Annotated in this window: 45 protein-coding genes; 34 read left to right on the top strand and 11 right to left on the bottom strand. The window is 73.2% G+C overall.

Going from position 1 to position 52,969, the window contains the following annotated elements:
• From ACME2J_RS10675 to ACME2J_RS10665, 3 genes are all read right to left on the bottom strand, one after another.
• Positions 1 to 563 (bottom strand): tetratricopeptide repeat protein (locus ACME2J_RS10675; RefSeq protein WP_495544896.1); only part of this gene is annotated, 563 nt, incomplete at its 3' end.
• A gap of 316 nt (positions 564 to 879) precedes the next feature.
• Positions 880 to 1,281: a type II toxin-antitoxin system VapC family toxin gene (locus ACME2J_RS10670; protein WP_495544895.1), complete on the bottom strand. Its 402-nt coding sequence runs from the start codon at positions 1,279 to 1,281 to the stop codon at positions 880 to 882.
• Positions 1,278 to 1,514 carry a type II toxin-antitoxin system Phd/YefM family antitoxin gene (locus ACME2J_RS10665; protein ID WP_495544894.1) on the bottom strand — a complete coding sequence of 79 codons (237 nt, stop codon included), beginning with the start codon at positions 1,512 to 1,514 and terminating at the stop codon, positions 1,278 to 1,280. Before ACME2J_RS10665 ends, ACME2J_RS10670 begins: the two co-directional genes overlap by 4 nt.
• A gap of 379 nt (positions 1,515 to 1,893) precedes the next feature.
• On the opposite strand from ACME2J_RS10665, the gene ACME2J_RS10660 reads away from it, so the two are divergent.
• From ACME2J_RS10660 to ACME2J_RS10650, 3 genes are all read left to right on the top strand, one after another.
• Entirely contained in the window at positions 1,894 to 2,505 is a 612-nt protein-coding gene (locus ACME2J_RS10660) for a class I SAM-dependent methyltransferase (RefSeq protein ID WP_495544893.1), read from the top strand.
• Positions 2,506 to 2,729: 224 nt separating this feature from the next.
• Complete coding sequence (locus ACME2J_RS10655; protein WP_495544892.1) at positions 2,730 to 4,406, top strand: PHA/PHB synthase family protein; 1,677 nt, start codon at positions 2,730 to 2,732, stop codon at positions 4,404 to 4,406.
• Positions 4,403 to 5,284, top strand: a complete 882-nt coding sequence (locus ACME2J_RS10650; RefSeq protein WP_495544891.1) for an alpha/beta fold hydrolase — start codon at positions 4,403 to 4,405, stop codon at positions 5,282 to 5,284. The genes ACME2J_RS10655 and ACME2J_RS10650 overlap by 4 nt, the downstream gene beginning before the upstream one ends.
• Before the next feature lie 79 nt (positions 5,285 to 5,363).
• On the opposite strand, the gene ACME2J_RS10645 is transcribed toward ACME2J_RS10650, so the two are convergent.
• Positions 5,364 to 6,233 (bottom strand): LysR family transcriptional regulator, encoded by an 870-nt coding sequence (locus tag ACME2J_RS10645; RefSeq protein ID WP_495544890.1) that lies wholly within the window; start codon positions 6,231 to 6,233, stop codon positions 5,364 to 5,366.
• A 71-nt stretch (positions 6,234 to 6,304) separates the two neighbouring features.
• On the opposite strand from ACME2J_RS10645, the gene ACME2J_RS10640 reads away from it, so the two are divergent.
• A complete protein-coding gene (locus ACME2J_RS10640) occupies positions 6,305 to 7,651 on the top strand; it encodes an inositol-3-phosphate synthase (protein ID WP_495544889.1) in 1,347 nt (448 codons plus the stop codon).
• A gap of 202 nt (positions 7,652 to 7,853) precedes the next feature.
• Here the strand turns inward: ACME2J_RS10640 and ACME2J_RS10635 are convergent, their stop codons facing one another.
• Entirely contained in the window at positions 7,854 to 8,228 is a 375-nt protein-coding gene (locus ACME2J_RS10635) for a DUF1801 domain-containing protein (RefSeq protein ID WP_495544888.1), read from the bottom strand.
• 131 nt (positions 8,229 to 8,359) lie between these two features.
• Here ACME2J_RS10635 and ACME2J_RS10630 point away from each other — a divergent pair, with 131 nt between their 5' ends.
• Together ACME2J_RS10630 and ACME2J_RS10625 are read left to right on the top strand one after the other, a co-directional pair.
• Entirely contained in the window at positions 8,360 to 8,938 is a 579-nt protein-coding gene (locus tag ACME2J_RS10630; RefSeq protein ID WP_495544887.1) for a carboxymuconolactone decarboxylase family protein, read from the top strand.
• Between the two features lie 153 nt (positions 8,939 to 9,091).
• Positions 9,092 to 9,841: an SDR family NAD(P)-dependent oxidoreductase gene (locus ACME2J_RS10625; protein WP_495544886.1), complete on the top strand. Its 750-nt coding sequence runs from the start codon at positions 9,092 to 9,094 to the stop codon at positions 9,839 to 9,841.
• Between the two features lie 134 nt (positions 9,842 to 9,975).
• Here ACME2J_RS10625 and ACME2J_RS10620 read toward each other — a convergent pair whose 3' ends face one another.
• Positions 9,976 to 11,424, bottom strand: coding sequence for a hypothetical protein (locus ACME2J_RS10620; protein ID WP_495544885.1), 1,449 nt, complete (start codon positions 11,422 to 11,424; stop codon positions 9,976 to 9,978).
• A gap of 512 nt (positions 11,425 to 11,936) precedes the next feature.
• Between ACME2J_RS10620 and ACME2J_RS10615 the strand changes: the two genes are divergently transcribed.
• The 15 genes from ACME2J_RS10615 to ACME2J_RS10545 all read left to right on the top strand — a co-directional run bounded on the left by ACME2J_RS10615 (position 11,937) and on the right by ACME2J_RS10545 (position 28,157).
• Positions 11,937 to 13,775 carry a GAF domain-containing protein gene (locus ACME2J_RS10615; protein ID WP_495544884.1) on the top strand — a complete coding sequence of 613 codons (1,839 nt, stop codon included), beginning with the start codon at positions 11,937 to 11,939 and terminating at the stop codon, positions 13,773 to 13,775.
• 100 nt (positions 13,776 to 13,875) lie between these two features.
• The gene (locus ACME2J_RS10610) at positions 13,876 to 14,346 is read left to right on the top strand and encodes a hypothetical protein (protein WP_495544883.1); all 471 of its coding nucleotides are present in this window, start codon (positions 13,876 to 13,878) and stop codon (positions 14,344 to 14,346) included.
• Positions 14,343 to 15,152, top strand: a complete 810-nt coding sequence (locus tag ACME2J_RS10605; RefSeq protein WP_495544882.1) for an ABC transporter ATP-binding protein — start codon at positions 14,343 to 14,345, stop codon at positions 15,150 to 15,152. The genes ACME2J_RS10610 and ACME2J_RS10605 overlap by 4 nt, the downstream gene beginning before the upstream one ends.
• A 22-nt stretch (positions 15,153 to 15,174) precedes the next feature.
• A complete protein-coding gene (locus ACME2J_RS10600) occupies positions 15,175 to 16,023 on the top strand; it encodes a helix-turn-helix transcriptional regulator (RefSeq protein ID WP_495544881.1) in 849 nt (282 codons plus the stop codon).
• Positions 16,024 to 16,149: 126 nt separating this feature from the next.
• On the top strand, positions 16,150 to 16,941 hold the full coding sequence (locus ACME2J_RS10595; protein WP_495544880.1) for an MlaE family ABC transporter permease: 792 nt from the start codon (positions 16,150 to 16,152) through the stop codon (positions 16,939 to 16,941).
• A 1-nt stretch (position 16,942) separates the two neighbouring features.
• Entirely contained in the window at positions 16,943 to 17,791 is an 849-nt protein-coding gene (locus tag ACME2J_RS10590; protein ID WP_495544879.1) for an MlaE family ABC transporter permease, read from the top strand.
• A complete protein-coding gene (locus ACME2J_RS10585) occupies positions 17,791 to 19,194 on the top strand; it encodes an MlaD family protein (RefSeq protein ID WP_495544878.1) in 1,404 nt (467 codons plus the stop codon). The genes ACME2J_RS10590 and ACME2J_RS10585 overlap by 1 nt, the downstream gene beginning before the upstream one ends.
• Positions 19,191 to 20,684 carry an MCE family protein gene (locus ACME2J_RS10580; protein ID WP_495544877.1) on the top strand — a complete coding sequence of 498 codons (1,494 nt, stop codon included), beginning with the start codon at positions 19,191 to 19,193 and terminating at the stop codon, positions 20,682 to 20,684. The genes ACME2J_RS10585 and ACME2J_RS10580 overlap by 4 nt, the downstream gene beginning before the upstream one ends.
• Positions 20,681 to 22,021, top strand: coding sequence for an MlaD family protein (locus tag ACME2J_RS10575; protein WP_495544876.1), 1,341 nt, complete (start codon positions 20,681 to 20,683; stop codon positions 22,019 to 22,021). The genes ACME2J_RS10580 and ACME2J_RS10575 overlap by 4 nt, the downstream gene beginning before the upstream one ends.
• Before the next feature lies 1 nt (position 22,022).
• Positions 22,023 to 23,399: an MlaD family protein gene (locus ACME2J_RS10570; RefSeq protein WP_495544875.1), complete on the top strand. Its 1,377-nt coding sequence runs from the start codon at positions 22,023 to 22,025 to the stop codon at positions 23,397 to 23,399.
• Positions 23,396 to 24,706, top strand: a complete 1,311-nt coding sequence (locus ACME2J_RS10565) for an MlaD family protein (protein ID WP_495544874.1) — start codon at positions 23,396 to 23,398, stop codon at positions 24,704 to 24,706. The genes ACME2J_RS10570 and ACME2J_RS10565 overlap by 4 nt, the downstream gene beginning before the upstream one ends.
• 32 nt (positions 24,707 to 24,738) lie before the next feature.
• Positions 24,739 to 26,064, top strand: a complete 1,326-nt coding sequence (locus ACME2J_RS10560; protein ID WP_495544873.1) for an MlaD family protein — start codon at positions 24,739 to 24,741, stop codon at positions 26,062 to 26,064.
• 289 nt (positions 26,065 to 26,353) lie between these two features.
• Complete coding sequence (locus ACME2J_RS10555; RefSeq protein WP_495544872.1) at positions 26,354 to 26,782, top strand: type II toxin-antitoxin system Rv0910 family toxin; 429 nt, start codon at positions 26,354 to 26,356, stop codon at positions 26,780 to 26,782.
• Positions 26,783 to 26,826: 44 nt separating this feature from the next.
• Positions 26,827 to 27,222 (top strand): Na-translocating system protein MpsC family protein, encoded by a 396-nt coding sequence (locus tag ACME2J_RS10550; RefSeq protein WP_495544871.1) that lies wholly within the window; start codon positions 26,827 to 26,829, stop codon positions 27,220 to 27,222.
• Between the two features lie 74 nt (positions 27,223 to 27,296).
• Positions 27,297 to 28,157, top strand: a complete 861-nt coding sequence (locus tag ACME2J_RS10545) for an exodeoxyribonuclease III (RefSeq protein ID WP_495544870.1) — start codon at positions 27,297 to 27,299, stop codon at positions 28,155 to 28,157.
• An 8-nt stretch (positions 28,158 to 28,165) separates the two neighbouring features.
• Here ACME2J_RS10545 and ACME2J_RS10540 read toward each other — a convergent pair whose 3' ends face one another.
• Positions 28,166 to 28,747, bottom strand: a complete 582-nt coding sequence (locus tag ACME2J_RS10540; RefSeq protein ID WP_495544869.1) for a TetR/AcrR family transcriptional regulator — start codon at positions 28,745 to 28,747, stop codon at positions 28,166 to 28,168.
• A gap of 57 nt (positions 28,748 to 28,804) precedes the next feature.
• Between ACME2J_RS10540 and ACME2J_RS10535 the strand changes: the two genes are divergently transcribed.
• The 3 genes from ACME2J_RS10535 to ACME2J_RS10525 all read left to right on the top strand — a co-directional run bounded on the left by ACME2J_RS10535 (position 28,805) and on the right by ACME2J_RS10525 (position 32,301).
• On the top strand, positions 28,805 to 30,718 hold the full coding sequence (locus ACME2J_RS10535) for a hypothetical protein (RefSeq protein ID WP_495544868.1): 1,914 nt from the start codon (positions 28,805 to 28,807) through the stop codon (positions 30,716 to 30,718).
• A 140-nt stretch (positions 30,719 to 30,858) separates the two neighbouring features.
• Complete coding sequence (locus tag ACME2J_RS10530; protein ID WP_495544867.1) at positions 30,859 to 31,431, top strand: hypothetical protein; 573 nt, start codon at positions 30,859 to 30,861, stop codon at positions 31,429 to 31,431.
• 438 nt (positions 31,432 to 31,869) lie between these two features.
• Positions 31,870 to 32,301 (top strand): PaaI family thioesterase, encoded by a 432-nt coding sequence (locus tag ACME2J_RS10525; protein ID WP_495544866.1) that lies wholly within the window; start codon positions 31,870 to 31,872, stop codon positions 32,299 to 32,301.
• A gap of 9 nt (positions 32,302 to 32,310) precedes the next feature.
• Here the strand turns inward: ACME2J_RS10525 and ACME2J_RS10520 are convergent, their stop codons facing one another.
• On the bottom strand, positions 32,311 to 32,673 hold the full coding sequence (locus ACME2J_RS10520) for a cupredoxin domain-containing protein (protein WP_495544865.1): 363 nt from the start codon (positions 32,671 to 32,673) through the stop codon (positions 32,311 to 32,313).
• A gap of 53 nt (positions 32,674 to 32,726) precedes the next feature.
• A complete protein-coding gene (locus ACME2J_RS10515; RefSeq protein WP_495544864.1) occupies positions 32,727 to 34,226 on the bottom strand; it encodes a SulP family inorganic anion transporter in 1,500 nt (499 codons plus the stop codon).
• 384 nt (positions 34,227 to 34,610) lie between these two features.
• On the opposite strand from ACME2J_RS10515, the gene ACME2J_RS10510 reads away from it, so the two are divergent.
• The 5 genes from ACME2J_RS10510 (at position 34,611) to ACME2J_RS10490 (ending at position 44,280) form a co-directional block, all read left to right on the top strand.
• Positions 34,611 to 35,678: a hypothetical protein gene (locus tag ACME2J_RS10510; protein WP_495544863.1), complete on the top strand. Its 1,068-nt coding sequence runs from the start codon at positions 34,611 to 34,613 to the stop codon at positions 35,676 to 35,678.
• Between the two features lie 71 nt (positions 35,679 to 35,749).
• Positions 35,750 to 40,117 (top strand): hypothetical protein, encoded by a 4,368-nt coding sequence (locus tag ACME2J_RS10505; protein ID WP_495544862.1) that lies wholly within the window; start codon positions 35,750 to 35,752, stop codon positions 40,115 to 40,117.
• Positions 40,114 to 41,295: a hypothetical protein gene (locus ACME2J_RS10500; protein WP_495544861.1), complete on the top strand. Its 1,182-nt coding sequence runs from the start codon at positions 40,114 to 40,116 to the stop codon at positions 41,293 to 41,295. Before ACME2J_RS10505 ends, ACME2J_RS10500 begins: the two co-directional genes overlap by 4 nt.
• Positions 41,295 to 43,013, top strand: a complete 1,719-nt coding sequence (locus ACME2J_RS10495; protein WP_495544860.1) for a hypothetical protein — start codon at positions 41,295 to 41,297, stop codon at positions 43,011 to 43,013. The genes ACME2J_RS10500 and ACME2J_RS10495 overlap by 1 nt, the downstream gene beginning before the upstream one ends.
• Before the next feature lie 70 nt (positions 43,014 to 43,083).
• Positions 43,084 to 44,280: an alcohol dehydrogenase catalytic domain-containing protein gene (locus tag ACME2J_RS10490; protein WP_495544859.1), complete on the top strand. Its 1,197-nt coding sequence runs from the start codon at positions 43,084 to 43,086 to the stop codon at positions 44,278 to 44,280.
• A gap of 55 nt (positions 44,281 to 44,335) precedes the next feature.
• Here the strand turns inward: ACME2J_RS10490 and ACME2J_RS10485 are convergent, their stop codons facing one another.
• Together ACME2J_RS10485 and ftsH are read right to left on the bottom strand one after the other, a co-directional pair.
• On the bottom strand, positions 44,336 to 45,040 hold the full coding sequence (locus ACME2J_RS10485) for an alpha/beta hydrolase (RefSeq protein WP_495544858.1): 705 nt from the start codon (positions 45,038 to 45,040) through the stop codon (positions 44,336 to 44,338).
• A 5-nt stretch (positions 45,041 to 45,045) separates the two neighbouring features.
• The gene (gene ftsH, locus ACME2J_RS10480) at positions 45,046 to 46,929 is read right to left on the bottom strand and encodes an ATP-dependent zinc metalloprotease FtsH (protein ID WP_495544857.1); all 1,884 of its coding nucleotides are present in this window, start codon (positions 46,927 to 46,929) and stop codon (positions 45,046 to 45,048) included.
• A 91-nt stretch (positions 46,930 to 47,020) separates the two neighbouring features.
• Here ftsH and ACME2J_RS10475 point away from each other — a divergent pair, with 91 nt between their 5' ends.
• The 5 genes from ACME2J_RS10475 (at position 47,021) to ACME2J_RS10455 (ending at position 52,913) form a co-directional block, all read left to right on the top strand.
• A complete protein-coding gene (locus ACME2J_RS10475) occupies positions 47,021 to 47,929 on the top strand; it encodes a lytic transglycosylase domain-containing protein (protein ID WP_495544856.1) in 909 nt (302 codons plus the stop codon).
• 117 nt (positions 47,930 to 48,046) lie between these two features.
• On the top strand, positions 48,047 to 48,367 hold the full coding sequence (locus ACME2J_RS10470) for a hypothetical protein (RefSeq protein ID WP_495544855.1): 321 nt from the start codon (positions 48,047 to 48,049) through the stop codon (positions 48,365 to 48,367).
• Positions 48,368 to 48,513: 146 nt separating this feature from the next.
• The gene (locus ACME2J_RS10465; RefSeq protein WP_495544854.1) at positions 48,514 to 48,876 is read left to right on the top strand and encodes a hypothetical protein; all 363 of its coding nucleotides are present in this window, start codon (positions 48,514 to 48,516) and stop codon (positions 48,874 to 48,876) included.
• Between the two features lie 424 nt (positions 48,877 to 49,300).
• Positions 49,301 to 51,154, top strand: a complete 1,854-nt coding sequence (locus ACME2J_RS10460; protein ID WP_495544853.1) for a TolB family protein — start codon at positions 49,301 to 49,303, stop codon at positions 51,152 to 51,154.
• Positions 51,155 to 51,479: 325 nt separating this feature from the next.
• A complete protein-coding gene (locus ACME2J_RS10455) occupies positions 51,480 to 52,913 on the top strand; it encodes an MFS transporter (protein WP_495544852.1) in 1,434 nt (477 codons plus the stop codon).
• The last annotated feature ends 56 nt before the right edge of the window (positions 52,914 to 52,969 follow it).

The raw sequence follows: 52,969 nt of genomic DNA, 5'->3' as shown, positions 1-52,969 counted from the left end.
CCTGCCCATCGCCACTCCTCACGTCGAGTGTTGCGACGACCAGTTGAATCCACCCCGTTTCGCACCACGACTCGTGCCTCTCTTGTTCTTCCCTGCTCTCGTAGGAACTGCGCGAGGATGTACGCGTGTCGGGGGGTCTCGGGGGCGCTGTCATGTGCCGACCTGAGTAGCTGCTCCGCCTTGGCGTGCTCGCCCAGGGCCCAGCAGAGTCGTCCCGAGAGATGGATCGCGTCAAAGAGGAAGATGAAATCGTCTGGAGGGTCCGTCAATACCTCTCGGAGCAAGCGCCGCACGGAGCCATACTCACGGTGCCCGAATAGCAGGCTCGCTACGCGAAATTTGCTTGCGCGATCCAGTTGCGGTTGTGACGCGAGGTGCTCCAGCAGGTCGAGTTCGTCTCGCTGGGATCGCTCGCCCACGATGGTTGCGAGGCGAAGGAGAAGGCGCGGTTCGTTGGGCCAGCGGGTTAGTGCGTGGCGGAGCTGCGATATGGCAGCGTCCTCGTCGCTTTGTGCGAGCAGGCGCTCGATCGCATCGAGGCTGTCTTCGAGCGAATTATCCACCGAGATCGCTCAAGATATCGAGTGCCTGTGCGGCAGCATCGGCCTGGTCACGTCCCTACGGTTGGTGTAGGAGCGGGTCGGACGGAACGTCGGCGGCGAAGCTGGCGCTGACGATCCGCGGCGCGATCCGCGACCCGCCCACGCCGCGTCGCGCTGCCACGGGTGCGCTTCCATCCCGGGGTCCGGTACTCGAACCAGGTCAGCGGCCGGTGCGCCGGGGGCGCCCCTCACCGTTCGCTGACCTTCCGCGTGCGTTCGCGAGCATGGCGGACCTGATGGTCACCGCGCCCGAGCACCTCGGGGCCCTGACGACCGATCAGGGAAGGGCGACCACGTCCAAGCCGTCGATGCCCGCGAAGTCCGCTGGGTTGGCGGTGTACACCGGGAGGTCGTTGGACAGCGCGATTGCGGCGATCATGGCGTCGTAGGCACGGGCGGCGGGCTTGCGTCCCGCTGCTCTCAACGATGCGGCGACCCGGCCGAACGCACGGGCTGCTGCGCCGTCGAACGGGAGCGGGTCGAAGTCCGCCTCGGCCTGTTGGAGGTGCGCCTGGCGGGCGGCACGCTCGCGCTCGTCGGTGGTGACCAGTGGGCCGACGGACAGCTCGGCGAGCGTGATCGTTGAGATCAGCGGCTGCTCGGGAAGCAGGGCGGGGTCGATCACGCGCAGCCGGATGACAGCGGACGTGTCGAGCAGCCCGCGCGTGGCGGCGCTCACAGCGCGGCGTCGACGGTGGCGTCGATGTCGGCCCGCAGCGCGCGCTCGTCGACGGCGGGCAGCGAACGCCACCGGGATACGAGAACGTCGGCGGCGACAGGTCGGGGACCGAGTGGTCGCAGCTGCGCGACTGGCTCACCGGCGCGCGTGATCGTGATCGGCTCGCCGCCGGCGGCGCGCTCGACGATGTCGCCCCCATGGTTGCGCAGATCGCGGATGCTCACCTCGGCCATCCACCAAGTGTATCACCCGTGATACACCCGAGCCTACGGAACCGAAGGTCATAGGTTCGAATCCTATCGGGCGCGCTGCAAGAAGCCCCGCATTTGCGGGGCTTCTTTGCGTCTGTGGTCCCCCTTCGTCGCTCTGTCTGGTCGACGACGCGGGCGCGAGGCGCCCGTCCCGCACCCGGGCGGGCGGCGTGGTCAGCACTCACCACGTGCGGTGACCGAGGTTGGTGAATCTCCGCGATGCGGAGGACCCGCTCCCGGACCTAGGCTCGTTCCTGGAACCTCGGATCGAGTCCGCCTCGATGGAGACGAGCGAGATGTCCGCACGTTCCCCGCGCGCCCTGTGCGTCGCGCTCGACACGACGGTGACGAGGAGGTCACGATGAACTACGAGCTCGCCTACGCGGTCGGCTTTCACCCTTGGGAGGACGCCGCGGGCGATCCTCCGTTCGTGGACACGTTCTCGGAGCTCATGGAGCGGGAGGAACAGGGGCGCGAGCCGCCCCACGGGCCGGCCCTCGACATCGGCACGGGCAGCGGGGTCTGGGCTGTCGAGCTCGCGAGACGCGGATGGCAGGTCACCGGGGTGGACATCGTCGAGAAGGCGCTGCGGCGGGCGCGCGAGCGCGTCGAGAGCGAGGGCGTCGAGGTGCGACTCGTCAACGCAGACGTCACCGCGCTGCGAGACACGGGCGTCGGCGAGGGCTTCCGGCTGGTGCTCGACACGGGGACGTTCCACGGACTGGAGCCAGCCCGACAACGGGCCTTCGGCCAGGAGGTGACCGCGGTCGCCGCGCGCGACGCCACGGTGCTGCTCCTCGTCTGGCCGCGCCGCCGCCGACCGCTGATCCGCGGGGCGACCCGCAGCGACGTGCAGACGGCCTTCCCTGGCTGGAGCATCACCGACGTGGAACCCTCGCACTTCTCGCTGCCCAAGCCGATGGAGCTGCTGCTGCGGCCCGACGAACACTGGTACCGGCTCCGCCGCGAGTGAGCGCAGATGGATTCGAGCGGCAGCTGCTGCCCGGAGCGATGACGACGAACCCCGGGTCCACCGCGGGTCGTCGTGCTTCTCCCCAGGGCCGCGCGCCGTCCGGTTGGACACCCGGACCGCAGCGGGTCACCGTTGGTCTCCAGTCCCCCGGCGGGCGACGCGGGACGGCCTCTCGCCGGCCGCCGGCCCGGCGAGGGTCGATTCGGAGGGAGCAGCAAGGCGCGATGACGGAGCAATTGCAGAGCACGGGTGGGGTCGCACAGCTGGACGGAGCGCAGGACGGCGTCGAGGACCCCGTTCCCGAGCCCGACGGCCTCCTCAGCGCCGGACGCATCCCCGGCATCATCCGCGGCGCCGCGCGCCACGGTCTCCATCTCTTCGGCGAGGCTGCCTCGGTGGTCACGGGCGGCTCGACGCTCGAGCCCGCCAAGGGCGACAAGCGCTTCTCCGACCCGGCGTTCACCGACAACCCCGTCTACCGCCGGGTCATGCAGCTGTACCTCGCCTGGTGCGCCGAGGTCGGCCACGTCGTCGAGGAGGGCGAGCTCGGCTGGCGTGACCGGGAGCTCGTGCGCTTCATCGCCGCGATCCTCACCTCGTCGACGGCGCCGACGAACACGCTGCTCGGCAATCCGCGGGCGATGAAGCGCGCGTTCGACACCGCCGGCGCGAGCCTCGTCCTCGGGCTGCGCAACCAGGTCTCCGACATCGTGCGCAACGGCGGGATGCCGTCGCAGACCAAGCGCGGCGCTCTGCGGGTGGGGGAGGACCTCGCGGTCACCCCCGGCGCGGTCGTCTATCGCGACGCGGTGTGCGAGGTGCTGCAGTACGAGCCGACGACGAGCGAGGTCTACGAGCGGCCGCTGCTGATGATCCCCCCGCAGATCGGCAAGTACTACTTCATGGACCTCGCGCCGGGGCGCAGCTTCGTCGAGCACGCGGTCGGGCGCGGCATCCCGATGTTCGTCATCAGCTGGAAGAACCCCGGCGCCGACGAACGCGACTGGAACCTCGACGTCTATGCGTCGTCCGTCCTGCGGGTGATGGACGCGGTGCGCGAGATCACGGGCAGCCGGGACCTCAACGTCCTCGGTCTCTGCGCGGGCGGGATCCTCACGTCGATCGTCCTCGCCTACCTCGCCGACACCGGCGACGACCGCGTGAACAGCGCGAGCTTCGGCGTCACGCTCCTCGATTTCGACGAGCCGACCCCCGTCGGCATGTTCAACCTGCCGATCGTCGTCGGGCAGGCTCGCAAGCGCTCGAGCCGGGCCGGGCTCCTCGACGCGCGGTCCCTCGCGACGATCTTCAACTGGATGCGCCCGAACGACCTCGTCTGGAACTACTGGGTCAACAACTACCTGATGGGCGAGGATCCGCCCGTGTTCGACATCCTCGCGTGGAACGCCGACGGCACCGCGCTGCCGGCGGCGCTGCACCACCAGTTCCTCAAGCTGTTCAACCTCAACGTCCTCGCCGAGGGCAGGCTGCAGGTCCTCGGTCACCGCATCGACCTCGGCAAGGTGACGGTCGACGTCTACGCGACCGGGGCGACGACCGACCACCTCACGCCGTGGAAGGGCTGCTACCGCACGACGCAGCTCATGTCGGGCGACACGACGTTCGTGCTCTCCAACGCCGGCCACATCGCGAGTCTCATCAATCCGCCCGGCAACCCGAAGGCGCACTACTTCGCGGGCCCCGAGCCCGGGCCCGACCCCGACGCGTGGCGAGCCGAGGCCGTGGAGGTGCGCGGCACCTGGTGGGAGCACTGGGCCGAGTGGATCGGTGAGCGCTCCGGCGGGATGGTGCCCGCTCCCAAGGCCCTCGGCAACGACGTCCATCCCCCGCTCGACCCGGCGCCCGGGCTCTACGTCCGCGGACGGGCGCCGGCTCCGTGAGCGAGGAGGCCGCCGGGGCCTCCGCCGACACGTCGGAGGCCCTCGAGGAGGCGACGTTCCTCGACGTTCACGGGCTGAGCGTGCGCGTCGCGCACACGAACCTGGGCGAGGGACGCCCGCTCGTCCTCATCAACGGGATCGGGGCGCCGCTCGAGATGTGGGAGCCGTTCGTCGCCCACCTCGACGACCGCGAGCTCGTCCGTCTCGACCTCCCCGGGTGCGGCATGTCGAGCGCGCCGCGTCGCCCGCTGCGCATGCGCGAGATCGCCGCGGTCGTCACGGGGGTCATGGACCTGCTCGGGCTCCGGCAGCCCGACGTCCTCGGCTACTCCTTCGGCGGGACCGTCGCCCTCGAGCTCGCCCACCGCTTCCCCCGTCGCGTCGGCCGGCTCGCGCTCTGCAGCACCGTCCCCGGCACGCCGGGGATGCTCCCGCACCCGCTCATCATCGCGATGATGCTCAACCCGCTGCGGTACTACGACCGCCGGGCGGCCGAGATCATGGTGCCCCTCATCGCCGGCGGGCGCACGGCACGCGACAGGGCGCGGATGGAGTCCGACGTCGCGCGCCGCCAGACGCACCCCCCGAGCGCGCTCGGCTACGGCTACCAGCTCGCCGCGGTCTCGACCTTCAGCGCGTGGCCGTGGCTGCACCGGCTGCCGCATCGCACGCTCGTGCTCCACGGTCGCGGCGATCCCGTCGCACCCGTCATCAACGCCCGGCTCATGTCCGCGACGATGCGCGACGCCGTGCTGCACGTCGTCCCCGACGGCGGCCATCTCGTCCTCCTCGACGACCCCGGCCAGGCGGCGCCGCCGATTCTGCGATTCCTCGACGCGCACCCGTCGATGCTCGCGTCGCGGCCGCGCCGCCGCTGACGGGCGCGCGCGGCGCCGACGGCGACGGGCATCCGGCCGGCGCGTCAGAGAGCTGCGTCCCCGTGTCCGCGCGGTGGGCTCACCCCACGAGCGTCTGCAGCAGCGCGTCGGCGGTCGGCAGCGCGGAGCGGCCCGACCGCTGCACGGCCGCGAGCGTCCGGCGCGTCAGCTCGCCGTCGCGCACCGGGATGAGCGGGTCGGGGCCCCGCTCGGCCTGCACGACGGGGAGGACGGTCCACCCGACGCCGATCCGGACCATGGCGGCGAGCACCTCGGGCTGGTGCGACTCGGCGACGACATCGAACGACGCGCCGGCGCGGCGCAGCGCGTCGGCGACGATCGCCCGCGTGCTCGATCCCTGCGGGAACGTCACCCACGGCCCCCAGGTCCCCGCGCGGCCAGGCCGGACGCCGGGCGGGGCGTAGACCGCGAGCGGCTCGTCGATCAGCGGCGTGACCGTGAGGCCCGACGGATCCTCCGGCTGCACGCACACGACGAGGTCCAGCGCGCCCCGCTTGAGCTGCTCGAGGACGACGCCCGACGGCGCGACGGTGAGTCGCAGCTCGACGTCGGGCCGCTCGCGACGGAAGCGGTGCAGCGCGTCGGAGAAGTGGTCGACGGCCGCCACGTCGATCATCCCGACCCGCAGCGGCCCGACATGGCCGGAGCGCTGCTGGGCGACGAGCCGCGCGAGCTCGCCGGTCTCGGCGAGCACCCGCTCGGCGTAGCGGACGACGTCCGCGGCCTGCGCGGTGAGCTTGCGCGCGCGGCCGGCCGACTCGAAGAGCGGGAGGCCGACGCGGCGCTCGAGCTCGGCGAGGCCCTGCGAGAGCGCGGAGGGCGACACGCCGACCGTCTCGGCGGCGCGGGCGAACGTCGGCTCCCGCGCCGCCGCGACGAGGTACTCGAGCTGCTGGACCGTGAGGTTCGGAAGGGCCGGATCGTTCACGAGGCGCCGACCATACAACAGTCTTGCTTCATGGATGTAACCGTTGATTCGGAATGGCTTACGGTAGTTCCATGACCTCCGATCCTGTCCCCCCGACCGTCGCCCCCGCAGAGGGCAAGCTCGGGATCCTCTGCGTCGGCCTCGGCGCCGTCACGACCACCCTCATCGCCGGCGTCGAGCTCGCGAAGCGCGGCGAGGGCCAGCCGGTCGGCTCGCTCACCCAGATGGGGACGATCCGCCTCGGCAAGCGCACCGACGACAACGTGCCGCTCATCAAGGACTTCGTCCCCCTCGCCGACCTCGACGACATCGTCTTCGGCGCCTGGGACCCGTACAAGGCCGACGCCCTCGATGCCGCCGTCAACGCAGGCGTCCTCGACTACCACAAGCACCTCGAGCCGATCGCGGACGCGCTGCGCGCCGTCAAGCCGATGCCGGCGGCCTTCGACGTCAACTACGTCAAGCGCCTCGAGCCCGAGAACGTCATGGCCGATACGTCCAAGCGCGGCATGCTCGAGCAGCTCCGCAAGGACATCCAGGCGTTCAAGGCCGAGCACGGCTGCGCGCGCCTGGTGATGATCTGGTCGGGGTCGACCGAGGTCTACATCGAGCCCGGCCCGGCGCACCAGAGCATCGAGGCCTTCGAGGCCGCCATCGACGCCGAGGACCCGTCGATCTCGCCGTCGATGCTCTACGCCTACGCCGCGCTCCTCGAGAACGTCCCGTACGCGAACGGCGCGCCGAACCTCGCCGTCGACACGGGCGCCCTGCGCCAGTTCGCCGAGACCAACAACGTCGCGATCTCGGGCAAGGACTACAAGACCGGGCAGACCCTGCTCAAGACCGTCCTCGCCCCGATGCTCAAGGCGCGGATGCTCGGCCTCAACGGCTGGTACTCGACGAACATCCTCGGCAACCGCGACGGTGAGGTCCTCGACGATCCCGAGAACTTCAAGTCGAAGGAGGTCTCCAAGCTCGGCGTCCTCGAGGACGTCCTCGAGCCGGAGCGCTTCCCCGACCTCTACGGCGACGTCTACCACAAGGTCCGCATCAACTACTACCCGCCCCGCGGCGACGCCAAGGAGGGCTGGGACAACATCGACCTGTTCGGGTGGCTCGGCTACCCGATGCAGATGAAGGTCGACTTCCTCTGCCGCGACTCGATCCTCGCGGCGCCGCTCGCGCTCGACCTCTGCCTGTTCATGGACCTCGCCCAGCGCGCGGGCATGGGCGGCATCCAGGAGTGGCTGAGCTTCTACTACAAGTCGCCGCAGGTCGCCCCGGGTCTCTACCCCGAGCACGACCTGTTCATCCAGCTCACGAAGCTGAAGAACACCCTGCGGTGGATGATGGGCGAGGACGTCATCACGCACCTCGGCCAGGACTACGCCGAGGACGAGCTCGCCGGCATGGCGTAGGACCGGCCGTCGTCGTGCCCCGGCGGACCGCCGCCGGGGCACCATCGGCGGGATCGGTCCGCAGACGCTTCTCGACGTCCAGCTCATCTCTCGGTCGGCCGGACGTGGGAGGTCGCATGTCAGTGGACCGTGGCGACGGCCGAGCGGATGGACCCCGCCTGCGACGCGGCCGTCGACACGATCCGCTTCACCGGCTGACGCCTCAGCGTGAGCGCGACGCCTCGTTGAGCGCCGCCGCCTCGCGCACGAGCGCCTTGAACGCGGGCGCGTCGAGCTCGTCGTCCTCGCGGAGGTCGATCGCGCGCCGCACGTCGCCGTCGAGGCTCGCGTTGAACAGCCCGGCCGGGTCCTCGAGCGCGGCGCCCTTCGCGAACGTGAGCTTCACCTTGTCCTTGTAGGTCTCGCCGGTGCAGATGATCCCGTCGTGGGACCAGACCGGGACCCCGCGCATCCCGTTGGACGGCTTGCGCCACTTGACGTCCTCGATGACGTCCGGATCGGCCTCCTCGATGAGCCGGCGGACGGCGGCGAGCCGCTGCTCGCGCCAGTCGTCCGGGTCCCCGGTCTGCTCGCTCATGCGCCGACGATAACCGTCGCCGCGGCGCCTCTTGTGCCGGTCTCCATGACCTCGCGACGGCAGGCGTGCGCCGACCGGGGTGACGGGCGTAGCGTCGGCGGGGACCACACCTCACCCGAGGAGGAGACACCGTGACGCGCCCGATCGAGCCGTTCACCCTCGACGACGCCCCCGAGGACGTCAAGGCGATGATGGAGCCGTGGAAGGACGGGCTCCACGTCATCGATGGGCAGAAGGACAGCCAGTTCCCCGGCCTGCTCGCCCACCGCCCCGAGCTCATGCAGACCGTCCTCACCCACTACGCGACCTTCCTCACGAGCGGGACCCTCCCGACCCGGCTCAAGGAGCTCGTCCGGCTCGCGACCGCCGACGCGATCCGCTGCAGCTCCTACTGCGTGAACATCCGCCTCGCGACCGGGCTCGAAGCCGGCGTCACCGAGGAGGACATCGCTGCGGCCCGCTCCCTCGACGCGAGCAAGCTGCCGGCGGACGAGATCGCCGCTCTGCGGTACGCCGGCGACTTCGTGCGCAATCCGCGTGCGCTCGAGGACAACTACGCCGAGCTCAAGGAGCACTTCAGCGACGAGCAGATCGTCGAGCTCGGCATCGTGTGCGCGACGTTCATGGGCTTCGGCAACATGGTCGTCGCCTTCGGCCTCGAGGCGGGCGTCGGCCACCCGCTCGAGCGCGTGCCGGAGATCGTCTCGTAGCGAGCGCCCCCGCGACGGGCGGAGGCGGCGTCGGCCGCCCGTCGTTGGGGAGGGCTCCAAGCGGCCGGTGCCCGTGTGGGCGGTCGCCCCTTCCCGGAGTGGTTGGTTCATCGTGACCGGGAGCGTTCGGACTCCCGACGCGAAAGGAGACACATGAGCGGCATCGCGATCCTCGGAGCGTCCGGCGGCCTCGGTTCTGCCATCGCGAAGCGACTGGCGCGTCGAACGCCGGTGACGGTCGGCTACTGCGGCAGCAAGGAGAAGGCCGAGGAGGTGTGCAAGGCCATCACGGACGAGGGCGGCCAGGCGCGCCCGGCCCACGTCGACATGACCGACCCGGCGTCCGTGCGGGACTTCGTCGCGGAGGCCCGTGACCAGTGGGACGGCCTCGACCACATCGTCCAGGCGACCGGCCCGCAGATCCCGCTCTGCGCGCTCGAGGACGTCACGGCGGAGGACTTCAAGCGGATCTTCGACACCGACGTGCACGGCGGCTTCAACGTGCTCAAGGAAGGCATCCCGGTGCTCAAGGCGGCCGGCGGCGGGAGCATCGTGCTCTTCCTCACCACGGCGATCCTGCGCACGCTGGAGAACGACGGCATGTCCGGGGTGCCGAAGACGGCCTTGTCGGGCCTCCTGCGGCAGGCTGCCCGGGAGGCGGGGCCGGACAACGTGCGCATCAACGGAATCGCGCCGGGCGTCATCGACGCCGGGATCGTCCTCACCTCGTTCGAGGTCGACGACGTCGCGAAGTCGGTGATCGAGAGCTGCATGGCGCAGACGCCGCTGGGCCGCATGGGCAAGCCGGAGGAGATCGCCGCGACCGTCGACTTCCTCACGTCGGACCGCGCGACCTACATCAGCGGCCAGATCCTCGCGGTCGACGGCGGCTACAGCGCGTAGGGCCTGGACACCTCGACGACGCCGGCCGATCGTCCCGCCGGCTCTGGATCCGGCACGGTGGCTCCTTCGGGAGCGCCGTGCCGGCCGTCGCCGAGTGCTCTGCGATGCACGCGGCGACGGCCTCCTCGCCGTTCTCAGCCCACGGTCTCCTCCGCCCGGCGCCGTCCGGTCGCGCGGTCCTCGGTCGCGAGTCGGGCCGCGAGGACGGTGGCCGCCCACGTGCGATGCGGGCTCGTCACGATGTGCGTCCAGGGAGCCGGCGGGAGCGTGTCCGCCGCGCGCACGAGCGAGCGGCAGAACCGCGCGGCGAGCCCCGAGGCCTCGCGCGTGCGCAGCATCTCGACGCAGCGCTGCCAGTTCTCTGGTCCGGCGTCATCCGGCAGGTCCAGCATCGCGGTGCGTCCCGGCGCGACGGCGCGGATGTCGGCCGGGTCACTGATCAGCACGTACTCCGGCGGCGCCGCAGCGCGGACGTCGATCGCGCTGCGCTCGGTGCACCACCCGAGCAGACGGGCGACGTAGGAGTCCGGCTGGGCGCGGACGACCTCGCCGGCGCCGGCCCAGACCCTGCCGGTGGCACCATCGATCGTCACCTCCTCTCCGAGGAGAGAGGTGAGGGCGTCGCCCGACGGACGATCCGCCGACACGTGCACGACCGGGCAGTCGAAGCAAGAGCGCGCGCGGGCGGGGGGCGCGGCGCCCTCGCGCCCCGTGAGGATCACGCCGTGGACCGGGGTTCCCGGTCGCCGCGGCACCGACGTGAGGAGGATCGTGTCGCGTGCGCCCGGGGTGGCCACCTGGGTGAGACGCCCGGTGCTGACGCCAGCTGCGAGGCCGGTGCCCTGCGCGACGAGCCTGAGGCCGGCCTCGGTGACGAGCAGCGGGGCTTCGGCCTCGTCGAGCGCGCGGAGCGGGACCCGGTGCAGCGCGTCCTCCGGTGTGAGGAGCCCGTTGTCCACCAGGTCGACGAGGACGCGCAGACCCGCTCCGCCGCGTGGACTGCCGAGCCACGCCGCGGTGACGCAGAGGCCGTTCTCGCCTCCGACGAACTCGAGCATGCACATGTCCCGGTGCTCGGCCTCGATGAGCGAGAGCGCGTTCTCGAGAAGCGCATGATGGTCGGGCCACGTGCTGCGAAGAAGGGCGATCGGCTCGACGCGACGGCCGTCGCGCAGGAGCACGTGACCGTACACGCCAGGGCTGCCCGTGAGCGGGTCGCGCGACCACACTCGGCCCTCGAACGCGCTCGCGATGTCGTCCGGCACCGCGCCGTGGACGAGCACGGGCCCGTCCGCGAAGGCCGCGAGCGCGGCGGCGAGGTCGTCGAGCGTCTCGACGTCCTCGACGCGCCGCCGCGCCGGCAGCGGCGCTCGCGCATCGGCGTCCTGCACGGTGAGGGTGAGGTCGCTCGTCCCGTCATCGACGTGCTTGCCGGTCCGCCGTTGCGCCTGGTCGGCGATCGCTCGAGCCCATTCCCGAGGGGACCGGTCCTCTCGCTCGCTGATGATCACGGCGTCGGCGACGCGCAGGCCGACGCGCCTGGCGGTGTCCAGGACCGGAAGCGGCGAATCGCTACGAGCCACTGTCGCGGACGGTGCGCTCGCGCGACACCTTGGCGACGCGACGGCGTGAGGGACGGGGAGGACGAGGCACTCCGGGAAGGCTCGTCGCAGCGGCGGTTCGTGGGACCTGCTGGACCATGCCGCCATCGTGCCGAGGCGCGGAGTCGACGCTCCGGCAGCCGCGCTGCAGGGCTTGGAGATCGAGACAACGGTCTCGACGCCAACGAGGAGCGGGGCCAGGGACCGCGTGCGGCTACGCGCTCCGCCCGATGACGGGAGCGCGCGCTGCCGGAGGAGCTCCTCGGGGGTGCGTTGTAGAGATCTCCAGCGCAGCTTCGACGGCGGCGCGCGCTGGGCGCGAGGGCTCTAGAGCCTTCCACTTCGACGCGGGTTGCACTTAGGGTAGGACCGTCCGGCTTCGCGCGCCGCCGCGCCACTCGGGACGTGGGGCGTCGCGCGCACGCGTCGCCGCACCGAGAGGAGGAGGGTCATTGCTGTCGACAACCCTGGATGCCGGGAGCATCACAGGACCGGTGGAGGCTCAGGGGTACGAGCAGGCCTTCCGGGCGCTCGGCGACGTCACCCACGCGCTGACGTCCGCCGACCTGGATCTCGACGACCTGCTGCACCTCATCGCTGCTCACACGTGCCGGCTGTCCGGCGTCCGGCGGTGCAGCCTCTACCTCAAGGACGAGAAGACCGACCTGTTCCACGGCCGTGTCGGTCACGCGGACCGCGACATCGACGCGGGGGTCCAGCGTCTCGTCGCCGGCGTGCCTGCGGACCGCTTCACCCAGGAGATCCTCGAGACGAAGAAGCCGGTCCTCCTGCGCAACGCGGCGGAGGACCCGCGCGCCATCCGCTCGACGATGCTCGCGTGGAACGTGCGATCGATGCTCGGCGTGCCGATGGTGCTCCGCGAAGAGGTCGTCGGCATCATCTTCCTCGACGACATCGAGCGACCGCACGAGTTCACCGCCAAGGAGCAGGAGGTCACCGCGGCGTTCGCGAACCTCGCGGCGGCGGCGATCGCCCAGGCGCAGCTCACGACGAAGCTGCGGGCGAGCAACGAGACGGCCGCGCGGCAGAACCTCGCGTTGCGGCGCGCGGCGACGCTCGAGGACCGGCTGACCAAGCTCGTGCTCGAGGGAGCGGATCTCCAGCAGATCGCCCGTGCGGTGGCGGAGCTCGCGAACCGCCCGTGCGCGGTCTACGACGCCGACAAGGTGCGGCGCGCGAGCGCCGTGCCACCTGGCGCGGTCGAGGAGACCTTCGACACCGTCCTCGACGGCCGGCACCGCGACGACTCCCAGGTGGCCGAGGCCCTCGCCGCCCTGGGGGAGAAGCGCGCTGCGGTCCTCGGTCCCTTCACGGTGCCGCAACTGCGCCGGCGGTACCTCGTGGCGCCCGTGATGGCGCGCGACGACGTGTGGGGTTACGTGGTGCTCGTCGAGCAGGGACAGCGGTTCGGGGCCATGGAAGCGCTGCTCGCACCGCGCGCTGCCACGATCGTCGCGCTGGAGATGAGCGCGGAGAATCGCGCAGCGGACGCCGACTGGGACGCCGGCGAGTCGCTGATGAGCGAGCTCGTCCGCGGCAACCGCGACACCGCGTCGCTCGAGCGCCGGGCGGAGTGGTTGGGCATCGACCTCAACGCTCCGCACGTCGTCGCGCTCCTGGCCGTCAGGCAGGGCCACACGGCGGTCCTGCCGTCGGCGCGGGACATCGTCGCGAGGGCGCGCGAGCTCGACGACGGCGACCGCGTGCTTCTCGCGACGGGAGTGACCGAGGGCGTGGCCCTGCTCCTACGCGTCGACCCGGTGGCGGACCGCAGGCGACAGCTCCAGGCGACCAAGGCCGTGCTCGGGCAGCTGCTGACGGAGCTCGCGCTCGAAGACCAGCTCGTCGCTGCCGTCTCGGCGCGGTGCGTGGGAGCCGAGGACTACGTCCGAGGTTACGGCGAGGTCGTCGACCTCTCGCGCACGCTGTTCGAGTTCCGTCCCGCAGGCGACGGACGCGTGGTCAGCGCGCAAGAGCTGGGGGCCGGCCGGCTCCTCCTCGCCGGGGTCGATCGCGAGACGGCCGGCAGGTATCTGCGAGAGGTGCTCGGCCCGCTTCTCGACGGCGCCGACGCTCGCACTGCGGATCTCCTGCGCACACTGCGGATCTTCCTCGACGAGTCGCGGAACATCCGGCGCTGCGCCGAGCGCCTCGCCGTCCACGAGAACACGATCCGCTACCGGCTGTCGCGCGTGGAAGGTCTGCTCGGGCTCGACGTCGCGACCGATGCGGGCGACCAGCTCACCGTGCAGGCGGCCTTGATGGTGCTCGACCTCCGCGACGGGTCGGGCGAGGGTGCCGCGCTGCCATGAGAGTCGTCGCGGGGCCCGTCGGCTTTTTGGAGATTCGTCCAGTGGTCCGGCGCGTCGACCGTTGCGACGTGCGTTGAGATGTCGTCAGGGTCGTCGAGCGATGCGAGGGGCCACCGCCGACACACGCCTCCATGCCCACGACACGGTGCGCGGCAGGTCGCCCGCCCATCGGCCGGAGGGCGCGGACGTCGCGGCGGACGTCGCGGCGTCGCTGCGCGATGCGCTGCGCGACGCCCTCGACGGACCAGAACGCGCGCTTCGCCGGCTGGCCAAGGCGGGGACGGGAGTGAGCTTCTACCTCGCGGGCGACGACCGGCCGGTCGCCACGCTGCTGTGCGACCGGTATCCGCCGCAGCTGGAGCGCGTCCCGCAGCCGGCGGAGGTCGATGTCACGCTCACCGCGCAGCAGATGCGAGACCTCGCGGCCGGGAGGCTGCGGCTTCCGGCGCTCGTCATGAGCGGGGACGTCGAGTGCGGCGGGCCCGTGCGCCGCTTCCTCCGCGTCGCGCCCATCCTGCGGGCGCTGCTGGAGGACACGTCCGCGAAGCCCGACCCGCTGCCCACGCCGTGACCCCGGCGACGCTCGCCAACGACGCGGCGGCCGGCGTCTCGGAGTCGGACATCGCCGCCATCGAGGCGAAGGGCCTGCACAAGGCGTTCGGCAGGCATCACGTGCTCGCCGGCCTCGACCTGCAGATCCCCGAAGGCGCCCTGTCGGTCGTGATGGGGCCGTCCGGCACCGGCAAGAGCGTGCTGCTCAAGCACATCATCGGCCTGATGCGACCGGACAAGGGCGAGGTTCTCGTCCGAGGCCGGCGGCTCTCCTCCATGAGTCGCTCGGAGGTCTTGGCGCTCCGTCGCGGCATCGGCGTGATGTTCCAGGACGGCGCGCTCTTCACGTCGATGACCGTCTTCGACAACGTCGCCTTCCCCCTGCGACAGCACACGGACCTCGAGGAGCACGAGGTGCGGGAGGTCGTCGCGGAGCACCTCGCCGCCGTCGGCCTCTCGAGCGCGGCGGACCGCTATCCGAGCGAGCTGTCGGGCGGGATGAAGAAGCGCGCCGGCCTCGCCCGAGCGCTCGTCCTCGACCCCGGCATCGTGCTGTGCGACGAGCCGGACTCCGGGCTCGACCCGGTGCGCACGGCGATCCTCGGCGAGCTGCTGCGCGACCGGCACGCCGAGCTCGGCGGGACGATGGTCGTCGTGACGCACAACATCGCGCTCGCCAAGATCGTCAGCGACCACGCGGCGATCGTCTGGCGCGGCCGCATCGTCGAGTCCGGTCCCAGCGAGCGGCTCTGGGGCTCGTCCAACACCTTCGTCCATCAGTTCCTGCACGGCGACACCGCCGGGCCGCTGGACATGGACCAGTGACCGTCGAGCCGTCCTCGCGGCGATGACCTGGCTGCCCGAGGACCTGAGGGACCTCGACGCGCTCCAGCGCCGGATGCGCGGCGCGACCACCGTCGGCGAGCTCCTCGCGCGGATCTGCAACGAGGCCCGCGTGCTCGGCCCGTTCGATCGGGCGGTCGCGCTGGGGCTCGAGGACGGACGCCTGACCGCATCGGCCTCCGCCGTCCTCGCGGACTCCGACAGCGATGCCCTGCGCCGCCGGCTCCTCCGCGAGCCGGTCGGTCTGCCGCCTCGCAGCGCCGAGGCCTCGCTGCTGCGCCACGGCGGCACGTGGAGCCGCACGACCCACACCTCCACGAGCGTCCTGCGGGAGCGGTTCGACCTCGCCGAGCTCGCCCTCGTGGCGCTCTCGCCGCAGTCGCGACCCCTGGCGATCCTCGTCGCCGACCGCTCGCATTGGCCGGTCGACGGCGACGCGCTCGACGCGCTGCGGCTTCTCGGCCACATCTCCGGGCTCGCGCTCGAGCTGTTCGTCGTCCAGGCGCGCATGAAGGAGATCGCGACCGAGCTGCGCTACTTCACCGCGGGTACCCAGGCGCTCGTCCAGGAGGCTCTGCGTTCCCCGGTCGGGCTGCAGCAGGATCACGGTGCCGGCCCGGTGTTCCCGCCGCTCGTCGCCACCGCGGAGGCCCACTCCAGACCGGGCCACCTCAGTGAGCGCGAGGAGGCGGTGGTGCGGCTGCTCGTGGCCGGCCGGTCGAACCGGCAGATCGCCGAGGAGCTCAACGTCTCACCGGAGACGGTCAAGGGCTACGTCGCGCGGACGCTTCGCAAGCTGGGAGCTGCGAACCGCGTCGAGGCGGTCGCTCGCTACCTGGCCATCACGGGCTGAAGCGAAACTCACCCGGCCGGGGGTCAACCCGCAACCGGGTGGGGCTATTGGGCGGTTGGGGCAGGCGCGAGAGTCGGCGACGTGGCAGGGACGACGAGCACGCGGCGGCTCGGCCTCGAGGATCGCATGGCGACCACGAGGTGGTACGAGTCGTTCGAAGCCGCAGGCGACATGGGACGGCTGCTCCTGCGGACGCTGCGCGTCGCCTTGACCCCGCCGTTCACCTGGCGCAAGGACGCGGTCGAGCAGTTCTCGACGTACTCGCGACGCGAGATGATCCCGCTGGCGCTGTCGATGGCCGGCTACCTCATCGGCTACGGCGTCTTCTTCTTCGGCGGCGTGACGGCCGCCCTCGGCGTCGGTGAGCGCCTCGGCGGGGCGCTGTACATCGCCGTCGTGCGCGAGATCGGCGTGTGGGTCTCGACCATGATCTTCGCCGGGGTCGCCGGCAGCGCTGTCGCGGCGGATCTCGGCTCGCGGAAGATCCGCGAGGAGCTCGACGCGCTCTCGGTGCTCGGCGTCGACCAGATCCGCACGCTCGTGGTCCCGCGCGTCGTCGCGATGACCCTCCTCGCGCCCCTCCTGGGGATCATCGGGATCTTCCTGGGGACGCTGGCCCCGCTCCTCGTCGCGCCTGGCCTGCTCGGCCATCCGCCCGAGGTCTACATCTACAGCATCGTCCACAACATCTACGTGACCGATCTCCTCTCGTTCACGTTGAAGCTCACCGTCGTCGGGCTCTTCGTCGGCATCGTGAGCTGTCAGAAGGGACTCTCCTGCAAGGGCGGCGCCGAGGGCGTCGGCCGGGCGGTGACGCAGACGGTCGTCATCAGCTTCTTCGGCATCTGGCTGATCAACAGCCTCTGGAATCTCGGCTACCTCACGCTGTTCCCCGAGACCGGCGTCCTCAAGGGCTGACGTGGCGAGCGTCCCGACACCAGGCCCCGGCGTCCCCGCCACCGAGGTCGATCGACCGCCGGCTCCCTCGGGCGCTCGTCGGCTCCTCGGCGAGGTCGGCGACCTCGCGGCCTTCGCCGGCCAGTCGCTCACCTCCCTCGGCGGGACGTTCCGCTACACGTCGGAGATCCTGCGGCAGACCGCGATCCTCGTCCGCGGGACGACGCTGTTCCTCGCGGTCATGCAGGTCTTCTTCGGCTTCACGATCGTCAACTACGCCTTCTTCTTCTTCCGGACGATCGGCGCCTCGGACTACGTCGGCGTGACGACGGGCCTCGCCGGCGTCCGGCTCGGCTGCATCGCGATGTTCGCGTACGTCTTCGCGTCGAAGGTCTGCTGCGCGGTCGTGGCCGAGATCGGTGCCGCGAAGATCAGCGAGGAGATCGACGCCTACGAGACGGAGGGCGTCGACCCGTACAAGTACATCATCGGGACGCGGGTGGCGGCCGCGCTCCTCTACATCCCCATCGCGGCGATGGTGAGCCTCGCCGCGCTGTCGTTCGGCGGCTACCTCAACTCGGTCGTCGTGCTCAACGGACTCACCGCCGAGCAGTTCTACTCCGTCCACTGGGCGGTGATGAGCCTCTCGGACGTCTTCTACATGTGCATCACGATCGGCACGACAGGTGTCGCGCTGATCCTCGTCGCCTGCTTCTACGGGTTCCGGACCTCAGGAGGGCCCGAGGCGGTCGGCCAGGCGGTCGCGCGGTCGCTGATCGTGAACATCACGCTCGCGCACCTCATCCCCGCGTTCTGGACGATGACGTTCTACAGCCCGCAGAACCCGGCGCTGAACATCGGGGGCGGTTGATGCCCGCGGAGACGACGACACGCCGCGGGCGCGGAGCCCTCGCGGCGCTGCTGATCGCCTCCGCGCTCGTCGTCGCCCTGGTGGCGACGAGCGGTGACGACCGCCACCGCCTGGAGGTCGAGGTCCCGGATGCGACGAACGTCATCGCCGGGCAGGAGATCCGCCAGGGCGGCGTCGTCGTCGGCGAGGTGGGGAGCATCGACTCGGCCGACGCCGGGCGCGCCGCCCGCGTCGAGTTGCGGCTCGAGGACGACGGGTGGCCGCTCACCGATCGCTCGCTGCTGCGCCTGCGGTGGGGCGGGACGATCACCTACGCGAACCGCTACCTCTCGCTCGAGCGTCCGGCCGGTGGCCGGCCCCTGCCCGACGGCGGGACGCTGCCGGCCGACCGCTTCAAGGTGCCGGTCGAGTTCGACCAGCTGCTCACGACGTTCGACGCGACGCTGCGCGAGGACCTCAGCCGCATGTTCGACCGCGCCGGGGCCGCCTTCGCCCTCTCCGAGGAGCCGCTGCAGGAGGCGCTGCGCGAGGACCGCGCTCCCGCAGCGGTCACCGAGGCGGGAGCCGTCTTCACCGAGCTGAACGCGAGCAGCCGCGTCCTGCGGTCGCTCGCGCGCTCGGGCGACCGGGTCACCCGGGCGGTCCGGGAGGCCAACCCGAGCGTGGGAGATCTCGTCTCGCACGCCTCGACGACCTTCGGGGCCCTCGCCGCCGAGGCCGACGGCGTGCGGGCGACGCTGGAGGAGGTGCCGGGGACGCTCTCGACGGCGCAGACGACGCTGGCCCGGGCAGAGACGACGCTCGGCAAGACGGGTGAGCTCACCCGCGAGCTGCGGCCGGGCGTCAGCGAGCTGCGGGAGCTCACCGGCCCGCTCGCCCGCGTGCTGAGGACCGTCGACCGGGTCGCCCCGGAGGCGACGACGACGCTGGCGACGCTGCGCGAGGCTTCGCCGGACATCGACGAGCTCGTCTCCCGGGCGACGGCCGCGATGCCCCGGCTGGCGAAGATCGGCGCCGAGGGCGAGGAAGCGGCGAGGTGCATCCGCCCGTACTCACCGGAGATCGCCGGGTTCTTCGCGACGTGGAACTCGTTCACGGCGAACACGGACAAGCGCAACAAGTACGTCCGCCTCCAGCTGCAGGCGCATCCCTTCCCGAACGCGACGCCGCTCACCTCGGAGCAGGTCGTCGAGGCCCTTCCCTCGCTCGAATACGCCTTCCCGCGTGTCCCCGGGTGGGACGGCGGCCAGCCGTGGCTCCACGAGGAGTGCGGCGCCGGCGAGGACGCCCTCGACCCGACCAAGGACCCGCTGGCCCGCACGTTCGACCCGCTCGCGAAGTCGCTGCTCGAGGACAACCAGCCCCCGCAGATGTCGACCGCCGAGCCGGAGCAGAAGCCGTGAGCGCGGCACGTCTCCCCGGCGCACTCGCGGCGCTCGTGGTCGTCGCGATCCTCGTCGGCGTGGCGGCGAGCGGCGGCGAGGAGCCGTATCGCCTGCAGCTCACGCTCGACAACGCCAACGGCCTGCGAAAGGGCTCCGGCGTGCGCATCGCGGGCGTCGAGGCCGGCCGCGTGGCCGAGCTCGAGATCGGCGAGGACGACAAGGTCGTCGCCGACCTCGAGATCCACCCCGACGAGGCGCCCGTCGGCCGCGACGCCGCGGTCTCCATCAGCTCGATCAACCTCCTCGGGCAGAAGTTCGTCGAGCTCGAGAAGGGGACCGTCTCCGACCCCGCCCCGTCGGGCAGCGTCATCGCGCCGCAGCGGATCGGCCGCTCGACCGATCTCGACCAGCTCCTCGGCATCCTCGACGGCGACACGCGGGCGCGGCTCGCCGTGCTCATCAACGAAGCGGGGGCGGCGTTCGCCGGGCGACGCCAGGACTTCACGCACCTCCTGGGGGAGCTTCCGCAGACGTTCACCGAGCTGCGGGAGCTCGTCCGTCGCGTCGCGGCCGACAACGACGCCCTCGGAGATCTCGTCGAGAGCAGCGATCGCTTCGTCACCCGGATGGCCGTCGAGCGACGGGAGCTCGGCGCGATGCTGGACGAGGTCGGTGACATGTCGGCCGCTCTCGGCACCCGCCGGCCGCAGCTGCGCGAGGCGCTGCGCCGCGCCCCCGGCGCGATGCAGCAGCTGCAGCGGTTCCTCGCCGACCTGCGGGCAACGACGAAGCCCTTGTCGCCGGCCGCGAAGGAGCTCGCGTCGGTGGCCCCGACGCTGCAGTCGACGCTCAGCGAGGTGCGTCCCTTCCAGCGCGCCGCCGAGCCGCTGTTCTCGAAGGCCGAGGACGTCGCTCCCTCGCTGACCAGGCTCAGCAAGGAGGCGACCCCCGTGCTGCGGCAGGCCGTGCCGACCGCGCAGGCGCTGCAGGACTTCAGCGACTCGTGGGAGCCGGCCGCCAAGACGGTCGACGGCAGCATCGACAACACGATCGCGATCCTCGAGAACTGGGCGCGGGTCATGACCTACCGCGACGGGCTCTCGCACGTGTTCCGCGCCGAGGCCGTGGTGACGCCGGAGGCCCTGAACGCGATGGTCGACCGGCTGACCCGTCGTCAGTCCCCGACGAAGCGCAAGCGCCCCTCGGCCGGACGCGCCCCGGCTCCGAAGGCCGTCGCGCCGCCGGCGAAGACGGACGACCGCCCCGCCCCCGCGAAGAAGCTCGAGGACCTGCCCGAGACGCTCGAGCAGCTCGGCAAGGAGATCGAGAAGCTCCCGGGCAAGGTCGAGCGGCTGCCCGAGCAGCTGCGTGAGCAGCTCCCCGACGCCGTCGACGACCTGCCGCTCGACGTCGGCAAGACGCTCGGCGGCCTCGGCAAGCGGCGGCCCCAGGGCTCCGAGACGGACGCCGACGTCAACCCGCTCCTCGACTTCCTGCTCGGCCGATGACGACCAAGCCGCGACAGTCCTTCGCCCTCGCACGCCGGCGTGCCCAGCGCCGGCCGGCCTACCGCCTCGCCCGAGGCGTGTTCGTCACCGTGCTCCTCGGACTCGCCGGTCTCTTCGCGATCAAGGCCTACGACGGCGTCCCGACGAAGGACTACGGCTCGCTCTACGTGGAGGTGCCGGACGTCGGCAACCTCCGCGAGCACGATCAGGTGCGGATCTCGGGCGCGCGCGTCGGGCAGGTCATGGAGACCGAGATCACCGAGGACGGGCGTGCCCGTGTCGAGCTCCAGATCGAGCCAGCGACCGGCGACCTGCCCAGCGACACCGGCGTGAGCGTGCGGGCAGCAGGTCTGCTCGGTGCCCGCTACATCGAGCTGCTGCCCGGGCGCAGCGCCGACGTGCTCGCGGAGGGGGCCACGATCCGGGGTGCCGCCGACGCCAAGACCTACGGCGTCCCCGAGGCGCTCAACGTCTTCGACGAGGAGACGCGCGGCGCGCTCGGGGACATGGTCCGAGACACGGGCACGGCCCTGCTCGGCAACGGCGAGCCGCTCAACGAGGGGATCGAGGACGTCTCGGCGGCCCAGGAGCCGTGGCACCGCCTCCTCGGCACGATCCTCGACGAAGGCCGTGTCGAGCGGCTCGTCCCGTCCATGGCCTCGATGATGCGGCCGCTCGACGAATCGCGCGACGACGTCGCGGCGATGCTCGAGCCGGTGCGGCGCGCGATGCGGCCCTTCTCGCAGGAGGAGCCCGCGGTCGAGCGGGCGCTCGAGGAGGCCCCGAGTGCGCTGAGCACGATGGCGAGCGGGCTCGCCGGCGGCCGGAAGCTGCTGGCCTCGGTGCGCGACGTCTCGCGCGCCGCCGACCTCGTCCTGCCCGAGGCGCCGGGCGGGCTGCGTGCGGCCACGGCTCTCCTGCAGGAGAGCCCGCAGCCGCTCGACGCCGCGAAGGAGCTCCTGGACCGCACCGAGCAGGCGGTTCCGGACGTCCTCGAGATCACGAGCGCGACGAAGCCGCTGCTCGACCCGATGGCCCAGGCGCTCAGGAGCCTCGTCCCGATCAACCAGAAGGTCGGCGAGTACCGCTGCGACCTCGAGATCTTCGCGGCCAACTACCGCAGCTTCACCGGGTTCGCCGTCCCGGGGCCGACGGGCAACGTCGGGCAGATCCGCCTGACCCCGATCGTCACGCCGATCGAGAACCTCGGGTTCGACGCCGAGGAGTCCGGCCTCGCGCCGCGCGACCCCTACCCGGAGCCCTGCGAGTACTTCGGGAAGGACAGCACCCAGGGCGGTCGGTTCGGCCTGCGACTGCCGACCGGGGGAGGTGGCTGAGATGCCGCGCGCGCACTCGAGCTCCGTGCTCGGCGACCCCCGGGCGAGGCTCGGGCTCATCATCGTCGTCGTCTTCGCCCTGCTGCTCGTCGCGGCGTTCACGCAGGTGGTGCGCAAGCTCACCGGTCCGGAGACCCAGACGGTCCGGGCCGCGTTCACCAACAGCCAGCAGGTGCGGACCGGTGATCCCGTGCGCGTCGACGGCGTCAACGTCGGCAAGGTCTCGAAGGTCGAGCGGCACGATGACTCGACGGGGTCGCTCGTCACCATGGAGGTGGAGGACGAGGGCTTTCCGCTCTACGCCGACGCGAGCGCGGACCTCGCGATGCGCAGCCTCCTCGGCGGCATCTTCGTCATCAACCTCGACCGCGGGACGCCGAGCCGCGGGCCGCTCGGGTCGCGCACGATCCCGCCGGAGCGCACCGACGGTCAGCAGGAGCTCGAGGACATCGCGAGCATGATGGTGGGCGGCGCCGCCGAAGAGGGGCTGCGCACGATGCCGTCGGAGCTCGCCGAGGCGTTCTCCGACGACGACCTTCCCGCCGCGACTTTGCGCGAGCTGCGGCGTGTGTCGCCGGACGTCGCCCGCGGCCTGAAGGCCGCGCGTGGGCGGATCCCCGGTCGCGACCTCCGCACGCTGTTCGAGAACACGGACCGCACGGTGCGCGCACTCGACACGCCGGGCGACGACGTCCGCGCTCTCGTGAGCGGCGTCGCCGCGACGCTCGGCGCCTTCGCTGATCGCCGCGGTGAGCTGCGCACCACGCTGAGGACCGCGCCGGCCTCTCTGCGCACGACGGTCTCGACCCTGCGGCGGCTCGACGGGACGCTGGACCGCGTGGACCCGCTCGTCGACGAGCTCCGGGACGGCGCCGAGGATTGGGCGCCCACCTTCGCCGAGCTGCGGCCGACGGTCGCCGCCGCATCGGCGCTGCTCCGCGACGCCGAGCCGCCGCTGCGGTCCCTGCGGCCGACCTCGGCGTCGCTGAGCGGGCTGAGCCGCGTCGGCGGCCCGCTGCTGCGCGACATCGATCCGGCGCTGCGACGCCTGGCGGATCGCGTGCTGCCCTACATGAACGAGATGGACGAGCCGACGCAGCACACACCGGCGCAGATGGTCGGCCCCACCTTCTCCGTGCTCGGCAGCGGCGCGTCGGCTGCCCACGACCGCAACGGTCACATGTTCCGATTCCCGGCGACCGCGGGCGAGGCCTTCTTCTTCCCGAACAGCCTTCCGTGCCGCACGCAGCTCACGGACCCGGACAAGGCCGCTCTCCTCGCCTGCGACACCTTGCAGCAGGCGATGAAGACGTTCTCGTCCTACGACCCGCTGGCCGGGACGCCCGGGACGGACTCGTCCACGAGGAGCAAGCCGTGATCGAGGTCAACGACCGCCTCACCGAGCGCATCAACCGCGCCCGGCTGAAGCTCGAGGTCAAGCGCGCGTCGCGTTTCGCGGTCGTGACGCTCATCGGCGCCCTCATCGGGGCGGGCTGCGCCTACTGGGCGGTGAAGAACATCAGCCGCACGACACTGAGCGACTCGAGGACCGTGAGCTTCGCCGTGGCCGACGCGACGTCCGTCGTCGAGGGGCGCCACGAGGTCCGCTTCAAGGGCGTGCCCGCCGGCGACATCACGAAGGTCGAGATGGTCGACCAGCAGCCGGTCATCACGGTGAAGATCCAGAAGAAGTTCGGCCGGGTCTTCCGCGACGCCGAGGTCGCCGTCCGGCCCACGACGCCGCTCGAGGACATGTACCTCGACATCCTCGACCGCGGAACGCCGCGGGCGGGAGAGGCGAGCGAGGACGCGCCCGTGCCCGCCGACCGCGTCACGACCAACGTGGACATCGCCGACGTCCTCAACGCCTTCCAACCCGGTGTGCGCGGCCGCTTCCGCTCCCTGCTCGCGAACCTCGGCCGCGGGCTCGACGATCGCGGAGCGTCGCTGCGGGCCGTCTTCGCGGAGCTCGTGCCGACGCTGCGCGAGGCCGGGCGCCTCACACGCGAGCTCGCCGATCGCGAAGGCGCGGTCCGCCGCCTCGTGCACAACACCGGAGTCCTCACCGCCGAGCTCGGCCGGCGTGAACGCCAGCTGCGCGCACTCGTCCGAGAGGGCAGCGCGACGTTCTCGACGGTGCAGGCCGGCGCCGACGACCTCGAGGCGACCATCGCCGCCCTGCCGGGGACCCTCCGCGAGCTGGACGGCAGCATGCGCGCCGTCACTGGGGTCGTGGACGACGTCGACCTCGCGGTCGCGCGCCTGACGCCCGTGGCCCGCGAGCTGCCCGGATCGCTGGAGGCCGTCCGCGATCTCAGCGCGGACGCTCACCCCGCGATCGACGACCTCCGCGAGCCCGTGCGGCGGCTGCTCCCCCTCAGCCGGTCGCTGCGCCCGCTCTCCCGGCACCTCGAGCGGGGGCTGCAGACCCTCGCGCCCACGGTCCCGGTGATCAACCGGACGGCGAAGACCCTGCAGGACTGCGAGTGGGGCGTGTCCCACTTCTTCCTCTGGGACCCCGCGATGGGCACGCTGCAGGACTCGCGCGGCGCGATGCCCCGGGCGGACCTGCAGGCGAGCGCCGTCTCCAGCGGCCTCGTGAACGACCCCCGGTACTTCGTGCCGAGCTGCGCCGGCGGCAAGACCGTCGGCGGCCGGCCCGTCGAGGAGAAGGACAAGCGCTGATGTCGCGCAAGATCCCGGGCTACCCTGGACACGTGGCGACTGCGGCCGCCGTCGTCATCGCCGCGGTCGGCTGGCTGCTCGTGCAGCTCAACGCGGCCGGCGGCCTGCCGTCGCTCGGCGACACCTATCGGGTCAAGGCGTTCGTGCCCACCACCGCGTCGCTCGCGACGCAGTCGCGGGTGACGATGGCCGGCGCGGAGGTCGGCAAGGTCAAGGCGGTGGAGCGCCGGGGCAACGCCTCGATCGTCGAGCTCGAGATCACCGACGACGACGTCGTCCCGCTCCCGGCCGACTCGCGCGTGGCCATCCGCCTCCACACCCCGGTCGGCGAGAACTACGTCGCGATCAGACCCGGGCGGTCCGCCGAGCGGATCGAGGACGGAGGCACGCTCCCGGTCGAGCAGGCCGACGACTACGTCGATCTCGACGAGATCCTCTCGCTCCTCGACGGAGAGACGCGGGAGAACGCCCGTCGCTTCTTCCAGGGTGTCGGCGGCGGCGTGCGTGGGCGCGGCGTCGAGCTGGGCAAGGTCTTCCAGGGGACCGCCGCCACCTTCGAGGACGGAGGCGAGCTCACTCTCGACCTCGTCCGGGACCGAGACCACATCGCCAGCCTGATGCGCCAGTTCGGTGACGTGTCCCGTGCGATCGGAGAGCGGGGCGACAGCCTGCGCTCCCTCGCGGGCCGCGCGCGGGTCGCGATGGAGGCGGTGGCGAGCCGCGACCGGCACCTGCGGGAGATGCTGCGGGAGCTGCCGGGGACGCTCGGCCGGGCACGGTCGGCCACCGCCACGCTGTCGCAGGTCTCGGGTGAGGCGGCCCCCGTCCTGACCGAGCTGGCCGCGGGGGTGCGCGAGCTGCAGCCGACGTTCACGGCGCTCCGGCCGGCCGCGCAGGACGGTCGCGAGCTCCTGCGCGAGGTCGCCCGCTCCTCGACGCCGCTGCAGGCCACGCTGCGGCGGGTGGAGGCTGCGTCCTCGCCGACGAAGGACGCCCTGCCGAAGCTCAACGGCGCGCTGTGCGAGGTCAACCCGTTCCTGCGCCACCTCAGCCCCTACGCGCAGGAGATCGTCGGCACCCTCCTGGGCGTGGGCTCGGCGACGAACGCGTACGACGGGCTCGGCCACCTCATCCGCGTCTCTCCGATCATCAACGACAGCTCGATGCCCGGCCTCCCGCGGCCCGTCAGCGAGGCCGCGAACACGCTGCTGCACGCGGGCATCCTGCAGAAGGCCAACGGCTACGGCTACGACCCGTACCCCGAGGCCGGCTCGCTCGGGGACATGAGCAAGACGATCGGGATCCTCGGGCCCAAGGAGTACGACATCCCCTACGAGCGGGTCGAGGCGGACTGCTGAGGGAGTTTCCCGCCCCTCGAGCAGCCTTCCGTTGGAGCGCGCTCCAAGGGCAGGGCGACGAGCTCGTGACGGCTCCCGCGGAGTTCGCTTTGCTCCTCCCGAGCGCCCGCGGGCCGCGCGTCCTCACTCTCTCCAGCGCACGGCTCGACTCCTGAAGGGGGCGCCGGCCGGCTCGGAGCCGTCTCGCGTCGCGAATCGACCCCTCGCGACGCGGGCGGCTCCGCCGGCCGATCGACCGCGCCACGCGGGATGCGGTGAGAACGCCGTCACGAGGAGGTACGGTCGCTCCATGGACATCACGCGCGAACGGCCGCTCCCCGCGACGCCCGAGGAGGTCGCCCGTCTCGTCAGCGACCTCGAGCGCTGGCCCGAGTGGTTCGCGCTGCACAAGGGCTGGTCGGGAGAGGTGCCGTCCGAGGCGAACGTGGGGACGACGTTCAAGCACAAGGTGCGCGTCCTCGGGGTGGCAGGGGACGTCACCTGGGAGGTCGTCGAGGTCGACATCCCCGAGCGCTTCGTCCTCAAGGGCAAGGGGCCGAGCCGGACGGGCATGGGTCTCGACGTCGGCATCTCCCCGCAGGAGACGGAGGGCTCCCTCATCGCGTTCGAGGCCCGGGTGAGCGGGCTCGTCCTCAAGCCCGTGGAGGGGATGCTGCGGGACTGGCTCGACGTGCGCGTCGAGCGGACCCTCGACAGCCTCGAGGCGCTGCTGCGCTGAGGTTCGCGCGGCGCCGATCCGCAACGATCCAGGAGGAGGACGGGATGAGCCAGACAGATGCGCACCCACCGCACAGCGGAGCGGTCCGGTACCGGATCTCCGACGCGATCGTCGCTCTCCACAAGGAGTACTACGGCCGCGGGCCCGACCAGGCGAAGACCTACTACCTCGACGACATCGTCGTCTGCATCATGCGCGGGGGGTATACGCGGGTCGAGCAGACGCTCCTCGAGGGAGGCAGGCGCGAGGCGGTCATCGAGCAGCGGATGGCGTTCCAGGAGGTCATGGTGGGCCGCTTCAAGAAGGTCATCGAGGACGAGACGGGCCGTCGCGTCATCGGCTTCATGTCGGGCAATCAGCAGGACCCGGACATGATCTCCGAGGTCTTCGTGCTCGAGCCGACCGACCTCATCGATTCGCACGCGGCGGGCGACGGCTGAGCGGGGCGAAGGACGGCGCGGCGCGGGCCGTCACTCCACGTCCGGCGCCGTGGGAGAGCCACTACGGTGGACCGGTGCGCATCGCGACCTGGAACGTCAACTCCGTGAAGCAGCGGGTGCCGCGACTGCTGCCGTGGCTCGACGAGCGACGGCCGGACGTCGTCTGCCTGCAGGAGACGAAGCTCACCGACGAGGCGTTCACCGACCTGCTCGGCGACGAGCTCGCCGGGCGCGGGTACGAGGCCGCGGTCCACGGGGAGCCGTCCTGGAACGGCGTCGCGATCCTCTCACGCGTCGGGCTCGAGGACGTGACGACGGGGCTCGAGGACGGGCCGGGCTTCCCGCACCCCGAGGCCCGCGCCGTGGCGGCGACGTGCGACGGCGTCCGCGTCCACTCGGTCTACGTCCCCAACGGACGGAGCCCGGGGTCGGACCACTACGCGTACAAGCTCGCCTGGCTCGGGGCGCTCCGCGACGTCGTCGCCGCCGGCCCGGACGACGTCGTCGTCTGCGGCGACATCAACATCGCGCCGACCGACGAGGACGTCTTCGATCCCGCGGCCTACGTCGGGCAGACCCACGTCACCCCGCCCGAGCGGCAGGCGCTCGCCGACCTCCGGGCGGCGGGCCTGCGCGACGTCGTCCGCGACCGCTGGCCGGCGGAGCGGGTCTTCACCTACTGGGACTACCGGGCAGGGATGTTCCACAAGGACTGCGGGATGCGCATCGACCTCGTCCTCGCCGCGGACCCCGTCGCCGAGCGCGTGAAGGCCGCGTGGGTGGACCGCCAGGCGCGCAAGGGCAAGGGGCCGAGCGACCACGCGCCCGTCATCGTCGACCTCGACGAGGCGCCCGACGGCGACGTCGGACCCGTCGTCCCGCCCCCGTCGGCGCCGGCCGCCCGCCCCGGGACCGTGCGGCTGCCGCAGGCCTGAGCCGCCGCTCAGCCCGCTCGGCTCGAGGCGACGAGGACGGGGAGGACGTCGCCGAGGATCCGCTCGAGGTGCGGGCGACCGAGGTCGCCGGCTCTCCAGCGGTCGATGAGGCGCTCGCCGAGGACGAGGTAGCCGTCGAGCGCGGCGAGGACGGTCGGGGGTGGGTCGCCCTCGCCGAGGTGGTTGCGGGCGATCGCGCGGGCGAGGGCCTCGCGGGCCCCGGCGACGAGGGCGGCGACGTCGGCGTCGGACGACCCCGCCGACCGGAAGATGAGGAGCACGGCGGGATCGTCGTCCTCGACGGCGTCGAGCCACATCGCGACGTTGCGCGGCAGCTTCGCGGACACGGGGAGGTCGGGGTCGACGGAGAAGCGCCCCGCCATGCGCTCGATCGCCTCCGCGACGGCGGCGCGCTGCAGCTCGGCCCGGGAGTCGAAGTACCGATAGAGGAGGTTGCGCGTGACGCCGGCCGCGTGGGCGATGTCCTCGAGCCCGACGTCCTCCTCGCGCCGGCGGGCGAACTCCTCGAGCGCGACGCCGATGAGGTGCGCGCGGCGCTGGGCCGGGGGCATGCGGCGGGCGGTCGTCACGCGCCCCAGCCTAGCTTGTTGTACGTCAGGTACAACAGCGTGGTAGGTTGCCGCGCCATGTCCCGAGCGAGGTCCGCCGTCATCGCGTCCGTCGCCGTCGTCGCCGCGGTCGCCGCGGTCGTCGCGGGTCCGGCGAGCGCCGCCCCGAGCGCGCCGCCGTGTCGCACGCCGGTCGGCGAGCACGAGCCGCCCTGCAACCCGCACCTCGCGGACTCCTCCTGGGGCGCGGCGCACGCCGGCTCCTACGCGTCGGGCGCCTCCGCCTTCCCCGGCCCGCGGCCCGGTGACCGCGTGGACTGGCAGCACGTCCGGCTCCCCGGCTCGCCGACGCAGGTGCCGATCGTCATCGACTTCTCCTCCGAGTACCCCGGCGGCGGCCGCGCCGCATGGATGTCCGTCGTCTCGACGCCCGACGTGAACGGCGTCCACAAGGTCGACGTCGCGACGGGCGAGGTCATCGACAGCGTGACCACCGCGCCGAGCGCCCTCGACGCGACGATCACCGGCGCCTACAACCTCCTCGACCGCGACGACCACCTCTTCGTCGGCCGCCAGCGGTCCCTCGACGTCTTCGGCGACGCCGAGCCCGGCCGCCCTGACTCGCCGATCGCGAAGTTGAAGGCTCTCGCCCTCCCCGACGACGCGCTCTGCGGACCGTCGGACAAGCTCGTCGGCATCACGATGACCTACGACGGTCACATCGCCTTCGCGAGCGAGCGCGGCGCGGTCGGCGTCGTCCCGCGGACGCTGGACGACCTCACTCCCGGCAACGTGAGGGTCGTGCAGCTCAACGACGGGCGATGCGCGGACGGCACCGACGCCGACGCGCTCGAGATCGTGTCGAACTCCATCGCCGCCGACGAGGACGGCGGCATCTACGTCGTCACGTCGAAGGCGATGCACCGCGTCGACTGGGACGGCCGCCGGCTGCGCCGCGGCTGGACCGCCGACTACGAGACGGGCGTCGGCGGGGGCGTCCGACTCGGTGACGGCTCGGGTTCCACGCCCGACGTCGTCGGCACCCGCCGGGACCGCGACCGGTTCGTCGTCATCACCGACGGACAGCCGCTCATGCATCTCGTCTACCTCTGGCGCGACGGGATCCCGAAGGGCTGGGAGCCCATCGCTCCCGGCAAGGACCCGCGGATCGCCTGCGAGGTGCCCGTGCGCTTCGGCGACCCGTTCGCGACGGCGTCGAGCTCGGAGCAGTCGGTGCTCACGAGCGGCTACGCGAGCTTCGTCGTCAACAACAAGCTCGCGAACGAGGCGCTCCTCGCCGGTCTGCCGCCGGCCCAGCGGCAGGTCGCCGCCGCGCTCGCCGGCCAGGACCCGCTCAACGCGCCGTACGGCCTCGAGCGCATCGACTGGGACCCCGAGACGCGGTCCTGCCGCTCGGTGTGGGCGAACCGCGAGGTGTCGATCCCCAACGGGATCCCGACGCTCAGCACGAGCTCGGGCCTCGTCTACGGCCAGGGTCAGCGTCTCGGCCGCTGGGGCCTCGAGGGCCTCGACATCGAGACGGGCCGCCAGGTGCTCCACGTCCCCGCCGCGCCCGGCCCCGACTCGAACTCGATCTACGCGGCGACGGAGGTCGGGCCGGGCGGCGCGATCTGGCAGGGCACCGCGGGCGGCATCGACATCTACCGCGGCCCGTCCCAGCCGCCGCCGGCGACGCGCTGCTTCGACCTCGAGCCGCCGACGCTCGCCTCGGTGCGGATCCGGCGCGGGCGGCTGTCGGGCCGCGCGCGGGACACCGCCTGCGGCGAGCGGGCGGGGAAGGTCCGGGTGCGGGTCGCGCTGCGCCGCGGCAAGAAGCTCATCGCGCGCCGCCGCCCCGTGGTCGACGCCCGCGGGCGCTGGAGCGTGCGCCTCCCGCGGGATCGCGTGCGGCTGCGCGTCGAGGTCGTCGCGGTCGACGCGGCCGGTCAGCGGTCGGCGCCGAAGCGCCGCGTCGCGGGGCCGCGGCGCTAGGCCGGCGGCTGCCGGCGCGGCCCGGCGGCGCCTCGTGTCGCGGGTGCGCGCCAACACGCCCCGTCTGGTCGTCGTGCGTGTTTCCGCGGTGGCGCGTTCCGGTGACAACAGGATGACCCCACCCGACCACGGAGGTCCGGATGACGATTCGACGCCTCGCGACGCTCGTCGCGGCAACTGCCCTCGCAGGGGCGATGGCGGTCCCCGCGGCCGTCGGCGATCCGAAGGCCAAGGAGTACACCGCCGATCTGCAGTCCCTCAACGGCTCCGGCGTGACCGGCACGGCGACGCTCGAGCTCGACGGCGACGAGCTCACCGTGAGCATCGACGCGACGGGCCTGGAGGCCGGCAAGCTCCATCCCCAGCACGTCCACGGCTTCGACCGGCCGCGCAACTCGACGTGCCCGCCCGCGTCGGCGGACACGAGCGGTGACGGGCTCGTCTCCGTCGATGAGGGCGCCCCGTTCTACGGCGGCGTGCGGCTCCCGCTCGCCCCGTTCCCCGTCGCTGACGGCGCCGGTGCGATCGACTACGACGAGACCTTCGACATCGAGCGCAAGGGCAACAGCTCGCGCTTCACCGTCGAGGTCGAGGACGAGGACGTCCAGCTCGGTCCGCTTCAGAACCGCGCGATCGTCCTGCACGGGATGACCGTCGGGGGCGACTACGTCCCGACGCTCCCCGTCGCCTGCGCGCAGCTCGAGAAGCCCTGAGCCGACCGCGCGACTCGGCGGCCCCGCGACGACGCGGGGCCGCCGGGCCGAACCGGATTCCTGGGGTGCCATGACACCCCAGGAATCCGGTTCGGCCGTGAGGGAAGGACCGCCCGATGCGCGCGCGCTCGTGCGGCGCCCTGCCGGCTCCGACGCGACGCGCATCGGCCTTGGGGGCGATGTCGTCGCCGAACCACTTCGCCTGCTCGTAGGCGTCGGTGTGGCAGCCGACCCACGCGAGCAGGCCGGAGTAGGAGACGACGGCCCGCTCGGAGTCGGAGAGGTCGAGCCGCTCCGCGAGCCGCAGGGCGATGAGGCACCGACGACATCTCGGGGCGCGGTCGGTCTCGAGCGTCCGGCGGCCGCCGGAGCCCTGACGGCTACGGTTCCGGGCGTGCGCAACACCATCGGGAGCGGCGACGGGGCGAGGCGGCGGGCGTGAGCACGACGGAGGAGGTCGGCGAGGCGCAGGTGCGCCGCAGCTTCGAGCGCCAGACGTTCATGCACACGCTCGGCGCGACGCTCGAGGACGTCGGAGAGGGGACGACGCGCCTCCGGCTCGCCCGCGAGCAGCCGCTCACGCAGCAGCACGGCTTCATGCACGCCGGGGCGCTCATCACGATCATGGACGTCTCCTGCGGCTACGCCGCGCTCTCGCTCGCGCCGCCGCGCAGCGAGGTCCTCACGGCCGAGCTCAAGGTGAACCTCCTGCGCCCCGTCGCGTGCGAGGCGGTCATCGCCGAGGGGCGCGTGCTCAAGGCGGGCCGCAAGCTCACCGTCTGCCAGGGGGACGCCTACGACGCCGACGACCCGTCGCGGCACCTGGCGACGATCCTCGCGACGATGGTCGTCTCGCCGCTGGAGCCTTGACGCCGGGGGTTACCGGACGATGACCTTGCCGGTCATCCCGACGGGGTGGATCGTGCAGAAGTAGCTGTAAGTGCCCTTCTTGGTGAACCTCACCTTGTGGGTCCCGCTCGTCTTCACCTTCGAGCTCTTGAACTTCCGCTTGCCGCGGGACCGCACGTCGTGACGGATGCTGCCGTCCTTCCACCGCCAGACGACCGTGTCGCCGCGGCGGATCCTCAGGGTCGCCGGCTTGAACTTCACGTCCTTCAAGGTGACCGTCTTCGTCGCGGCCGCCGACGCCGTGGGCCCTTCGCCGGCCGCCGTCGCGGTCCCGGCGAGGAGCGCCGTCCCGGTGAGGGCGGCGAGGACGATCGTCATGCGCATGCGGGCCATTGCGCGCCGGAGCGTCGCACGGATCAGTGATCCGGCGCAATGGCCTCCGCGGCTCAGTGCGCCCCGACGAGCTGGCCAGACAGGGACTCGTGCAGCTCCCTGCTCGTGCGGTTGAGGCCGGTGATCTCGACGGCGACCCCGTGGCGGGCGTAGTGGGACTCGACGGCGTCGAGCGCCGCGACGGCCGAGGCGTCCCAGACGTGGGCGCGGGACATGTCGATGAGGACGCGCGGCGGGTCGTCGGCGTAGCGGAAGGCCTCGATGAGCTCCTGGTCGCTGGCGAAGAACAGCTCGCCCGTCACCGAGTAGATGCAGGTGCTCTCGTCCGGATCGACGACGCGCTCGACCTCGACGAGGTGCGCGACGCGCCGGGCGAACATCGCCATCGCCGTGAGGACGCCGACGCCGACGCCGATCGCGAGGTTGTGGGTGAGCACGGTGACCGCGACCGTGACGACCATGATGAACGTCTCGCCGCGCGGCATCCGCCGCAGGGTCGCCGGGGCGACGCTGTGCCAGTCGAAGGTGGAGACGGCGACGAGGACCATGACGGCGACGAGCGCGGCCATCGGGATGACGGCGACGAGGCTGCCGAGGCCGACGACGAGGACGAGGAGGAAGATGCCGGCGCTCGCGGTCGAGAGCCGGGTGCGCGCGCCGCTGGTGCGCACGTTGATCATCGTCTGGCCGATCATCGCGCAGCCGGCCATGCCGCCGAAGAACCCGGTGACGACGTTCGCGATGCCCTGGCCGCGGGCCTCGCGGTCCTTGTCGGACGGGGTCTCGGTGATGTCGTCGACGAGCTTGGCGGTCAGGAGCGACTCGAGGAGGCCGACGACCGCGAGCGTGAGCGAGTAGGGCGCGATGATCGAGAGGGTCTCGAGGCTCAGGGGGACGGACGGGATCCCGAGGATCGGCAGCGCGCCCGGCAGCTCGCCCTCGTCGCCGACCGTGGGCACGCCGACGCCGGCGAACACGGTGAACAGCGTGAGCGCGACGATCGCGACGAGCGGCGCCGGGACGGCGCTCGTGAGCCTCGGGAGCAGGACGATGACGGCGAGGCCGGTGAGGACGAGCGCGAGGACGGCGGGGTCTCCGCCCGCGAGATGCGGGAGCTGGGCGAGGAAGATGAGGATCGCGAGCGCGTTGACGAAGCCCGTCATGACGGACCGCGGGATGAAGCGCATGACCTTCGCGACGCCGAGCGCGCCGAGCGTCACCTGCATGACGCCGGCGAGGACGGTCGCGGCGAGGAGGTACTCGACGCCGTGGTCCTTCACGAGCGAGACGACGACGAGGGCCATCGCGCCCGTCGCCGCCGAGATCATCGCCGGGCGCCCGCCCGTGATCGCGATCGCGACCGCCATCGTGAACGAGGCGTAGAGGCCGACCTTCGGGTCGACGCCGGCGATGATCGAGAAGGACACCGCCTCGGGGATGAGGGCGAGCGCGACGACGAGGCCCGCGAGCAGCTCGACGCGCAGGACGGACGGCGGGGGCAGCTGCGGCCGCGGCAGACGCGGCCGGGGTGAGACGAGGGAGGTGGCGGGCATTCGTGCTCTTTCGATCGGCGCGCCGGCGGCTCCGGCCGCGCGCATGGCGGAGGCGCCGGCATCGGCGCCGTGGAAGTCTGTGGTGGTCGGCCGGCGTGGCCGAGCCGGGGCGGGCGGCGCCGGTCGGCCGTCGCGTCCCGTCTCGGCGAGGCGGGGCGACGGCCCCTGCGGCCCGGGTCGGGGTGCGTCGCCCGGGACGAGGTCGCCGGCGGCCGGCGAAGCCGGGAAGCTTACAGCGCTTTCCCGTGCGAGAAGGCGGACGTCGTGTGACGACGGACACGGACGGTCCCTCGAGCCGCCCGCGTCGTACCGTTGCCCGTCATCGCCTCTCCTTCCCCGACCCCGCCTCCGTCACCGGTCACCGGCCTCGCGCACGTCGCGACGGTGTCGTTCCTCGCTGGACGCATCACGCCGGCCGGCGCGTTCTGGGTGTCGCTCGCCGGAGGCATCGCTCTCGCGCGCATCGGCGCGCGGACGGGTGCCCGTGGCGGCTACGGCGCGTCGATCGCCGCGATGACCGAGACCGTCGCGGTGATGGGGCCGGCGCGACTCAGCGGGCCCGTGACGCAGGCGCTCAGCGCGCCGCTGCTCGGCGCGATGCACGCCGCGGGCCGCGGGTTCGCGGCGCTCTTCGCGGCGTGCCTGGCGATCCGCCTCGCGCACTACGTCGTGCTCGCGGCGTTCGTCCTCACCGTCGTCGTCGGCGGCATCGACGCCTACGTCGACTCCTACGACCGCGTCATCGAGCTCACCGGCGACCTCCTCCCGTCCGGGACGCTGGCGGCGCTCGGGCTCGCGGTGCTCGCGAACCTCGCGGGCGCACTGCTCTTCACGACCGTTCAGGTGAGCGTGTACCGGCGCGCCTTGCGCGAGGAGGAGGCGGTGCCCGCGGAGACCGCGCTGCGGCGTGCGCCCGAGGCCGCGCACGCCGGCTGGGCGCTCCGCGGGCTCGCGACCGCCGTCGTCGTCGCCTGGGTGGCGATGCTCGCCGTCCCCTCGTGGGCCGTTCTCGGCCTCGTCGCCGGCGCGGTCGCCGCCGGCGCCGTCGCCGCCCGGGCGACGCGCAGCCGTGCGATGCGCTTCGGCGTCGTGCTCGGGCTCGCGCTCGCAGCCGGTGCGCTCGCGCCGGCCGCGCTCGGCGCCGTCGACCTCGACGACGCGGCGCGCCGTGCCGTGCGCGCCGTCCTGCTCGTCCTCTCCGCCGCGCTCGTCCAGGCGATCGCCGGCGCCGACGGCGTCCGCAACCTCGCGGCGGGCGCCCTGCACCGGGTCCGGCGGCTTCCCGCAGCCGCCGAGGCCGCCGCCCTCGCGCCCGCGCTGCGTGCCGACCGGCGGGTCGTCCCGGCCTCGTGGGAGCTCATCGGGCGCGTCCGCGACGCGGCGCCATCGCCCCGGCGGCTCGGGGACGCGGTCGTCGCCTGGGTCGGGGACGAGGCGCGCCGCGGACCCTGACGCGGGTCGCGACCGACTTTCTTCCGGGGCGATGGTTGCGTCGCCCGTCGCAGGTGGAGATACTCGCCGCCGTGCCGACCCCCGCCCCCTCGCTCGCGGCTCTCGGGGACCTCCTCCGCGGTCTCGGATCGACCGTGGGCCAGCTCGTGAGCTGCTACGTGCGGGCCGGCACGGGCGACCCGACGAGCTGGACGCACTTCCTCCTGCCCTTCGGCACCCCGGCGACGCCGCTTCCCGTCGGCGTGTGGTTCACGGATCCCGGGACGAACGTGAGCGTGAGCCAGGCGCACGCGACGGCGAAGGCGACGCTCGACCCCACCGGCCTGCCGAGCCAGACGGTCCGCGTCGTCGTCGACCTCGACCTCGCGGCGATGCCGTCGCTCGCCGACCCGCGGCTCCAGATCGTCATCTGCACGGAGCGAGGCGTGCTCGACGACGGCGGGCCGGACCCCGCGCGCCTCGGCGTCGCCGTCATCGACGTGAGGGCCTCGGCGACGAGTGGCACGCCGTCGGCGATGCGCTTGGCGGTGACGCTTCCTCCGGGGGACGGGAGCGTCACCCGGGCGTCGGTCGAGGCGAGCGTCACCCCCAGGGCGGGCGCGGGCACGGCACCTCTCCACGTGGGCCTCCTCGACGGCGCGGTCACGCAGCAGCCGGCGCTCCTCGCGACGACCGTCGGGCTCGCGAGCCTGCCCGCCGGCCTCGGCGACACGCTCGGCGGTCTCCTCGGCGGCGTGCTCGGCGGCATCCTCGGTGGGGCGGGACTCACCGTGACGACGAGCATGGGCCACATCCACGCCGTCGACCCCGACGGGCCGGTCACCGGGCTCTGGGCCCGCCTCGACCCGTCCGCCGCCGTCGCGGGCGCCCCCGTCGCCTGGGCCGCCGACATCGAGGCCTCGGCGGCGCCGGGGGCCCGGCCGGCGGTGACGACCGACGACCCGGGCGGAGCGTTGCGCGTGCGCTACGCGGTCGCCGCACGCAGGTCCGACGGGACCGAGACGCCTCCCGGCGGCGACTCGGTCCCGGCCTCCGTCGCCCCCGGCGGCTCCGTGCAGGTCGCGCTCCCTCCTGCGCCGTCGGGCTTCCCGGGGTTCTCGGGCTGGCGCGTCTACCGGGCGCGGCTCGACGGCGACGAGTGGGCGACCCCGGTCCCGGTCGGCGACCACGGCGCCTCCGCGTCGTTCACCGACGCCGTGCCGGCCGACGACCCCGCGGGGACGCTGCCGCCCGAGCCCGCGGCGGTGACCCTCGTCTGGCACGGTCCCGCGACGCCGACGCCGCTGGCGCTCGCCGTCGAGATCGAGACCCTCGACGAGACGCTCGACGCGCTCGCTCCGCCCGCGCGCCCGACGATGCGCCTCACCGGCGACCTCGCCCTCCCGGCCTCCGTCCGGCTCGGCCTCGCCCCGGCACGCGGCACGCAGCGGGCGATGGACGTCCACTGGGAGAGCGGGCCGGCGGGCGCGCGTGCGGCCGTCGACGTCCGCCTCGAGCGCCCGCGGGGAGGGGTCGACGCCGTCGTCGCCTCGCCGGCGCTTCCGCGGACGATCGACCTCGCGCTCCTCCTCGACACCGCGACGCTCACGACGCTCACCTGGAACGCCGCCGACGCGTGCACCGCGACGGCGGCGGCGCGGCTCGTCGCCCGCGACGGCGCCATCCTCGAGCTCACCGACGTCTCGGTCGCCCTCCCCGAGCGGTTCAGCATCGGCCTGCGGGCCGCCGACGACACGGCGAGCGGCTCCCCGCCGGTCACCGACGTGCGAGCGGCCTGGCGCGCGTCGGCGGCGACGGGTCCCCTCGTCGCGCGGGTCGTCGAGACGCCGGCCGCCTCGTCGGGCGATCCGCCGACGCTCACGGACGTCCGCGTCGAGAGCCTGCCGGTCTCGCTCGCCGCGCACCTGCGCCTCGGCGCCGAGGGGGCGACGGACCCGCCGCTCCTCGTCGACGCAGGGGGCTGGTCCGGTGCGCCGGCGCCCGGGGACGTCCCGACCGAGGCGCCGCAGGTCGGCGGGGCCGGCGACCCCGTCGAGGGCCTGCGGCTCGTCCGCCGGCCGCGACCCGCGACGCTGCCTCCCCTCCCGGCTCTCGGGCGCGGTCCCGGTCTCGCCGCCGACGTCCGCAGCACGCCGACGGGCCTCGAGCGACTCGACCTCCGCGCGAGCGGCGTCGGGTCGGTGCGGATCGACAAGGCCGCGGGGGCGGACACCGACGTCAAGGTCACGGCGGCGCTCGAGCCGACGAGCGCGCGGCTCCAGCTCGCGTCCGTCGACGAGGACGGCGTGCCGGCGACGATCCACGTGCGCGCACGGCGCCTCGGCCCCGCGCTCGAGCTCCACATCGCGAACCTCGACGAGCGCTATCTCGACGTGACGCTCGGTCCCGAGCTGGACGCGATCGAAGGCCTGCGCATCTTCCAGGAGTCGGGCGGCACGACGGGCGGCGCGGCGCACCCCGTCGCGTCCCACCGCCCCACGACCGGCTCCCCGGTGTCGAGCGTCGTCGCCGCGCTCGACGCGGTGCCGCGCGGCCGGTCGCAGATCTCGCTGCACCCCGTGGGGGACGCGCCGCCCGCCGGCTCGGCCGAGTCCCGGCCCATCCGCGTCGACGCGCGCCTCGGCGAGGACGATGACGGGCCCGCGCGCCGGCTGCGCCTCTCGCTGCGCTCGTCGGCCGACGGCGAGGGCGACCGGCCGGTCGACGTCGACGTCGCGCTGCCTCGCGAGGTCCAGGCCGTCCTCCAGGGCGATGCGGGGACGCTGGGGCCCGAGACGCGCGCCGCGGCCGGCGGCGAGGTCGTCCTGCAGGATTCGCTCGGCGTCTTCGAGGCGGGCTGGCGTGGGCGACGCGTCCGCTGGGCGGGCGGCGCGGGGACAGTGTCTGACGTCCCGGACGCGACGCATCTCACCGTGACGCCCGACGGCGGCAGCACGACCCCCGCCGAGAACGCCGGCCGGCCCGCGGCGAACTGGTACTGGGTCGTCGACGATCCGGCCCGGGACGCCGGGGTCCGCATCCACGCCTCGCATCCGGTGCGCGCCCGCGTCGCCGCCGCCGCGCTCGGCGGCTGGGGGCTCTGCGGCGTGACGACGACCCCGCAGGTCCGGGTCGAGACGATGCCGGACCTCGTCATGCCGCTGTCGCTCGCCGACGCGTCGCGCGGCGCCACGGCCGGGCTCGCCGTGCGCATCGCCGGCCTCGTGCGGGCGGCGCAGTCCTCCTGGCGGGGCGAGGGCGAGATGGCGCGGCTGCTCGGCACGACGTCCGACCCCGCGACGCTCCGGCTCCCGCCCCAGGCCGACGTCCTCCCCGAGTCGCCCGAGGCCGAGCCGGTTCCGCTCCCGGATCCGCTGCCGCCGCCACCGGCGCGCCTGCCGCCGCCGCTCTCGTGGCTGTGCGTCGACGTGCGCCTCGAAGACCGGCCCGTCCGCTCGCTCGCCGCGGTCATCCACCAGCCGACGGAGCGGCCGGACGCGGCGGGACTCACGGGTCGCCAGCGCACCCAGGGCGCCCAGCCGCGGCTCGACCTCGGCCGCGACGCCCTGCGCCTCCGTCTCTTCGACGTGCCCGACGGCGTCCGCATCCGCACGGGCCCCGGCGCGATGGAGTTCGCCAACAGCGACGCGATCCGCGGCGGCCGGATGCACGCCGAGCCCGCGCTGTGGTTCCGCAGCCCAGCGCCTTTCGCGGAGGCCGGCTACGGCAGCACCGTCATCAACGAGTTCCCGCCGAGCCTCGTCATCGCGTCCGGCGTCGCGGCACCCGACCTCGGCGGCGGCGTGACCACCACCGGGTCCCTCACGTTCGGCTCGCTCACCGCGCGGTCGTGGAACACGCCCGCGACCCGCATCCTCGTGAGCGGCGGGGACCTCGATCTCGGCCGGCAGCGATCGGTCGCCTGGGACGGACCCCGCTCGGGGTCGCGCGACCCCTGGGCACGGGACACCGCGACCGACAGCTCGCTCGGCTCCGAGATCTTCTGGTCGCTGAGCGACGTCTGGTTCATGCGGCTCTCGCCGACCGGGAGCGGAGCGGGCGAGCTCGTCCTCTTCACGCCGGGCGAGCCGAAGGGGGAGGGCGACCCGAAGTCGGCGCTCCAGGTGCGCGCGACGGCCGTCGCGGTCACGGCGCGCATCCTGAAGGTGAAGCTCGGCTCCCGCGAGATGGTCCCCGCGCGCCGGGCGGCGCTCGAGGCCGGGGGCTGGCCGACCGAGATCGCCGCGGAGATCCAGATGGACGGCGTCGAGGGCGCGTTCGCGGTCGGGATGGACGACCTCACGATCCTCGACTGGATGCAGACCGACCAGACGACCGCCGGCCACTGGTGGATGGCCGCCTACGGCGCGATCCCCATCGGTTCATCGGCCGCTCAGTTCGGCTCGAGCGCCGGCACGATCGACCTCCGCGACGCCCCCTGGGATCCGTACTGGGCATGAAGAAGCTCGTCCTCCACCACCAGTACCGCATGGGGATGGCCTGGGACATCTCCGGCTTCGACAACCACGGCCGCACCCAGCAGGTCGCCGCCGGCACGGGTGACCACGAGGGATCGCTGCGCTTCGCCCAGCCCGGCAGCCGGATCGACGTCACGAGGGCTCCGTCGCTCGATCCGTCGGGCGCCTTCCGCTGCTCCGTCCTCTTCGACCTCTCCGGGCCGCCGACGCGGCGCTACAACCTCGTCGAGTCCCATCTCTCCTTCGCGTTCTTCATCGAGAAGGGCTACCGCCTCATGGCGACGATCGTCGATGCGACCGGAGCGTGGAACGGCGTCACGACACCGCTGCAGATCGACCCGTTCTACGGCGGCGGCCTCTCGGGCTGGCACCGCGCCGACTGCGGCCACGACGGCGTCTCGACGATCTGGATCGCGGTGAACGGCCGCGTCGTCGCGGTGCGCGACGACGTGCCCGGACCCGTGCGGCCGGCCGGTCCGAACGGGATCTCGATCGGGCACTGGCCGGAGCCCGACGACCGGTACACGTTCGCGGGTCATCTCGCGGAGACGTGGCTGTGGATGGACCGCCCGGATCCGCCCGTCGACGACTGCTGCGTCGATCGCGAGGCGCTCGCACGCGCCGACGAGATCCTGCGGGCGAAGGGCTGGGGCGTGCAGGAGGCGCGCGACATGCTCGAGAAGCTCGCGATCGCCGGTGGCGAGGTGCGTGCGTCGCTCGACCCCGCGGCACGACCGGACTACGACAAGACCGCTGCGCGCCTCCGCGCCGCGCTGCACGGGCAGGACTGGCAGGAGGTCGGCCGCCAGTCGGCGCACGCGCGGCACATGGCGGAGGCAGCCGTCCCCGAGGCCGACAGGGAGCGTCTCGCGCGCGACGTCGTCGACGCGATGGGCGACCTCCTCACCGATCGCGCGCTCGTCGAGGCCGCGCTCGCGGCGCTCCTCTGCGACAAGGCCCCGCCCGGCGACCGCGGTGACGACGGCGAGGACCGCTGCCGCGACTGGACGCACTGGGGGCTCGAACGGGACCCCGGCGAGGACGAGGCGCCGGAGCCGAAGGACGGGGAGGACGGAGGCGTCCCGCCGGAGGTCGGGTACCCGCCCGCGAAGAAGCCGAGGCGGCGCGAGAAGCCGCAGCGACCGAAACGGAGCACGTGATGGCGATCGTCGACGCGAAGCTGGTCCGGGAGCTCGCCCGCCACGCGCGGCCCAACCTGCGGTTCTCGGACCTCGAGCAGTTCTTCCCGGTCCGCGCCGAGAGCTGGCTCACGCACGCGACGAGCGCCCCGTGGACCGAGGACCCGGACGACGTCGGCGCCCTGGGGACCGACCCGCACCTGCGCGGCACCGCGATCATGGCGAGCGACGACGCGATGGAGGATCTTCCCGGCGCGAAGGTCGCCGGGCCTCCGAACGACGCCGACGACCCGCTGCGTCTCGTCGCCGACGCAGCGCCCGACGCGATCGGCAACCCCGACTACGCCGGTCGTCGCGGTGACGATCTCTTCCTCACGTTCGGCGGATGGCGCGATCGCGACGAGCCGCGCCTCGGCGGCGACCTCGACTATCTCTACGGCGCGTTCTCCGAGCTCGCGTCCGCCCTCGACCACCGGCTCGCCTGGCATCCGCCCGCGCAGGAGCCCAACCGCCCCGACTTCGGCCACGTCCAGCCCGCCGCGCCCGCCGTGTACTGCGAGGCGGACTGGGCCGCCGTCCACCCGCGCCTCGGGCTCGGCGACTTCGCGGGCGGCGCCGAGGACGTGCTCGCCCGCTACCTGCAGCTCACCTACTACTACCTCTTCCCGGCGCGCCAGCCGCTCGCCGATCCGCCGCAGGAGGGCGTGCGACCGCTCGAGGGGCAGTGGGCGGCGATCAGCGTCTTCTACCCGGTGGCGGAGATCGGCCGCGAGCGCGACGAGGAGGGCCGGCCGGCCCACGTCGAGATGGACCCCGACGTCCTCCCGGAGCTCGTCGCCTTCAGCCTCGACCCGTTCGACGACGCGCCGACGAGCACCGTGCTGCGTTTCGGGCCTCCCGACACGCAGGTCTGGGCGATGTCGGGGGCGCGCCACGCGCACGTCGCGGCCTACGTGGGCGCGGGCACGCACCGCTTCTTCAACTCCCCGAACGCCGACGCGGTCGTCCACTTCCCACCGGCGTGGCCCGAGCTCGACTACGAGCCGGGCGGCGACTGGGAGGGCTTCTCCCTCGTCGTGATCGCCGCGCTCATCGGAGCGATCGTCGGGCTCGTCATCGCCGTCATCGCGGCGTGGGCGCTCATCGTCGCCGGGACCGCGATCGTGCTCGCGGTGCTCGCCGGGCTCGGCATCATCCTCGCGGTCGTCGCCGCGGTGCTCATCATCGCGCTCGTCATCTGGCTCCTCGTCTCGCTCCTCTCCGAGCTGTGGGACGACGACGCGGATCGCGGTGACATCCCCGATGCCTCCGACGCGCCTGTGAGCGGCGGGCCGAGCGTCGGTGATCCCGCGTACGGCGAGCCGGCCGAGCCGGGCGCCGACCAGGCGCCTCCGGGCGGCGCGCCGGCGGGAACCGGTGCCGGCGGCGGCGCGCAGGGCGACCCGACCGGGTGGTGGCCGACGAACGAGGGCTCCGAGAAGGCGTGGGACGTCGGCTTCTTCGACACGATGGTCATCAGCCGCTTCGCGGCGCACGTCAAGGAGGACCCCGCGCTCGCCGAGCCGGCGTGGTGGCGGTTCGCCGGCCGATGGGGGATCCAGGTCCCCGACCGCCTCGACCGCGAGTGGGAGTCGGGCACGCGGCGCACCGATCGGCACGGACGCTCGTGGGCCTACTGGCATGCGCACGCGCTCGTCAACCACCTCGTGACGACCGCGCCGGGACCGTCGGGCCCGTAGCTCCGCCGCGTCGCTCGCCTCGCCCCGGGTAGCGCCGTCGGGACGGAGCAAGCCACGAAGGGAGCGATCCATGAAGGCCGTCGTGTTCCACGACGTCGGCGACATCCGCGTCGACGACGTCGACGAGCCGGTGCTGCAGGACCCGACCGACGCGATCGTGCGCCTCACCGCGAGCGCGCTGTGCGGGACCGACCTGCACTTCGTGCGCGGCTCGATGGCCGGCATGGAGCCCGGCACGATCCTCGGCCACGAGGGCGTCGGGGTCGTCGAGGAGGTCGGCGACGACGTCCGCAACCTCGAGCCGGGCGACCGCGTCGTCATCTGCTCGACGATCGGGTGCGGCAGCTGCAACTACTGTCGCGCCGGCTACTTCGCGCAGTGCTCTCGAGCGAACCCGAACGGCCCGGACGCCGGGACGGCGTTCTTCGGCGGCCCCGCGCCGACGGGTCCGTGGCACGGTCTCCAGGCGGAGAAGGCGCGCATCCCCTTCGCGCACGTCACGTGCGTGAAGCTGCCGGACGACGTGCCCGACGACGAGGCGATCCTCCTCAGCGACATCTTCCCGACCGCCTGGTTCGGCGCCGAGATGGCCGAGATCCGGCACGGGGACACCGTCGCCGTGTTCGGCTGCGGGCCGGTGGGGCTCTTCACCATCGTGAGCGCGCAGCTCCAGGGCGCGGGCCGCGTCCTCGCGGTCGACCAGATGCCCTCGCGCCTCGCGCAGGCTCGCCGCCTCGGCGCGGAGGTCGTGGACTTCTCGCGGGAGGATCCGGTGCAGGCGCTGAAGCGGCTCACCGGCGGACTCGGTCCGGATCGCATCATCGACGCGGTCGGCGTCGACGCCGAATCGCCCGGGGAGGCCCGCGACGAGAGCTACGAGCAGGAGGTCTCCGAGGTCGCGCCGGAGACCCCGTCCCGCGGCTCGCGCTTCCGGCGGCCGGGCGACGCGCCGTCCCAGGCTCTGCGCTGGGAGGTCGAGGCCATCGCGAAGGCCGGGACGCTCGCGATCATCGGCGTCTACCCGCCGCAGGCCGAGCACTTCCCGATCGGCGCCTTCATGAACAAGAACCTCACCTTGAAGGCGGGGAACTGCAACCACCGCCGGTACGTGCCCGAGCTCGTCGAGCTGGTGCGCTCGGGTGCGGTGACGCCGTCGCGGATCCTCACGCAGGTCGAGGACCTCACCGGGGCGATCGAGGCCTACGAGCGGTTCGACGAGCGGCGGGAGGGCTGGCACAAGGTCGCCTTCGACCCTGCGACGGTCTGACGGCCTGGAGGACGGCGCGCGCCGCCGGGGCATCCGGCGGCGCGCCCCTGCGGGTTCACCTCGTCTCCGTCGACGTCACCGGCATGCGGCGCCGCTTCCCGAAGCCGAGCACCGGAAGACGCAGGCGGGCCTCCTCGGGCGGCTCCCCGAGGAGCGTCTCGACGGCGAACCGGGCTGCGGCGCCGTCGAAGCTCCGGTGGTGGCGGAGCATCGCGTGACGGCCGCCCTCGACGAGGACGAAGTCGACGTCGGTGTGGCGGTCGAGGCGCTGGGCGAGACGCGCGGCGCGCACCGGGCTCGCGATCCGGTCACGGTCCCCGTGGACGATGAGGATCCGCGTTCCCGCGACCCCCGAGGCGACGTCGTCCGGGTACACCCAGGGGGCGAGCGCCGCGACGCTCCTCACCGCGTCGTGCCCGGCGGCGAGGAGCGCGGCACGACCGCCGAGGGAGTGCCCGACGAGCGAGACGGGGAGCGGCCCGAACCGGTCGGCGAGGGCCTCGAGGGCGAGACGGGTGTCGTCGACCGGCGTGTGCGACGCGTCCCAGCCCCGGTAGCGGTTGAGGAGGCGCAGGACCGCGAGCCGGCCGCCGGCCGCCTTCGCGATCCGCCGGGCGATCGGGATCATCCGGACGACGGAGAGCTGGGTCGGGCTCACCATGGCGGCGCGTCCACGGCTCGCTCCGCCGTGGAGCACGAGCACCGCGCCCCGGGGGCGTTCGGGGACGGCGACGTCGATGAGCGTCGGGGTGAGCTCCACGGTGCTCAGCCGCGCGCGCCCGCGCCCTGCGGCGTCCCCGGCACCGGCTTGCCGAGCATCCGGTAGATCTCGCTCCCGTCGATGACCTCGCGGTCGAGGAGCCGCTCGACGAGCTCGTCGAAGACGTCGCGGTGCTCGCCGAGGATCCGCTCGGCGCGCTCCTCGGACTCGCGGAGGATCCGCGCGACCTCGACGTCGACGCGGTGCTGGACGTCCTCGCCGTAGGGCCGCGTCTCGAGGCCGGGGATGCCCGCGCCGTCGTCCTGGGTGCGGTAGCCCACCGGGCCGAGCTCGTCCGAGAGGCCGAACTCCCGGACCATGCGGGTCGCGAGCTGCGTCGCGCCCGCGAGGTCCTCGGCGGCGCCGGTCGAGAGCTCGCCGAACACGAGGCTCTCGGCGGCCCGCCCTCCGAGACGGACCGCGAGCGTGTCGGCGAGGAAGCTCTCGGGTGCCAGGCGGCGCTCCTCGAGCGGCATCTGCTCGGTGGTGCCGAGCGCCTGGCGCGCGGGGAGGATCGTCACCTTCGCGACCGGATCGCCGTTCTCCGCCGCCGCGGCGACGAGGGCGTGGCCGGACTCGTGGACGGCGACGCGCCGCTTCTCGTCGTCGCGGAGGATGTCGGAGCCCTGCCGCTTGCCGATGATGAGCTTGTCGCGGGCCTCCTCGAAGTCCGCCGCGGTGATCTCGTCCCGGTCGTGGCGGACGGCGTTGATCGCCGCCTCGTTGACGAGGTTCTCGAGCTGCGCGCCGCTGAAGCCGGGGGTTCCGCGAGCGACCGTCTCGAGGTCGACGTCCTCGGCGACCGGCTTCCCGCGCGCGTGGACGCCGAGGATCTTCGTGCGGTCGTCCTGCGTCGGGAGCGGGACCTCGACGTGGCGGTCGAAGCGGCCGGGGCGCAGGAGAGCGTCGTCGAGCATCTCGGGGCGGTTCGTCGCGCCGAGGATGACGATGCCCGAGCGCGGGTCGAAGCCGTCGAGCTCCTTGAGGAGCTGGTTCAGGGTCTGCTCCTGCTCGTTGTTCGAGGCGATGTTCTGCTGGGTGCCGCGCTTGCGGCCGACCGAGTCGAGCTCGTCGATGAAGATGATCGCCGGCTGGCGCTCGCGGGCCTTCTCGAAGAGGTCGCGGACGCGGGCGGCGCCGACGCCGACGAGCATCTCGACGAACTCCGAGCCCGAGGCGGAGATGAACGGGACGTCCGCCTCGCCGGCGATCGCGCGGGCCATGAGCGTCTTGCCGGTGCCGGGAGGGCCGAGGAGGAGGACGCCCCCGGGCCCGCGGGCGCCGAGCCGGCGGAAGCGGGCGGGGTCGCGCAGGTAGTCGATGATCTCGCTCACCTCCTCGCGGATCTCCTCGTAGCCGGCGACGTCGTCGAACGTGATGTCGGGCCGCTCCTCGTCGATGATCTGCGCCTTGCTCTGGCCGACGCCCTGCATCTGCGAGAGCTGATCGCCCATCTGCGAGCGCGCGCGGCGGATGACGAACCAGATGAGGCCGCCGATGAGGAGAAGCGGGAGGAGGAAGATGAGGAGGGTGCGCCACCAGCCGGAGGACGGCGCCTCGGCGGTGATCGCGACGTCCTGCGCGGCGAGCGCGTCGCGCAGCTCCTCCTGGGGGAGGGTCGTCGGGATGACCGTGTCGAAGACCGTCCCGTCGCTGAGCTCGCCGTCGACCCGGCCGTCGGCGTCGATCGTCACGCTCTCGACCTCGCCCGACTCGACGAGACCGACGAACTCGCTGTAGTCGACGTCCTCCGAGCGGTCGAACGTCGCCGGGAGGACGAGGACGGTGAGCGCGAGCGCGAGGAGGCCGACGAGGACGAGCGGCCGCCAGTTCGGCCGCTCGGGGCGCTGCTCGTCGTCGTCGTCGTCGGGTCGGGGGTGCCAGGACACGCGGGGGGTCTGCTCCTCGTCGGGGTCATCGGTCTGGTACCCGGAGTGGGACCGGCTGATCCCCGGGGCGAGGGCGACTACCCTCGGGAGGGTGCGCCGCGCCTCCGTCGCCGCCGTCCTCGCCGCTGTCCTCGCCGTGCTCGCGGGCGTCGCGCTGGCCCGCTCGACCGAGGACTCCGGGCCGGCCTCGCCCCGGACCGCGACGCAGCCCGCCGCCGTCGAGACGGCCGACCTCCCGGAGCCGGACGCGCACGTCCCCCGGGGACCCCGCGGGCTCGCCCGCGAGCTGACGACGACGATCCGCCGGCTGCGGGGCGCCGTCGAGACCTGGCGCGAGGAGGGCGACCCGTCGACGGGACGGCCGCCGCGCGACGTGACGCTCCTCGCCCTCTTCCACCAGCGCCTCCTGCGGGTGGCGAGCACCGAGCGCCGCCTCGGGGACGACGCGATCTCGCGGCTGCCTGACGACGTGCGCGGCGAGGCGCGCGACATCGTCCGCGCCCGTCGCGCCCTCGCGGCGATCCCGACGGGCGGCGCGAAGCCGCCGCCCGTGCGGGTGGCCCGGCCGGAGCCGGCCGGCGTCCTGCGCGAGGCCTACCGCGACGCCTGGCGGCGCTTCGGGGTCGGCTGGCACGTCCTCGCCGCCGTCAACCTCGTCGAGTCGGCGTTCGGCCGCGTGCGCTCGGCGAGCTCGGCCGGCGCGCGGGGGCCGATGCAGTTCCTCCCGTCGACGTGGCGGCAGTACGGGATGGGGGGCGACATCGACGACGCCGGCGACGCGATCATGGGGGCGGCGAACTACCTCAGCGCCTCGGGCGCCCCGCGGCGGTACCGCCGGGCGCTCTTCGCCTACAACCGCTCCACGGCGTACGTCTCGGCGATCCTGCGCTTCGCCCGGCGGATGCGCAAGGACGAGCGCGTCTACTACGCGCTCTACGCCTGGCAGGTCTACGCCCGCGGCCCCGACGGCGTCGTGCGACGGCTCACCGGCCCGCGCTGAGCGGTCTTCCCGGCGCGCGCAGCCCGCGAGCGGCGCGCTGGGGGACGAACGTCCTCTTGCCCGCTCCCGACGGTCGGCGTAGCGTCGTGCCACCGACCACCACAGGAGGGAGCAGCGATGTACGCGAGCCTGAGGACGTATCGCGTCCAGCCCGGATCGGTGGACACGACGATGCACCGCGTCGACCGCGACTTCGCGGAGGCGCTGGCGATGGAGCCGGGGTTCGTCGCCTACCAGGCGATCGACACCGGCCACGACATGATCATGACGATCAGCGTGTTCGAGACCGCCGAGCAGGCGGAGGCCTCCAACGATCTCGCGGCGGAGTGGATCGCCGATGAGCTCGTCGACCTCAACGTCACCCGCGTCGGGGTGATGAGCGGGGAGGTGCGCGTGAGCCGCGCCCGCGCGGCGATGCTCGAGGCCGCGCACGCCTGAACCGCGCCGTCACGGGGCGTCGTCTCGCGGCGACGCCCCCGTGCCGCTCCTCCGCTCCGGACGCCCTTGTCTCGCCGGTCGTCGAGTGGGACAGTGAGCGGACAGGCCCGGCGGATGGCCGGGTCGCGAGAGCAAGGAGTCGGTCCATGGCTGATCACGTCCTGTTCGTGAGCTGGGGCACTCCGGTCCGCGGGCGCGAGGAGCGCGCGCTCGAGGTCTTCGAGGAGGCGCTCGGCATCCTCGGCCGCAAGCAGCAGGAGGGACGCCTCGAGTCCTTCGACGTCCAGCTCCTCACGCCGAACGGCGAGCTGAACGGCTACATCACGTGCCGAGGGACCGCGGAGCAGATCGATGCGCTCCGCGCGGACGAGGAGTTCCAGCGCAACACGCTCGACGCGCAGATGTGCGTCGAGGGCATCACGCACATCGAGGGCTTCTGCGACGCCGGGATCGCCGGGCGGATGCAGATGTACCGCGAGGCGCTCGGCAAGGTCCCGCAGCGCGCCTGAGTGACCGGTGGCCGGCGCCCGAACGACCGTGCGGGCGCCGGCGTCCGTCATGCGGCCAGGCGGACGCATGCCGACTCGCGGCGCCGCGACGTCGCGCCGATCCAGGCTGCCGGGACCCCCGTACCGAGCACAGAATGGATCACGAGACGCTCCGGCATCACCTCGCGCACGCCGCGGATCGCACCGGCGGCGCCGCCGCGCGGCGGCTGGGTGCCGCGCGGCCCGAGGCCGACCGCTTCGTGCCGGGTGCGGCCGGCTGGCTGCGCCGATGGGGACCCGGACGTGCCGGGATCGCCCCTCCCGCGTGCGCGTGCCCTCGACGCGGCTGTCCCGTCTGCAGCTGAGGCTCACGCGTCTCCGGCGGCGCTGAGGCGCGCCGGAGCGGCTCCGGCACGGCATGGCGCGCCGGGAGTATGGTCGCGCGATGAGGGTCATCGCAACCGCCGTCGCAGCTCTGTGCGCCGGCGTCCTCGCGGTCGCGCCGGCCGCGTACGGCCAGGACTCCGACGCGCCTCCCGGGGCGCTGCCGCACTGGCTGCCGAGCGAGCGCTGGGTCTACCAGCACTGGCTCCCCTACGACGAGGACCGGCTCGAGCGGGTGCTCGGACGCACGCGCGGGGAGCTCTGGCGCCATCTCCGCGACGACGCGGCGCACGACCTCGCGCAGCTCGCCCGCGCGCGCGGTCTCTCGCCGCGCGAGGCGGCGGTGAAGCTCGTCGCCCCGCGCCGGGACGAGGTGTCCCGCGCTTGGCACCGGACCCTCGTGCGGCGTGCCGAGAGGACCCTCACGCAAGGCCATCTCTCGCAGCACATCCTCTTCCACTCGCTCCACCAGCTCGCGATCCCGGACCGGGCGCGCTGGATCTTCGGCGTCGACTCGGTGGAGGAGTACCTGCGCATGCGGCGGGCGGAGATGAGCCCGCAGCAGATCGGACGTCTCCACGGCCGCACGCAGGACGAGATGCTCGCGAGGGCGAACGCCGCGCTGCGCGCCGCCGCCCGCAAGGGCGTGCGCACGAAGGCGATGACCGCGCGGCAGGCACGCATCCTCCTCGACCGGCAGCTGCGCCAGGTCCCGCGCTTCCTCGGCCAGTCCCGCTACAACGGACCGCCGCAGACGAGCTCCGCGTCCACGCCGCTCCTGCCGCCGAACGACTACGCGAACAACCCGTCCATCGCCGCGGACGGGACGAGCGTCGTCTTCGACGCCTACCGCGCGACGATCCCCGAGGCGAAGGCCCTCGGCGAGATCCGCGTCGAGCGCGTCGACCTCGTGACGTCGGCGAGGACGCAGGTCGCGCCCGTGCCGGGAGCGCGCGGGCCCCAGTCCGCGTACAACGCCGTCCTCTCCTCGGACGGGCGCTCCGTCGCCTTCGAGCTGGCGGAGGGCAACCGCAACTTCGCGAAGCGCTACGGCGCGATGCGCGTCCTCCACGCCGACCTCGCCGCCGGCGCGGTCTCGGACCTCAGTCACCTCGGCGTCCGCGGCTCCCGGACGGCCTACGACCCCGCCCTGAGCGCCGACGGCGTCGTCGTCGCCTACCAGACGACCGACGACCGCGGGCGCGGCGGTCGGTCCGAGAACGCGCTCGAGGTGCGCGACCGCCGGACCGGGGCGGTGACGCGGCTCGGCGTGGGAGGCGATGGCGCCGCGCTGTTCGAGCCTCGCCTCAGCGGTGACGGGCGGCGCATCGCCTTCACGACGGCCGACGGCGGCTCCGAGATCCACGTCCGAGACCTCCCGGCCGGTCCGACGACCCGGGTCGCGCGGGCGGCGCGCGAGCCGTCGCTCTCCGCGGACGGGCGGCTCGTCGCCTACACGACCGGGCGCGACGGGCGCTCGGTGCTCGCCGTCCGCGACCTCGCGTCGGGCGCTGTCCGGCGGCTGACGACGACGGCCGACGGCCACGCGGTCGACCCCGAGATCACGCCGGACGGGCGCTTCGTCGTCTACGCCCGGCGACGCGGGAGGCGCGCGCGGGTCCACCTCGCCGACGTGCGCACCGGCGAGACGGTCGTCGTCAGCCCGGCGGACGGGGGCGCGGCGAGCGAGCCCGACGTCTCGGCGGACGGCACCCGCGTCGTCTACACGACGACGGCGCGCCTCGGCGGGAAGCCTCGCGGGACCCCGGGGGTCGTGCTCGCGGACCTGCGAACCGGGACGACCACGCTCCTCAGCTCGCACGATCCGATCAAGGCGGGACCCGGCGCGAAGGCGGCGCGGCGCGCGGCCGCGGCACGCGCCGGCAGGCCGCCGCTCCGCGAGCTCGCGCCGTAGGGCACCGCGAGCGCGTGGCGGACCACGCGCTCCCGAGGCCGGGGCGGGGCCGGAGCCGCGGCCCCGGCAGGCGTCGTCACGCGCGCGGCCCGAGTGTGAGCGACAACACGGTCCTCATACCTACCAGGGGTATACGCTGCCGCTCGTTCATATACCCCCCTCCCGTATGACGAGCCTCCCTCACGACCGACTCCTCCGACGCACCCGCCAGGACGGCGGGGTCCCTCGGCGAGAGCAGCGCGGAGCGCTGCGTGTCCGCCGAGCAGCGCAGGGGAGGCGGTCGAGGGGCGAGCCGTCACGGGCCGGACAGATGAAGGGACACCTCATGCCTGCCGCAGACCCGCGGCGCTGGACGGCCCTCGCCGTCATCGCGCTCGCGCAGTTCGTCGTCATCATGGACACGTCGATCATCGGCGTCGCCCTCCCCGAGATCCAGCGCGATCTCGGGTTCTCGCCGGAGAGCCTCTCGTGGGTGTTCAACGCCTACGTCGTCGCCTTCGGCGGCCTCCTGCTCCTCGGCGGCCGGCTCGCGGATCTCCTCGGCGCCCGTCGCGTCTTCGCGGTCGGCTGGGGCGTTCTCGCCGTCGGGTCGCTCGCCGCCGGTCTCGCCGACTCCGTCGGCGTCGAGGTCGCGGCACGCGCGGTCCAGGGCGTCGGCGCCGCTCTCATCGCGCCGTCCGCGCTCGCGCTCCTCATGGCGCTCTTCTCTCACGACCCGCGCGAGCTCGTGAAGGCCTTCGCCATCTACGGGGCGGCCGCGCCGGCCGGCGGGACGGCCGGCGTCTTCCTCGGGGGCGCTCTCACCGAGTGGACGAGCTGGCCGTGGATCTTCTACCTCAACATCCCGATCGCCCTCGGCGTGCTCGCCGTCACCGGTCGTCTCATGCCGGCCCTCGGCGGGCGCCGCGGCACCGTCGACGTCCTCGGCGCCGTCCTGGCGACGGCGGGTCTCGCGGCGGTCGTCCTCGGCGTCGTGCGCGCCCCGGACGAGGGCTGGGGCGCGACCGCGACGCTCGTCCCGGTCGCCGGCGGGGTCGTGCTGCTCGCCGCGTTCCTCGCTCTCCAGTCGTCGCGGCGGGAGCCGCTCGTGCGGCTCGGCCTCTTCCGCGCCCGGAACCTCGCGGCGGCGAACGCGAGTCAGCTCCTCCTCGGCGCCGCATGGATCCCGATGTGGTTCTTCCTCAACCTCTACCTCCAGCAGGTGCTCGGGTACGGGGCGTTCGCGGGCGGAGCGGCGCTCCTCCCGATGACCGCCGCGATCATGGTGCTCATGGTCCTCGCCGCTCCGCGTCTCGAGGCGCGGCTCGGCGCCCGGCCCATGGTCGTCGGCGGCCTCGTGCTGCTCGGGGCCGGCCTCGCGGTGCTCTCCCTCGCGCGTGCGGAGGGGAGCTTCGTCGTCGACGTCCTCCCGGGCTCGCTCCTCGCCGCGACCGGCATGGCGCTCGCCTTCATCCCGTCGCTGGGGACCGCGATCCGCTCGGTGCCTCCGGAGGAGGGCGGCCTCGCCTCCGGCATCGTCAACACCGCCTACCAGGTGGGATCGGCTCTCGGGCTCGCGGCGATGACCGCGGTGGCGAGCGCGTCGGGCGCGGATGCCGTCGGCGACGTCGGGGCCCTCACCGACGGGTTCTCCGCGGCGTTCCTCGGCGCGGCCGGCATCGCCGTCGTCGGAGCGGTCGTGGCCGCCGCGACGCTGCGGACCGAGGCGCGACCGCTCGAGGAGGTCGCCGAGGAGCCGCGTGAGCTCGTCGCGGCGTAGTCGCGGCCGGTCCGCGGCCCCATGCATGTCGTGAGGTAGCGTCGGGCGCGTCGTGG

The organism is Paraconexibacter sp., from assembly GCF_059438195.1.
The sequence above is the reverse complement of the archived record's forward strand: the minus strand, read 5'-3'. Positions and strand labels throughout refer to the sequence as shown.

What these genes read in the sequence shown, in the direction of transcription:
- ACME2J_RS10465 (WP_495544854.1), top strand. Translation starts at nt 48,514, where the DNA reads ATGGCTGATCACGTCCTGTTCGTGAGCTGGGGCACTCCGGTCCGCGGG.
- ACME2J_RS10500 (WP_495544861.1), top strand. Translation starts at nt 40,114, where the DNA reads ATGAAGAAGCTCGTCCTCCACCACCAGTACCGCATGGGGATGGCCTGG.
- ACME2J_RS10535 (WP_495544868.1), top strand. Translation starts at nt 28,805, where the DNA reads ATGTCCCGAGCGAGGTCCGCCGTCATCGCGTCCGTCGCCGTCGTCGCC.
- ACME2J_RS10625 (WP_495544886.1), top strand. Translation starts at nt 9,092, where the DNA reads ATGAGCGGCATCGCGATCCTCGGAGCGTCCGGCGGCCTCGGTTCTGCC.
- ACME2J_RS10495 (WP_495544860.1), top strand. Translation starts at nt 41,295, where the DNA reads ATGGCGATCGTCGACGCGAAGCTGGTCCGGGAGCTCGCCCGCCACGCG.
- ACME2J_RS10640 (WP_495544889.1), top strand. Translation starts at nt 6,305, where the DNA reads ATGACCTCCGATCCTGTCCCCCCGACCGTCGCCCCCGCAGAGGGCAAG.
- ACME2J_RS10585 (WP_495544878.1), top strand. Translation starts at nt 17,791, where the DNA reads ATGCCCGCGGAGACGACGACACGCCGCGGGCGCGGAGCCCTCGCGGCG.
- ACME2J_RS10460 (WP_495544853.1), top strand. Translation starts at nt 49,301, where the DNA reads ATGAGGGTCATCGCAACCGCCGTCGCAGCTCTGTGCGCCGGCGTCCTC.
- ACME2J_RS10515 (WP_495544864.1), bottom strand. Translation starts at nt 34,226, where the DNA reads ATGCCCGCCACCTCCCTCGTCTCACCCCGGCCGCGTCTGCCGCGGCCG.
- ACME2J_RS10575 (WP_495544876.1), top strand. Translation starts at nt 20,681, where the DNA reads ATGACGACCAAGCCGCGACAGTCCTTCGCCCTCGCACGCCGGCGTGCC.
- ACME2J_RS10655 (WP_495544892.1), top strand. Translation starts at nt 2,730, where the DNA reads ATGACGGAGCAATTGCAGAGCACGGGTGGGGTCGCACAGCTGGACGGA.
- ACME2J_RS10490 (WP_495544859.1), top strand. Translation starts at nt 43,084, where the DNA reads ATGAAGGCCGTCGTGTTCCACGACGTCGGCGACATCCGCGTCGACGAC.
- ACME2J_RS10635 (WP_495544888.1), bottom strand. Translation starts at nt 8,228, where the DNA reads ATGAGCGAGCAGACCGGGGACCCGGACGACTGGCGCGAGCAGCGGCTC.
- ACME2J_RS10595 (WP_495544880.1), top strand. Translation starts at nt 16,150, where the DNA reads ATGGCGACCACGAGGTGGTACGAGTCGTTCGAAGCCGCAGGCGACATG.
- ACME2J_RS10550 (WP_495544871.1), top strand. Translation starts at nt 26,827, where the DNA reads ATGAGCCAGACAGATGCGCACCCACCGCACAGCGGAGCGGTCCGGTAC.
- ACME2J_RS10665 (WP_495544894.1), bottom strand. Translation starts at nt 1,514, where the DNA reads ATGGCCGAGGTGAGCATCCGCGATCTGCGCAACCATGGGGGCGACATC.
- ACME2J_RS10600 (WP_495544881.1), top strand. Translation starts at nt 15,175, where the DNA reads ATGACCTGGCTGCCCGAGGACCTGAGGGACCTCGACGCGCTCCAGCGC.
- ACME2J_RS10520 (WP_495544865.1), bottom strand. Translation starts at nt 32,673, where the DNA reads ATGGCCCGCATGCGCATGACGATCGTCCTCGCCGCCCTCACCGGGACG.
- ACME2J_RS10530 (WP_495544867.1), top strand. Translation starts at nt 30,859, where the DNA reads ATGACGATTCGACGCCTCGCGACGCTCGTCGCGGCAACTGCCCTCGCA.
- ACME2J_RS10470 (WP_495544855.1), top strand. Translation starts at nt 48,047, where the DNA reads ATGTACGCGAGCCTGAGGACGTATCGCGTCCAGCCCGGATCGGTGGAC.
- ACME2J_RS10610 (WP_495544883.1), top strand. Translation starts at nt 13,876, where the DNA reads ATGCGAGGGGCCACCGCCGACACACGCCTCCATGCCCACGACACGGTG.
- ACME2J_RS10660 (WP_495544893.1), top strand. Translation starts at nt 1,894, where the DNA reads ATGAACTACGAGCTCGCCTACGCGGTCGGCTTTCACCCTTGGGAGGAC.
- ACME2J_RS10455 (WP_495544852.1), top strand. Translation starts at nt 51,480, where the DNA reads ATGCCTGCCGCAGACCCGCGGCGCTGGACGGCCCTCGCCGTCATCGCG.
- ACME2J_RS10555 (WP_495544872.1), top strand. Translation starts at nt 26,354, where the DNA reads ATGGACATCACGCGCGAACGGCCGCTCCCCGCGACGCCCGAGGAGGTC.
- ACME2J_RS10570 (WP_495544875.1), top strand. Translation starts at nt 22,023, where the DNA reads ATGCCGCGCGCGCACTCGAGCTCCGTGCTCGGCGACCCCCGGGCGAGG.